The sequence below is a fragment of the Cytobacillus oceanisediminis genome, from assembly GCF_004366035.1.
Taxonomy (GTDB): Bacteria; Bacillota; Bacilli; order Bacillales; family Cytobacillaceae; genus Cytobacillus; species Cytobacillus oceanisediminis_C.
In genome coordinates, this window is the sequence record NZ_SOEE01000010.1 from 57,672 (window position 1) to 115,342 (window position 57,671).

The window sequence follows — 57,671 nt, forward strand, 5'->3', positions numbered from 1 at the left end:
TATCCGACTGGGAAGGAGACTGGCAGTCTGTATACCCATATCTTCAAGATGGTACGCTTGACGAAGTATTTACTTATAAAGCAGAACAAGAGGGGAAGATGACAGCTAAAGAATATAAGGAATATTATAATGAAGGATACCAAACAAATGTTGGACGAATTCAGATACAGGGCAACAAGGTAACGTTTTTCAAAAATGGAGAAGAATATTCTGGGGAGTATATCTACGATGGGTATGAAATTTTAACTTATGATGCGGGAAATAGAGGGGTTAGATATGTATTTAAACTAGAAGCAGAAGCTGAAGGTCTTCCACAATATATTCAGTTTAGTGATCATAGTATCTATCCGACAGAGGCTGCTCACTATCATCTGTATTGGGGTGACGACCGAGAAAAATTGTTGGATGAAGTAACCCATTGGCCTACTTACTATCCATCAGATATGGATGGCCATGACATTGCCCATGAAATGATGGAGCATTAAACTAAAAGTTGTAGGGGAGTATAACTTCAGACTCCAGGGGTGCTAATGGTAAAAGGCTGCTAATAAGGCAGCTTTTTCCTTTTTAACACCAGGGGAGGGTTTATGGAAGGAGGATTTATCATACAATTCAATGTTAGGAGTAATTAGAGGTTGAACTATAGTAGAGCATATCTGAACGATACGAAAAAATGGTTCAACAAAAAAATAACCATTAGTTGATGAGGGGTTAAAACCAAGTATTGATAAGTAATCTTAATAGTCTTGATAGCAGGCAATGGCCAATAAGCTTTGCTTTTTCTTATTCGATAAAAGGGCAGGTTTGTTTAATAAGAATATATTCTGTTATGTCACATTAAATAAATATCTTGTAACCAGTTGTAACTCCATCGAAAAAAAAACAGCCTATACTTTTACAAGTATAGGCCAGGCGATTTAATCAGTTATTAACAATGAATAAAGATTGAGATCTATAAAGCGTCCTTTTGATCTTTCCACTTTTCTCATTTTTCCTTTAAAAAGGAAATTTAATTTCCGCAGGACTTTAATTGAGTTCAAATTTTCAGGCTCAACTTTTGCTTCTATTCTATTAAGTTTTAAATCCTTAAAAGCATACCTTATCAAACAAGTAACAGCTTCAGGAGCATATCCTTTGCCCCAATAATCTTTATTAATTTCGTATCCAATTTCAGTTTTTGCATTTTCATAATCTATAATGTTAAAACCGCAAGAACCAATAATTTTATTTGATTCTAATTCAATTATTGAGTAGCGAATTGCAGTGTTTTCCTGTGACAGCTTATCAAATAGTAAAATGATTTCTTTTGCTTGTTTTTTATCAGTGAACCTGTCAATATTCATAAATCTGGTTACTTCTGGATTTGACCAAATTTGAAACAAGCTATCTGAATCTGAAACCTGCATTTTTCTTAAAATTAATCTTTTTGTGCTAAGATCTCTAATCAATATTTTTACCTCCATTATTGTTTTTATCTGGGGTTAAGATATTGATATCTGCGCATAGTTCAGTCCTTTCATATATAGATAATAATATTATACTAGCTTTCTGGTATATTTTGAATATTTATTAGACACTGTGGTACAGTTCGAGAATAGGCGTAAAATGGTGTTTTTTTATGCCGAGGATAAGCGGGCTGTTCGGAACCTATAAGTAGTTCACCACTATTAGTCCAGGCTGTCGTTGCTGCAGCTTTTCTTATTGTGTTAACGAGGCAGATTAGTTAAACAGTCTTGATTATTACCTATTGAGTACTCATTTTCAAATTGGTCTGGACCTCTGAAAAAATAAAATGTGTGACAGTACGGGCATACGGACTTACATTTTCAATAAACTCTTCTGCCTTTCTAAAAGTGTCGAATTGTATTTTAAGCATATAACAGGCATTCCCTGCAATCCGATAACAGAATTCTACATTTGATAACCCCTCAATATATTTTTTAAAAGAGCTATAGTCCCCATTTTTAACAGTTGCTTCAATGATGCATTGGATTGGAAGCCCTAATTTCTCATAATCTACTTCCAATGTGTATTTTTTAATTATTCCAAATGATTCCATTCTCCTGACACGATCTGTAACAGATGGAGAAGATAAATTGATTCTTCTTCCAAGCGCACTCATTGATAATCGGCTATCTTCGCTTAATACATCTATTATTTTCTTATCAATATCATCCATTTTCATATTAAATCTATTTTCCCTCATTTTCGTTAAATTTTAAAAGAAATATTGAATACTGCACTTCAAATTTAATGTGAAGAAACGAAATAATTCGATATGATAAATAATACAAGGAGGCATAAATTATGGCAAGAATTAAGGAATCACATTACGGAGCAACCCCGTTTCAAAGACTTTTGGGATATAACAAGGAAATAATGATTATGTGGAGCCGGCTGGGAAGTGAGCTGGAGAAAGACGGGAAGCTTACTGCTCAATTAAAAGAACAAGTGAGAAGAACTCTTGCGCAAAGTAATGGTTGTGCTTATTGCAAAGCTAAAGGAAAACCAGAACCTCATTTGTTCGATGAAAAGATTTCAATTGCAGTAGGATTTACGGAGGTATTTATTAAGCAAAAAGGGGATGTCTCAGATGCAACTTTTAATGTGTTAAAAGAGTACATGTCTGATGATGAAATTAGCGAACTTTGTGCGTTTATCACTTTTACAACTGCATCACAATTTTTTGGTGCCATTATGAAATTAGAAGCAGCAGGCACCTGATCTATAACTCATATTAAAGAAGATATTAAAGTCCCAAACTGGAAACCGTTATGTGTAACATATCGATAAAATGATTAATATTTGTTGAACAAAAAAGGGTTAAGAATGGAGGTAACTGCAGTACCTCCTTTTCTAATTCCAAAATTGTTTTATGAAGGGCTGTACTAAAACTCAAGGGTGCCTATGTTCAAGATCAGCTGCTAACCAGGCGGCTTTTTTTCAAGGGTGAAAGAAGCTAAATTCCCGCATGATTTCAGAAATGCTATAGGGTCGTGGTTGTTGATATACCGCTCATACCATTAATATGTTCAAAGAAATGAGGAAACCGTTGCGTTTTTTACATCTCAGGCCTTAGCTTAAAATATATCCCAGGTCCATTAAGAGAAAATTCATTTGCATTGTAAGATAGAAATATAAAGAAGGAAGTAGTCGAAATGGACATAAATGAAAAGCTTAATTTTAGATTATTTTCATAATTGCGAGGAGCGTGAATAAGGAAAACCAATGACCTTTTTGGCGACCGCTTTTGAATTTTCTGCTTTTAGGCAGTTTTTAAAACTAATGGGTTTCATTTCTTAAATGAGAAGGGAGAATGTCTTTTGAGCTTAAGATATGAGAAACATAGGATATCAGAAATAGCTGATAAACCTTTTTTGACTAAAAAATGGGGCTATATTGCAGCTCTTGCTCTGTTGCCGTATGCGTTTTTAAAATCGCTTTGGGCATCGGGATTAACGGCAGGACTTACAACAAAACAAGCTATACAAGATGTGGCAGGGTTTGGTGATACATTAAAGGAAGGCCCTGCTTTTCTTTATACGTTGTATACCAACGGAATAGACTTCACAGCGATCTTGGCGATACTGGCATCTTTATTTGCTTTAGCTCTCGTGACTTCCTGGGGAGAGAAACTTCCAAAATGGCTATTAATTATATCAGGATGGTCAGTTGGGATAGTGACAGTTCTAATTAGTTTTATGACAGCTCTTCAATTTTTTGGAGTTTTTCCAAAAGGATACTCCGAGGGGTTAGCCATTTGGGTGTATGTGGTAACGTACGGAGGATTATTCTTATGGGGAATAACTATATTTATAGCGACTCTGTCGTTTCAGCATCGGATTAAAAGCAAACAATCTTCCAAATAAGCAATAATCTACTTCGAGGGATCAGCCTTTAACAAGGAAATGTATTGGCAATTGTAGAATATTTATATGTAGTCCATAGTATCGTTTCTTCAATCTATGTGCTATATGTTAGGAGTGACTACGATTGTGTTTTGAAAATGAGAATATATACCCTAATTGTTCAGTTATTACCAGAAAAATAGAAGTTGGTGGACTCACGAAATCGGAGCTTATCCAGAAATTGCAGCAATGCTCTATCTTGATGAATGCGTATGGAGAAAAACTATTAGCAGATGATAAATTTACTACCTCTGATACGAAGTACACTCTTCAGACCGTAGAACTAACGGTAGGCGATCTTGGCTTCCCTGATGGTGCTACTACGGCTCAAATCTTTAAAAAAGCGAGCGAAATAGGTTTGGAATTGTGTCCGCTTGAACTGGGGCCTTATTTAAGACTGGAATATCTGGATCAGCCTGAGGATTATTCCGGAAATCCTTTACAGCGGAATCAAGCTCCATCTGGCTCCATCACAATAGCCTCGGAGATACTATGTGAAGACGATGATTTTCCAAAAGGTTTTTATCTTAGACGAATTAATGGCGTGTTGTGGCTGCGGGGATACATTGCAGATTATCTGCACGTTTGGAATCCTAATGATCATTTTATCTTTTGTCAAACTGATATCTAAGAGGGATCTTTTTTGGATTAACGGGCAGTATACCTTGGTGCTTTTGTTCAAGATCAGCTGATATTCAGGCAGCTTTTACTTGGATTATTCAATAAGAATGCCGCCTTTTCCTTATTCAACGGGTGCTAATGATTAAAAAAGGGGATCGCTGCAGCGATCCCTATTCTTATATTAAGGAAATAAAGCGATTCTTCTTAATTAAAGATAGACTCCAATTTGGAATAAGAAATAGAAATGAAGTAAGAATCCTTTAGTACTTTGCTCAGATCCTTTTTACAAAAATGATGTACTTTCTTTAGGAAAACTTGTTTTTTTTCAAGATTTGCAGGGCTAGCGGGACTGATCTCTTTTCTAGGAAGTTCTTATTGCAGTTCAGGCGCTTTTCGATGGTTAGTTCCTTCTTGATAAGCATAGGCTAGTTTAATCAATGTGGGCTCGTCGAATTCTTTTCCTAGCAGCTCGAGCCCGACTGGAAGGCCGTTGTCACTGAAGCCGGCAGGAACCGAGATTGCAGGGAATCCTGAATAAGGACTTAAGCGATTAGCGTTCCCAGCACCTTGACTTTTGCCCACCTGTGCGGGTAAAGCACTCGAAGTTGGATAGAGTAGTGCATCAAGGTCATGTTCATTAAACGTTACCATTAAGCTTTCCCTTGCCATTTTAGGACGATTGGTAATAATGTCTTGGTATTCCTCATCATTTTCTAATGATTCTCTTTCATTACGTGATTTTAATCCACTTTCCAAACTTGGATGGAATTTCCCGCTTTCAATAATATCTGATAACGTTCTTACAGGTGCATCCGGCCCAAGGCTAGCCAAATAATCATTTAATTGAAATTTAAATTCGTATCCGCTTAAGCTTGGATAAGAAAGAATTGGACTTAGATTGGGAACGGTTACTTCGAACACTTCTGCTCCAAGCGCTTCCATGTCCGCAATCACTCGATCCATCACTTTATTGACACTAGGATCATTCCCAAACAGGTCGCGAATGACGCCTATCCGAGATTTCTTTAATCCGTTTTTCTTAAGATAATGAGTATAGGTTTTTGGGACTGCTCCGATACTGGCTTCAGTAACTGGATCTGCCGGGTCATAGCCAGCTATTGCATCGAGCACGATAGCCACATCTTCAACCGTACGACCCATCGGTCCGCCGACATCCTGTGATAGTGCAAGTGGAATGATTCCATCACGGCTGGCAAGTCCCATAGTAGGGCGAAGTCCAACCAGGTTATTAAAGGACGAAGGTATTCGGATGGACCCACCAGTGTCTGTCCCTAATCCGACGGCGGCAAAGTTGGAAGCAACCGCTGCTGCCGTACCACCGCTTGAACCACCTGGGTATCTTGTTAAATCATATGGATTATAGGTTTGTCCACCAAGGGAACTAATTGTTTGGAATCCGAAAGCAAATTCATGCAGGTTCGCTTTCCCTATGATGATAGCACCTTGATCTCTTAATCTTTTTGTTTGATAGGCATCCTTTAGAGGGATGGAACCTTCAAGTGACAGGGATCCTGCAGTAGTTTGCATATCGTATGTATCATAGTTGTCTTTTAATATAACCGGAATTCCATGCAGGGGACCGCGAACTTTTCCCGCTTCGCGCTCTTTATCTAGTTGTTCCGCTTCTACTAATACATTTTCGTCAACCGTAATGATGGAGTTAATGCTGTCATCGTACTCCTCAATTCGATTAAGGTAAAATTGAACCAATTCCTCAGAGGTTAACCGCCCCCCCTGCATCGCATGCTGCAATTCAAGTATCGTCGCTTCCTCAATCTCAACAGATAAAACTCTTTCAGCGGCGGGGCTCGCTAAATTAGAAACAGCCCCTGCTGGAACTGCGTACAGCCCCAAAGCCATTACTAGAGCAGTGAAGAAAACTATAAATTTGTTATACCATTTTTCCATTTAGAACCCCTTTCGTTTTTCGGAATAATTAGAATATACCAATCTATTTTTATACTGTATATAAGAGGAAGGTCATGAAAGAAAAGGTTATATAGGAAGTATTAACCAATTATAAGGATTCATTTTATTCCACTTGAACAGGCAGTAAAAAGTACGGTGCCTGTAACCGCCTTTAGTTTAGGTCCTTAATGATACAAGTTGAAATAATAGGTAGAATGAGGGGATTCATCATTAAATTGACAAAATATTCACAGCTAGCGGATTGGATTCAACAAAACGGTGATCAAGCAGAGCACGAGTGTGGAAGCCTTTTTTGAATTTACCTGGAGCAGAGGATATCTTCCCTTTTCGCTGAAATCCTTATTTAGCAAAAGGTTAGTTATAGAAGGTATTAATAAAGATTGAGCGAAATATATAAAAAAAATTGCTGATTAGGGAGGAGTAAAATGAAAACATGTTTGGAGGCAGTGGCTAAAAATCTATATGCTTTTTTAGTATGGGATGAATCTTGGAACTCTTATAATGACTGCTATTTGTTGCTCGAGAACAATAATGTTATTCTTATTGATTCAGGAAAGAAAGAACATTCACACTTGCTGTTTTCCGCACTAAAAAAGAAAGGAATTTCCAAAAACGATATAACTCATTTTATTGCCACACATGGTCACAAAGACCATATTGGATCAGTTCAATTTTTTGGTAATATTGAAGGCTATATACATAATCAGGATTTAGAGTTGATTCCAGGAAATGTTAGAAACAAATTAAATATGAAACTTCCAGATAACGGTCCAACTGTAAGTAATTTAGAATGTGTTCTCCTTGGACACCATACTAAAGGTTCTGTTTTACTATATCAGCGTGTTAGCAAAGTATTATTTTGCGGAGATCATATCTGTTTTTTTGGAGAACAATTGAGCGGTAATGTTGTCGATACAGGTGTTGGGGAGAGGGAGAAATATAAACAGTTTGTTTCTGAATGGTCTCAAAACGAGGAAATGAGAGAACAGCACAATTTTAGTTTATTTATCGAAGGGTTAAAAAAAATTTCCAAATATGATGTTGAGTATTTATGTACGGGGCACGGAGTAGTTTTAAAAGGTAAAGTAAATGAATTTATTTCTGATTTGCTTGAGTTTGAATAGCCTTTTCTTATATAAGAAAACGGGTCAGGTTTATGGTATGGAGAAACTTTTTCCTTTTGAATTCGTATGTAAAGTTAATTATTCGCAGGATATTCTAATTATAATAAGGGAGCTTCAAAATGCCAGTCATTTTAATCAGTATATTTTCAGCTATAATTATTTTTATTACTGTTTTTTCCTTGATTAAAGTCATAAGTATCGCTTATAAAAGAGAAGAAATTTCAGTTCTTAAATATAGAGTTTTAGCAGCATCTTTTATAGTAATAGGAATATTAATTGCTTTAGTTTTGCCCTTTGGCTATCAAAGAATATTCGATATAATCCTTTAATCTGCTATATAGGTAATGATTGAATTTAATTTGTAAATAAATGTAATTATTTTCTGATCAAGATCAGCTGCTAAATTAGTAGCTTTTCTTAAACTAAAAGGTAGGGTTACTTGAAGAAGATTGAGGTGGCTTATAATGAAAACTTGCACAGTTGAGGATTTACCGAATAATAAAATAATAGAATTTTTTAAGTTGCATTGGGGAAGCCCTGAAATGGTTACTTCCAGTGGAATTTATGATTGTAGTTCATTAGATGGCATTACGGTTGTAAGTGAAGAGGAGATAATTATTGGCTTAATTACTTACATAATTAAAGATAAGGAATGCGAAGTTATATCATTAGATAGTATGGAAGAAGGTAAGGGGATAGGTACTTTGTTAGTTCAAGAAGTAGAAAATCTTGCTATTAAGAAAAATTGTAAAATCCTTAAGCTTATAACAACAAACGATAATTTATTAGCTTTAAAATTTTATCAGAAACGAGGATTTATCCTGTCCAAAATTATTAATAATGCGGTTGAGAAAGCGAGAAAGTTAAAACCCGAGATACCCTTAATTGGGAATGATGGTATTCCAATCAGAGATGAAATTGAACTGGTAAAGGTATTGAACTAATGGGTTATATTCAAAATCAGCTGTAAATCAGGAAGCTTTTTTCTTTTTAACTAAAGGGGGAGGTTTGTTGTACAAAGAAATGGACAAAAATCGATTCAATTGAAACCTTATTTTTACTATTGTTTATCAAACGTTCCAATCCATCCTCTATATTTGGAAGAGAAGCAGGCAAATAGGGTTTCGCCGATAATGTTCAGTTCTATATTACCAACATTTCCTAGGTGGATTAATATTCGTTCTGTTAATACATTTTCAGCAACAGCATATGGCCGGAGGGGGAGAATTAAGACCCATACCGACCAATGCTCTCGCCATTAAACTAATCAAACGTACATACTTTGCTTATCATAAGTTGTTAGCAACGCAGATAAATATGCTGAGCAGAAATTTGCATTGTATACATAACACCCGTTATGGGATTTGTCACCGGAATCTATTAGAAGTTCAATTACCTTTGGCCAATTAGAGTAGCTGTCCACCTGATGCCTCGAGACGAGTTGCATTTACCCAGCCCATCTCATCCGTGCACAAGGACGCAACAACCCCTCCGATATCGTCTGCTTCACCGACCCTCCCTAATGCTGTATTTGTGGCCACAAATTCATTCATTTGAGAATCGTCCCTTACTTTACCACCTCCGAAATCAGTGGCGATAGCTCCTGGGGCGACTACATTGACACGAATACCTCTTGATCCCCATTCTTTGGCCATGTATTTTGTCAAGATTTCAATCGCACCTTTCATTGCAGAATAGGCTCCGAAGCCCTCAATTACAAATCGAGTCAAACCAGTTGAAATATTAATGATCCTTCCATTGTCAGCAATTCTTGAAATCAGCTTTTGAGTTAGGAAAAAAACACCTTTGAACTGTACGTTCATTAATCTGTCGAATTGCTCCTCAGTAGTTTCGTCTATTGAAGCGTGTATTCCGAATCCAGCATTATTGACCAAAATGTCGAAATGTTCCCGATTCCAGTTTTCTTTAAGTATGTCTGACAGTCGAGAGGAAAAATCTTCAAACGAAGATATAACACCTGTATCCAGCTGCAACGCCACTGCTTTTTGGCCGTTATCTATAATTTCATTAACGACCGCTTCCGCTTCTTCCTTCCGGCTATGGTACGTAACGATAACATCAATTCCTTTTCTGGACAACGCGATGGCAGAATTTCGTCCTAATCCGCGGCTTCCTCCTGTTATAAGTGCAATTTTTTGAGTTGAATCCATGATTTTTGTCCTCCTTTTTTATTTAAGAACAACCACTTGCAATTTTTATTTGTGGTCAATAATGAGCATATACCCTCGTGTTAACTCAAGGTCAAGGGGAAAGAAAAAAATACTGATTGTATTCAAAATTTTTTCTCCTCTGTTTATAAAAATCAACTACTTGATAAGTCTTAATTAGTGGACCATAATGAGGATGAAATCTCGAGTTAACTCCAGATCGAGAGGAAAGGTGAGAAGAAGAATGAAATATTCCATTAATGAGGTCTCGAAGAAATTTGGCCTGTCCATACACACTTTGCGTTACTATGATAAAGAGGGGCTAATGCCTTTCCTTGAGAGGGATAGAACTGGCAACCGTGTTTTCAGTGAAACGGATCTCAACTGGATTTCCATGATCTGCTGTCTGAAAAATACTGGAATGCCCATCAAAGAAATCAAACAGTACGCCGATTGGTGCACACAGGGGATGCAAACGATTAACGAAAGGAAAGTGATGCTCACCAATCACCGCAAGAAAGTCTTAATGCAACTTGAAGATTTGAAAAAAGACCTTAATCTTATTGATTCAAAGATAGAGGTCTATGATAACCCAGAGCTGGCACAAAAGATGTACGGTGGTCTTGAAAAGCAATAGGGAAAAGCAACTGGTTAATTGGCGATTCTTATAGAACCTCTTTTTAATGTTTTCAGACCTAACATTATTCCTTATTAAAAAACAAAATTATTGGGTTGACGAAAAAATTTTTTAAATGTATCATTCAATTAATCAATTGATTATTAAATCCTTATTAATTATCATAAAAAAGGAGGTTAATTCTATGGGAGCAATAGCACTGACAAAAGAGTCATTTCAAAACCACGTTCAATCTGGCCTAACATTGGTTGATTTCTGGGCTCCTTGGTGCGCGCCTTGTAAAGTTCAACTTCCAATCGTAGAAGAGTTAAGCGATGAAATGAAAGGACAAGCGACAATTGCCAAAGTCAATGTGGATGATGAACCTGAATTAGCTTCACAATTTGGAATCAGTAGTATCCCTGCATTGATTCTTTTTAAAGATGGCAAGGTGGCAGACACAATGAGGGGTTTAAACCAAAAGCATGAATTAAAAGATAAAATCTTAGAATTAAATAGTAATTAAAGAGAAAATCGGCAAATACCCCTAATGGTAATTGCCGATTTTTTCGGTAAACTAAATAAGTTAAGTTGAGAAACATATTATTATAGAAATGAGAGACCATTGATAGTAAAAGGCGAAAGGCCTGACGGACATTTAACGTTTGAAGATACTGGTTTCAGCTAATGTAGACATGTGTGAGATTATAATAAAAAGGGGGATATTATGATTCCAGGTTCTTGGAGAGCATTAATATGGATTGGATTATCAGAATTATGTGCATTAAGCTTATGGTTTAGTGCATCTGTTATTGCGCCAGAACTAATTAATATTTGGAACCTTAGTTCAAACTCGGAGGGTTGGCTGTCTGCTTCTGTTCCAATTGGTTTTGTCATTGGATCTTTATTTATTTCATATTTTGGGATTGCAGATCGTTATAATTCTCGGAAGGTTTTTGCAGCTTCAGCGTTTCTAGGAGCAATTTTGAATAGCTTGCTTATACTAGCCGATCAAGCCTTTTTAGGTATCCTGCTTAGGATTTTTACGGGAATAACTCTCGCAGGGGTGTACCCAATCGCTGTAAAAATTTTATCACAATGGTTTCCGATAAAACGAGGGCTGGCTATCGGAATCTTAATCGCCGCATTAACCATAGGGTCATCTTTACCCCACTTTTTAGTGATGTTTTTTTCTGAGTTTAATTGGAAGATAGTGATTATTTTTAGTTCATTTCTAGCTTTAATAGCAGCAATGATTGTCCAATGGCTCTTAGAAGATGCCCCAGAAACATCGAAAAACTTGACGCCTTTTTCTTTTAAATTAATTAAAAAAGTAATTACGAATAAACCAGTAATGCTTGCTAACTTCGGCTATTTTGGCCATATGTGGGAATTGTATGCAATGTGGACTTGGCTTCCTGCTTTTTTGACCGCTAGCTTTACAAGTTATTCATCAGAAATTCCCATTAAGTTCATTGCATTTTCTTCGTTTATTTCAATAGGAATTGCAGGGGCAATTGGTTGTGTAGTAGGCGGGATAATCTCGGATAAAATCGGAAGATCTAATCTTACCATTATCTCTATGTTTATAAGCGCTATATGTTCCGTTTTTATTGGGTTTACATTTGGTCAATCTATTTGGTTAACTTTAATACTTTCTATAATTTGGGGGATGTCTGTCATATCAGATTCTGCCCAATTTTCTGCAGCAGTTTCAGAAGTTGCGGAAATTGAATATGTCGGGACAGCTCTTACTTTTCAAATGTGCATTGGGTTTCTGATAACCATATTTTCTATAAACTTAATCCCTATTATTCAGAGCTTTGTTGGTTGGGGATGGGTCTTTTCCTTATTAGCGATTGGACCTATTTTAGGTATAGTGTCTATGGTCAAATATAAGAATTTCGAATTAGATAAGGCATAAATTATAAAAAACAGGGTTGCTTCAGCAATCCTGTTTTTTTTGGTGCGAAGTTGAGGCTTCAAAAGAAATCAAATTTATTACTTGACGTAAATCATTATCAGATTTAAAATACAACTATTCAATTGATTGATTGAACATTTTAATTAAATCTACTATTGGTAGGCGGTTGTTATTAGTAGAGATGAAATTAAAAAGGACTAATAGTGGTTGATGTAACCACTGAACCAAATTATAAGACATGGAGATGAATATAATGAGATTTGAAAACAAAACTGTAATCGTAACTGGTGGAGGTACTGGAATTGGAAAAGCCACTGCCAAAAGATTCTTTGAAGAAGGAGCAAATGTAATTATTAATGGACGCAGAGAAAATGTGTTAAAGGAAACAGCTTTAGAAATTGACCCAACAGGCAAAAAAGTGTTATATGTAGCTGGTGACATCAGCAAAAAGGAAACGTCGGAGAATTTGGTTAACAAAGCAGTAGAAATGTTTGATGGTGTAGATGTATTAGTTAATAATACAGGGAAATTTAATCCAACACCGTTCCTTGACCATACAGAGAATGATCTACAATCCTATTTAGATACTATCGTTAAAGGAACATTCTATCCTTCACAAGCCGTTATCCCTGAAATGAAAAAACGCGGAGGAGGAGCAATCGTAAATACTGGTTCCATGTGGGCAATTCAAGCAGTGGAAGCAACGCCTTCATCTGCATACTCTGCAGCAATGGCCGGCAGACATGCATTAACAAGAAATTTAGCCGTAGAATTCGCTGGGGATAACATACGAGTAAATGCAGTAGCACCTGCGGTTGTTGAAACACCAATTTATAATACTTTTATGACAGAAGAACAAGTAGCAGAAGTATTGCCAACCTTTAATGCGTTTCACCCACTAGGACGCAACGGTACTCCAGATGATGTAGCAAATGCAGTGTTATTCCTAGCGGATGCTTCATCATCATGGATTACAGGCATTATCATGCCGCTTGATGGTGGGGTCACAGCTCGGTTAAGATAAAAATTAAAAAAGGAGCAATCATAAAAAATGGTTGTTCCTTTTTCTATAATCGAAGATAGTGAGATAGATTAATAGCATCTTTTCTATTAAGGGAAAGTTGGATGGATGAATACTTAATTGAAGGGAAGGGTTTTTTTTGAAAATCAGTCACCATAGTTCAAAACTACAGAGAATCATGGATGTCGGTAAAGAAACTTGTTCAAGAACGAGGATATAATTAGGTTAGTTTTGCAGATATAGCCTAAGCTGCAGGAATTCGTATGAAACCTAAAAAGGTTGCTTGTGCTAAGTCCTGCTTGGTGGAAAAATAGAATGAAAATTGAAGGAACTATACATTGTAAACGGTGATATGTTAATTTCCAGCTAACCAGAAAAAAACCTCTGTAATCTTCTTCACTTGAGCATATGAAATCATAACTTGTTATTCTCACTTCAACTATAGTATTATCAACAATGTAATCAATTGAATAATAAAGGATGATTAGTATGGAAGAGCTCTTTTCATCTGCAAAAAATTATACAGATGAACTATATAAACAATTATCAAGAGTCGGAAAAAGTTTATCCAGCGATAAGCGCCTTGAGATATTAAATTTATTAAGCCAGGGTCCAAAAACAGTAGAAAAGATAGCGAAGGATTCAGGTATGAGTGTTGCAAATGTTTCTCGTCATCTTCAAATTTTGAATGACTCAAGATTAGTTAAATTTACTAAAAAGGGAACGTATGCTTTTTATACATTAGCTGATCCATCTGTTGCAGACTTTTTGTTTGCCCTTTGGAAAATTGGCGAGACTCAACTTTCAGAAATCAATCGGATTAAAGATGATTTTTTAGGTGGCCTAGGAGACTTCTATACACTAACGATGGATGAAGTATACGAGAAGATGAGCAACGGGAATATTACGCTTATAGACTTGCGTCCAAAAGATGAATATGAAGCTGCACATATAGAAGGAGCGGTCTCTATTCCTATGGAAGACTTGGATTCATATCTTCAAGAATTACCGAGAGAGAAAGAAGTTATAGCCTATTGCAGAGGTAAATTCTGTGCTTTTTCAGCTATAGCTGCTCAAAAATTGAAGGATCAAGGGTTTACTGCCTACCGTATGGCGGAAAGTATTCTTGAATGGCAGAAGTATCTGGATCAAAAAAATTAATATATCTATCATGACTATAGAATATGAACGTTTATATGCTTTCTTTTTGATTGTTTTTACAAAGAACAATGTGAATTGAAAGTATTCCTTGGCTAATGCCATACACTATTAAATCTACAGGGTTGTTTTTATAGCAATAAAAATGTTCTTTAATAATGTCAGTAAGAATGGAATAAGAGAGTAAATAATGTTTTTATTTTTGTACTTATTGGGAAAGACAAATTTTATAACACATTCTTTCATCGGTGTGATTTTCATAATTTATGCTTCCTTTCTTACTGACATACATTTTTCACTAATGCATTCTTGAAGATTATATGAAAACCTTTTAAACCATTGATACTCTCATATTTTTCCGAATATTTTGATAAATAGAGAGGGAAAAATAATGAATAATGATAGTCTATATAAAAAATCTAATATAAATCGTTTAGGAGAATTTAGCAAATTGTCTCCTGATGTATTTAATGCATTTGCGGCTTTTGACAAGAAGGCATTGGAAGCTGGTAAATTAAGCTCCAAAATAAAAAAGTTGCAATAGCTGCAGCCCTTACAACAGGGTGTCCTTATTGTATAGAACTCCATGTTAAGCAATGAGACCTGGAGAACTTAGTGTTAAGGAAAAAGAGCTGATCGCAATTGCCGTAGCCCATACAACAGGGTGTCCATATTGCATCGACATTCACACTAAAGGAGCAAAAAAAGCCAAAGCGACAAAGGAAGAAGTAGCTGAATCTATTTGGTTGCTACAGCATTAAAATCAGGAACTGCCCTTGCATATGGAGTAAATGGATTAATTGCATTTGTTGAGTCCATTTAACTTTTTATCCTTCTCTAACCAAATTTAAAAAATGCTATATATTCAGGAGTGTTAAAGCGGTTAAAGATAAGAGAGCTTATCAGCTGCAAGCACACCAATAATTGGTTTCAAAAGGTAGAAGGCCAGTATAACTTTACAGATTTTTTCTTTCTGCCGGATGTGGGGGTTTGTGAATTTTATTATCTAAAAAACAAATTCCCTCCATGCATCCTTTAACAAGCAAAAACGTAGATGAGAGAACTGCAAATGTAATATAGCCATTCCATCCCTTATGATATTTGACTAAATTTGTATTCTTTTCAAGCCAATTCTCAAATAGCGTCATGGGTCCGCTAAAAAGGATAACACTTAAGATTGTTTTTATTGGCTTCATTTTATAGGTAAATTGATTATACATAACACATGATAAAGGAAACAGTATGTATAAAAACACAATGTTTGAATCAAAAAATTTAGGTAGATAGCGATGTGGATATTCCAAATATTTTGTTTTTATTACTGGTCCATCAAATACAGTAGAGACTAAAGTTTTAATAAAGTAAATTAGAAACCAGTCCTTTAAATCTCCTTTTTTTCGCGTTAAAAAAAATATGCTTCCGCCAATTCCAAACATGGTCAATAAATTCAATATTGTTCTGTCCTTCATAAATACACCTCCTAAAAATAATTTATCCATTGCAAAATGTATTATTAGCTGAAAAACAAATTATTAGTTTCACCAACAAGAAACTGGTTATTTTATACTAACGCTCATTTATCAAGGTTAATTAATGTAAATTATCTATTTTCGCCCGCGGAATAAACAACTGGGCTTTATGAAAATTTATTGACTCAGATGAGTATCGCGTGTAATTACAGAATTAAATTTGTCTGCCACCTGGGATAAAGAAGAGAAATAGGGGGATTCTGGTTCAAACATACTTAATCCTACTGATGATGAGAAAGAGACTTTCCTCTTGACTAAAGAAGTCACACCTCATATAATTCAATTATTCAATTTATGAATTGAATAATGTCTTTTTGAAAATGTTTTACACAAAAATCTGCAGTAATTTCTAACCAGCCAATACTGTTCTAATAATTGGAGGTATTCATGAAGATTGATGTTTGTTCGAAAAAAATAGATATCACATTTTGTTACATGGGGAAAGTTTACTTTGATGAGGCAAATACTAAAAAGAAAAGCTCTTTCTCACGCATATGTAGAAAGCCCGCACACACGATGGGAAGGAGGAATAAATTTTGAGCAATCCTATAGTTATAGTGGGAGCTGGTTTAAGCGGCCTTCGTGCAGCGTCTCTGCTTTCTGAACTGGGCATAAAATGCAGGGTTCTGGAGGCTAGAGATAGGGTTGGAGGAAGGGTGTTGAGTACTCCACATCCAAACAGATCTGACGCGGGTAAGTTTGACCTCGGGCCGACATGGTTCTGGCCACAGCATGAGAAGACTATGGCTAATTTAGTCAAGGAACTGAATTTAGAAACCTTTGACCAGTACACTAAAGGAGCAATGCTTTCAGAGCGATACCATAACGCATTACCTGAGCGTTATGTACTGCCAGAAAATTCTCTTGAAAGATCGGTGCGATTTACAGGAGGAGTTCAATCCCTTATTGAAGCTATTGAAAATACAATTCCGCCTGGCATAGTTGAGTTAGAAACGAGAGTAACAGCAATTCGACTAGATAAAACCGGTGCAATCACACTTGACGTTGAGCATGCAAATGGAAGTAAAGAAGAAGTCTATGCCAGTGCTGTTATCTTAGCATTGCCGCCTCGAATTGTGGCGAGTCATATTGAATTCTCTCCTTCACTCCCTAAAAACCTTATGACTGATCTTGTAAATAAACCTACCTGGATGGCAGGGCAGGCGAAGGCAGTTGCAATTTATGATCATCCTTTTTGGAGGGAATCAGGGCTCTCTGGCTTCGCAGCGAGCTGGGTTGGACCTCTGCAAGAAATCCATGACGCTTCTCCTAATACAGGCTCTGGTGCCTTATTTGGTTTCTTCGGGATGCCAGCAAAAATGCGAAGAGAACTCGGGGAGGATGAAATATTAAAATTGGTCATTGACCAATTGGTTCGGCTATTTGGACCTGACGCCAATAAAGTGAGTTCTATACTTTACAAAGATTGGTCCGGAGATTTCGAAACGGCTGTTGAGGAAGACAGCAATCCCCTTAGGGACTTTCCTGTATATGGTAAACCGCCGCAAGGAGGAGTATGGGAAAATAAAATCATTTTCGCTGGTACAGAGACTAATTCACAATATGGAGGACATCTTGAAGGTGCACTTCAGTCAGCTGAACAGGCAGTATTTGAAATCACTAATCTAAAAAACAAAACCTTATTAAGATAACTTAATACAATTAAACAATTTATTATGATATTTTTTTCTCTTATCCTCAAAAATTCCATTCACAGCAGCAGGAGGCCGTATGTGATGAAAATGATGAAAGCTATTTCATCTCTGATAAATGGCCTTGGTTCAGACAGTGAGCTTATAATCGCAGCTGGCTCTGGTGAGCAGCTGGAATTGTCAGCAATGGACTTTTTAAAAGGATCAAATACGGTTAGAGGTTCATTTACTGTCCAAGCAAAGGATATCCAAGAAGCCGTTAAATTCAGTGTTTCCACTGATGTACGCCCAATGATTGAAACTTTACCATTAGAACGTGCTAGTGAAGCATACGATAAAATGATGGCTGCTTCGACTGGATTTCGTGCTGTACTAAAAATCTCTGAGTAATTTTTATCAGTGGTTTTACCTTTCACAATGTCATAAAATAACAGTTAATAGGGATATAAAAGTTAAATCGACATTTAAATCTCGGGAATAACCTTATTGAGGAGGAAGAATGGTGGAGGAAAGAATTGAAAAAGCAATTCAAGATATTTACCCTGATGACTTTGCCTGGTGTTATGGATGTGGAAGATTGAATAAGGATGGTCATCATCTTCGAACGGGCTGGCAAGGGGACAAGACCGTTACAATTTTTAAACCCGATTCAAAGTACATGGGTATCCCAGGCTTTCTTTATGGTGGACTTATGGCATCATTAATAGATTGTCATGGATCCGGCTCAGCTGCACTTGCTTTACATTATAAAAACGGAAACGAAATCGGTGATGGGACCGAACCGCCTCGATTTGTTACGGCTTCTCTTAATGTGGAATTCCTAAAACCTACTCCACAAGACGTTCCGCTAAAAGCTATTGGAACTGTAGAGGAAATTCATCCAAAAAGATGGAAAGTCCATACAGAAGTATATGCCGATGATAAATTATGTGCTCGTGGAGAAGTAACTCTTGTCGTAATGCCAAGTACTTTTATAAATAAATAGATTGATAAAAATGTTTTATCAGGAAAAGTTAATTTTTATATTAATAAATTATTTCTATATCACTCAAATCCTATAACTTTTTTTCCACCCAAACATTTTCAATAGTGTTCATAGATTACAATTAACACTTTCATAAAAAATGCCCAACTCCTTGGTATATACGGGATTGGGCATTTTAAAATTTACTTCATATTTAATGTTAAGAAGGATTAACGCTTATTTGCTTGGTTCGACTAAAAAATTTCAATTAATAAATGTTTTAAGATTGCAGCATTGGTTTAATATGGCTTTCAGTACTTTCAAGATAAAATATTAGAGAAAAAGTAAAATAGTAATTTAAGCTACTTCAATAAGATTTGATTAATTACCTTCAATATTCGTGCTTTTCTGATTCAAAAATACGCGTTCTCTTTATTGTTTTAGGTACTGATGGGAGATAATGCATTATAAACGCATGGCAAATTTCAACCTTGCGTTTTTTTTATGGACAATTTTCTTCCTAATAGTTGTTAAAATGAATCTTTGTTCAATACCTCAGTATTTACTTCCTAATTTATTGGAGATTCGCAAGCCGTACTCGATTACTTTTTCGATTAAGCCGTTTTGTCTTTCTTCTGTGATATTGAAATTAACATATCCGATGCTTATGGCTCCAAGGAGTTCATTTGCATGATCGAAAATAGGTGCAGCGACAGAAGAGGTTCCAGGCGTTTGTTCACCATGACTCTCCCCATAACCCTGCCTTCTAACTTTGCTTAATAGTTTTATAAACGAATCTCTTTCCTCGGAGGGGACTAATGAATTAATACCTTTGACAGTCTCGGAGTTTGGCATATTAGCTAACAGCACTTTGTTGGCTGCCCCAATATTCAACGGAATTCGAATCCCGAGCTGATCATTGATGCGAATAGGATTGTTGAGACAATCAATTCTTTCAACTACTAGTGATTCTAATCCAATTGGCTTGCTGAAATACACACTTTCCTCCACCTCATGCATTAATTTTTCCATCTCTGGGCGAATCAGTCCAACAAAATCAAAGGTGTCATACATTTTAAGTCCATATTCCAACCAGGTGTTACCCATAGAATATAATTTCAAATCTGGGTCCTGCTGAATAAGCCCGTGCTGCTTCATGGATTGAAGGAGGCGATGAAGTGTACTGACAGGCAAGTCGCATTCCTTTGATAGATCTGTAATGGAAATCCACATTCTTGTATCATTTTTAGACAAAACCTTGATTACCTGCATGGCACGATCGATTGTCTGCATCTTTTATCCTTCCATTCCTTTTAATTTACATTATTGTATTGAAATAAATTATTCAGTAAATTCAAAATATATTGACATGAAGAATCTATCACTATAATATCATATTATAAGTTTTCCTGTCAGAGGAAACTAATTCCAATATGCGGAAAAAGGAGGTTGAGCCAATTAGTGACTTCAATGTACAAAAAGCTAAACACTGTCATTTTAAAGCATCCAAAAGAAGCATTTATCAGTCAGGAGCATTTAAGGAGTGAGTGGAAAAAGTTTAACTATATCAACGAGCCGGATTATATGAAAGCCCAGCAGGAATACGAACAGTTTCTAGCCATTATTAAGAAGCATGTCACCCATATTAAATTTCTGCCTGTTTCAGAAAAGGTGGGGCTTGATTCGCTTTATGCTCATGATCCCGTTAAATTTACGAAAAAAGGCGCAATAATTTTAAAATCAGGGAAAACATTACGCCAGCCTGAAGCAGAAATTTATAAAGAATTTTTACAAGAAAAAAATATCCCGATTCTGGGAGAGTTATCTAATGATGCTGTGGCTGACGGGGGAGATCTTGTTTGGTTAGATGACCGCACATTATTAATTGGACGCGGTTATCGAACAAACGATGAGGCGATTCGCCAAATTAAAGAAATGACAAAAGATATAGTTGATGAATGTATAGTTGTCCAACTCCCTCATGATCAAGGGGAAGAGGAGTGTCTTCACCTTATGTCTTTTATAAGCATCGTAGATGAAAACCTTGCAGTAGTGTATTCACGGCTTATGCCGGTATTTCTAAGACAGATGCTTCTGCAACGCGGCTTCCAGCTGGTTGAAGTACCGGATGATGAATACCAGAGACTCGGCTGTAATGTGCTCGCTGTTGCACCGCGCATTTGTGTCATTGTTTCCGGAAATCCTCAAACCAAACAGGGACTGTTGGATGCAGGGGCGACTGTCTATGAATATGAAGGTAATGAAATTTCATATTTAGGCACTGGAGGACCAACATGCCTCACATGCCCTGTGGAACGTGTTTAACCAAAGTCTACTAATCTGAAAAATGATGGAGGAATCATACATGTTAAGAGAATCAACAACAAAATCAACACAAGCTGCCAAAATATTTCATAACACAATTGTAAAAAAACCCGGCTCAACTTTTATCAATGGATTAACAACATCTGACCTTGGAACACCTATTTTAGAAAAAGCATTAGAGCAGCATGATGCCTATATTGAAGCACTTAGAATGTGCGGTACAGAGGTAACAGTTCTTCCAAGCAATGATCAATATCCGGATTCTACGTTTGTAGAAGATACAGCTGTTTTAACACCAGAGTTCGCAGTCATTTCCAACCCTGGTGCGGAAAAAAGAAATGGAGAGATTCACGAAATAGAGCCGGCAGTCAAATCCTTCTTTGATAAAATTTATTATATTAAAGCGCCTGGCACACTTGACGGCGGCGATATTTTACAAATCGAAGATCACTTTTACATCGGAATCTCTACACGGACGAACCAGGAAGGCGCCGAGCAGCTTAAACAAATTTTGGAATCCGAAAACTATAAGGCAACCATCATTCCGTTACAAAAGTTCTTCCACTTGAAAACTGGAATAGCTTATATAGGCAATCAAACGATTGTTGTTGCTGGAGAATTTATCAACCACTCACATTTCAGTTCCTATCAACAAATTGTGGTGCCGCCGGAAGAGGAATATGCCGCAAACTGTATTCGCGTCAATGACTATATCATCATCCCTTCCGGCTACCCGCAAACAAAGCAAAAAATTAATGAAGCTGGATTCCAAACGATTGAACTTGATACATCTGAATTCCGTAAACTTGATGGCGGTTTAAGCTGTTTGTCACTGCGTTTTTAAAAATTTGTTAAAAAAGGTTCGTTTTAATTCGCATAGAAGGAGCGTTAAGTTATGACACAGCTAAGGTGGGGAACCCCAGACGCATTGCGTAGGTTATTGTGTGAAGTAGTAAGCTGGAAAAGTATGACACTTACGGAGGGAGAGCGTAAATTTTCTTTTAAAGTGACAGCGAAGCTCAAGGAGTTAACCTATTTTCGAGAAAATCCTGATTACTTGAGGCTCCATGATACCGATTTCGGCCGGTGCTTTGTAACCGCTTTATATAAGCACCCTGATGCCACAGAAACGATTGTGTTAATCAGCCATTTTGATACAGTAAATACAGAAGAATATGGTGATCTTCAGGAGTATGCCCATCTCCCGGAGGAATTGACGAAATTGCTTCATTCCAGAGCAGATGAGCTGCCAGAAGAAGCCAGGCAGGATCTTCTCTCGGGAGAGTTCTTATTTGGCAGGGGTACGATGGATATGAAAATGGGCCTTGTCATGCATATGGGATTAATAGAAAAAGCAACTGTTGAACATTGGCCAATTAATCTTATCCTGCTGACGGTTCCAGATGAAGAAGTGAACTCATCCGGAATGCGGGCAGCTGTTCAGAAACTTATAGAATTGAAGGAAAAACATCAGCTCACCTATAAGCTTTTCCTGAACGGAGAACCGGTATTTACACAAGAGCCGGGTGACAGAAACTATTATGTATATTCAGGCTCTATTGGTAAAATCATGCCTGCCGCACTTTTTTATGGAAAAGAAACGCATGTGGGGGAACCGCTTAGCGGTATAACAGCACCTTATATTGCCTCGTTTTTAACACAAAGAATGGAGTGGAGTATGGCGCTGCAGGAAACAGATAAGGGAGAGGAAACTCCGCTGCCGGTGACACTGCAGCAAAAGGATCTTCGTCTGGAGTATTCAGCTCAAACACCGTATCGTTCATCGGCTTTGTACAATGTATTCTTAATGAAACGGAATGCAGAGGAAATCATGAATATATTCGAAAAGGTAGCGCAAAGTGCAGCTCACGCCTGCAACAAAGCCTATAAAGAAATTTGTAAGGAACGGAATGTATCTCCCGTAGGTGAGGTCCGTGTGCTGCGCTATGAAGAACTTGAAAAGCATGCTATTCGAAAATTTGGTGCAGATTTTGTTGCGGATATCAAAGACTTGGTACAGAAAAAAGCGGAATGGGATGACCGGGAGAAATCTATCCGGATTGCTGATTCGTTAATTATTAATTGTCAGGAGCTGACACCGGCAATCGTTCTGCTTTATGCACCGCCTTATTATCCGGCAGTCAATTCCTCTGAGGATAAGCTGGTCGCAGAGTGCATTGAATATGTAAAACAACAAGGCTTTGAAAAGTTTGGACTGCCTGTTAACCAAGTACATTATTTTAATGGAATTAGCGATTTAAGCTATGTCAATTATCAGGATGCTGGTGACGGCTGGATCGTATTTAAAGAAAACACGCCGGTTTGGGGCAGCAGCTACAGCATTCCATTCGATGAAATGACACAGCTCCAGGCACCGGTACTAAACGTTGGCCCATTCGGAAAAGACGCTCACAAACGAACCGAACGCCTCCACATCAAAAGCGCCTTCGAAGAAGTACCCGCCCTTGTAGAAGGGATGGTCAAAATGCTGGCAAAAAAGCACCTAATGGTATCAGGCGCAACTAGGTGACAATATGATGATTTTGTCCATTCAGGTGGACAATTCGCGCAGGCTGATACCAATTTAAATAAGGGATGTGATCTAGATGGTAGAGCAAGAGGGTCAGAAGAATCAATTAAACCGGTCGATGAAGCGTCGTCATTTGTTTATGCTTTCTTTGGGTGGAGTAATAGGGACCGGATTGTTTTTAAATGCCGGCTACACGATCAATCAAGCAGGGGCAGGAGGGGCTTTAATCGGGTATTTATTCGGTGGTGTAATTCTGTATCTTGTCATGGTTTGCCTGGGTGAGCTTGCTGTGTACATGCCTGTTACGGGATCGTTCCAGACTTATGCCAGTAAATTCATTAGTCCTTCGGCTGGTTTTTCATTAGGCTGGATGTATTTCATTGGCTCAGCCACAACAGCTGGTGTAGAATTTACGGCTGCCGGAATTTTGATGAAACGCTGGTTTCCGGATATTTCAGTATGGGTATGGTGTGCAATATTCATCCTTCTTTTATTTACACTCAATGCCTTAACAACAAGGGGATTTGCTGAGGCGGAATATTGGTTTTCCGGAATTAAAGTTGTAGCTGTGATCTTCTTTATTATTATAGGCTTCAGTGCCATCTTGGGCATCATACCACTGGCGGACAGGCCGGCGCCATATATGGAACATTTAGCTCCTAAAGGCCTTTTTCCTGCTGGAATTGCCATCGTGTTTGTAACGATGATGAATGTCATCTTTTCCTATCAGGGATCAGAATTAATCGGAATTGCCGCCGGTGAAAGCGAGGAGCCTCAAAAGAATATTCCGCGTGCGATTCGAAATGTCCTATTTAGAATCATTATCTTTTATATTGCTTCTATTATTATACTATCTGCTATTTTCCCAACAAAAGAGCTCGGGATACTAGAAAGCCCGTTTGTAACCTTGATGGACTTGGCTGGAATTCCATTTGCACCTGATATCATGAATTTTGTTATTTTAACAGCTATTTTATCTGTAGGAAACTCTTGTATTTATGCATCGACCCGCTTACTTTGGGCGATGGCTCATGATGGAATGGCACCAAAAGTTTTTGGAAAACTCTCAAAACGGAAGGTTCCGTTCACTGCTCTCGTATTCACCATGATATTTTCACTTTTATCATTGCTCACAAGCGTGTTTGCAGCTGAAACCGTGTTTGTACTATTAATGTCTATTGCTGGTATTTCTGTCACTATCTCATGGATGGGAATTGCTCTCTCTCAATTCATGTTCCGACGTAAGTATATACAAGCAGGTGGAAAGGTAGAGGATCTGAAATATAAAGTCCCATTCTACCCAGTCATCCCGCTAATTTGTATCATATTCTGTGTCTCTATTCTGGTATTCCTGGCTTTTGACCCAACTCAGCTGGCAGGACTGCTTATCGGAATAGGATTCCTGCTTGTCAGTTATATTTTCTATTACTTCAAAAATAGAAAGACAGATAAAGTGAGTTCAAATAATGAGATTGGTGCATGAGAGTAATTATCCTGGCTACCATAAAAACTAAATAGGATTGCACCCATTGGGAACTTTTATTAAGTTCCCTTTTTTCATGTTTAACCCCTGCTAAATTAAAAGGTGTTTATGGTCAATTTCAGCTGCTGAATCAGGCTGTTTTATCTTATCAGTATGAGAGAGTTCTGAACCCGGGAAGCGAAAAGGACATACTCAAATACCAGGGGACTTTAACTTCCAATTGAAAATATTCTAATCCATGGTGCAAGAAGGAATTTTCCGGGAATTTACTAGAGTTAACAATTAGAAATGCCATTGATGGGTTCACCATTGAATTAATGAGAAAGCCTCATTTAGATGTTCAAACATATACTGGGGAACTGGTTACAATCTTTGAAAAATCCACTCAAAAGTAATATGTCACTTAGAAGGATCACTATGAATTATTATGAGGTACTTTGTTATAATGCAAAAAACATTCAGAGTATACGAAGGTTCACTAATATATATATAATTTAAGGAAAATAAGACAAAGATTTTTTGCTGCGAAGATTGTAGTTTTAAAATATGCATTAAGGCAATAAAAAACTTCTTTCGATAGTTTTTGAGGAGAGTCCATAAATTGTGAAGAGCAAAAGCTGTCTATCTAATAGAAGAGGAAGAGAAGGGAGTGTTTCTCCAAGGAAAAGAATATCTTCTAAATTTAAATGGTGGAAAATGCGAATGCAGCAATTTTGTCAGCGCTCATATGCCAAACACTAAGCCTGACTTAAATGCCAGACTTAATGTTTTAAAAAAATGGAACAGATTTAAATATGATGGAGCGGCTTCCTAATTATTAACTTCCTCTTTGGCTAATATTTTCATCGGTTGAACATTTTCATAGCCAAGATCCTTTGCTACTGCTTTATAGGTGACTTCACCATTCATTGTGTTCAGTCCTGCTGCAAGAGCTGGATTTTCAGTCAATGCAATCTTTACACCCTTATTGGCAATTTGCAGCGCGTATGGAACTGTTACATTTGTAAGGGCTATAGTAGAAGTTTGCGGAACAGCTCCCGGCATGTTTGCCACAGCATAATGGATAACACCGTGCTTAATATAAGTTGGGTTATCATGAGTAGTGACTCTGTCAGCTGTCTCAATAATACCTCCCTGGTCAACTGCGACATCAACAACTACAGATCCTGCTTCCATCGATTTTATCATTTCTTCCGTCACTAGTCTCGGTGCCTTTGAGCCTGGGATGAGCACAGCTCCGATCACTAAATCGGAATCTGCAACCGCCTTGGCAATGTTAAAAGGATTAGACATAAGTGTTTGGATTTGGTTGCCGAAAATATCATCGATTTGGCGCAATCGCTCTGGGCTTAAATCAATGATTGTTACATCAGCGCCCAGACCCATTGCAATTTTCGCTGCATTTGTTCCTGCAACTCCACCGCCAATGACGGTAACCTTTCCTCTCTTAACGCCTGGTACACCTGCAAGAAGAATTCCTTTCCCGCCTTTTGTTTTCTCCAGAAGCTGTGCACCAATTTGGGCGGACATTCTTCCAGCTACTTCACTCATTGGAGTAAGCAGCGGCAGCGTATTTCCAGCTTGAACTGTTTCATATGCAATAGCTGTTACTTCATTTTCCACCAGTGCTCTTGTCAGTTCAGGTTCTGCTGCTAAATGCAGGTAAGTAAATAAAATAAGGCCTTTTCGGAAATACATGTATTCACATGAAATGGGCTCCTTGACCTTCATAATCATATCTGCATTTGCCCAAACATTCTCTGCGGCAGATTCAATAGTGGCTCCAACCTCTTCATAGGACTCGTCCCTAAATCCACTCCCAAGTCCCGCTCCAGTCTCGATAACTACCAAATGACCAGCATTAATAAGGCTCATAGCACCGGCTGGGGTTAGAGCTACCCGATTCTCATTATTTTTAATTTCCCTCGGTACTCCAATAATCATTTATAAAACCTCCATTAATCATTATTATTAAAGATTACTAGCTTTAGCTCAGTCATTTCCTGGATGGCATATTTAATCCCTTCACGTCCTATGCCGCTTTCTTTTACACCGCCATACGGCATGTGGTCAACACGGAAGGTGGGTATATCATTAATAAGGACCCCGCCAACATGCATTCTCTTTGATGCCTGTAATGCAGTGTGAATATTATCTGTATAAATGCCAGCCTGCAGCCCATAACGGGAATCATTAACAAAATCAATCGCTTCCTCAATAGAGTTGACTTTGTTTATTAAAACAATTGGAGCGAAAACCTCCTGACATGACACCTTAGATGCTGGATCCACTCCTAATAAAACAGTAGGAAGGAGGATATTGCCTTCACTGGCTCCTCCTGCAGCAACGATTGCTCCATTTTGTTTTGCCTCTGAAATCCATTCAAGAGTTCGTTCCACTTCCTTAGGATTAATTAAAGCAGAAACATCTGTGTCAGGATTTAAAGGATCGCCAGCTTTCAGTTGTTGTGTTGCTTTAACAAATTTTTCAACGAAGTTGGTGTAGCTATCCTTATGGACATAAATTCTCTGAAGGGAAATGCAAACCTGCCCCTGATAACTAAAGGCACCTTCAACACAGCGCTTAATGATTTTGTCGATATCAACATTGTTATCAACAATGAGTGCAGCGTTAGATCCCAGCTCAAGGGTGACATGTTTTAATCCAGCTTTATTCCGGATGCCAATTCCAACCTCTGGGCTGCCGGTAAATGTAATTTTCTTCACTCGCTCATCTGATATCAGCTTTTCACCAATGACCGCACCACTTCCCGTTACCACGTTAAAAGCACCTGGCGGCAGCCCGGCTTTTTGCATAAGCTCAGCAAGAAAATAGGCCGAAATGGGCGTCTGCCCTGCTGGCTTTAATACAACTGTATTTCCAGCAGCAATGGCAGGTCCAACCTTATGGGCAACTAGATTCATCGGAAAGTTAAAAGGGGTAATGGCTCCGATAACCCCAAGTGGTTCTTTCACAGTGTATGCTAATCTTCCTTCACCGCCTGGAGCTGCATCCAGCGGGATTGTTTCTCCGCTAATTCTTTTCGCTTCCTCAGCAGCAAATTTGTAAGTTTGAATAGTTCTTGCCACTTCTCCTTTAGCGGTATTTAGCGGCTTCGCCGCCTCTAAAGAAAGAATTTCAGCAGCTTGATCAAAGTTCGCTTCGAATAGGCCAGCGAGGTTTTCAAGGATTGCTGAACGTTGATGGCTTGGCATTTCAGACATAATCGTTCTCGCCTTGTATGCAGATTCTATAGCTGAATTGACTTCTTCCACTGTTGCACTTGGGATTTCTGCGATCTTTTCTCTGCTATAAGGAGAGAATAGGGGAATATACTGTTTTGCTTCTGTCCACTCTCCATTGATAAACAAGTGATATTTTTTCATTAGCATATAACCTCCAAATTGAACCAGTTTAAATTCTTTTTAAAAAAAGTCTTGTTTGAAATAAAAGTCTACAATTTTTGCTCTATTTTATAGGTGGCATCATGGATAATTTCTATTAAACAATCAATCTCCTGCTTATTAATTGAAAGGGGAGGGGCAAATACAAGTATATCCATCCCATCGAATACAACCGATCGGCAAATGAGTCCCTGTTCGGCTGCCTCATTTACAATCAGAGGGGCGAGAGGTCCTGCTGCTGGTTGTTGGCTATTTATTTCAATAGCTCCCATAAGACCTAAGGCCCTAACATTTGTAACAATCTCTCTCTCTCCCTGGATCCATCTAAAGCCCTTGAGCATTTCTGCACCCATATGTTTGGCGTTCTCAACTAAGTTTTCATTTTCAATGATTTCAATATTCTTCAGGGCTACAGCACATGCCATTGGATGACCGCTATAAGTATAGCCATGCAGGAGTGTGCCAGTTGATAATCGTTTAAAATCTTCATATATCTTTTCCGAGAGGACAACACCGCCAAGCTGTGCATATCCACTAGTTACTCCTTTGGCAAAACACATTAGATCGGGGGCAACACCGTAATGCTCAATTCCAAAGTATTTTCCTGTCCGGCCAAATCCGGTAATGACTTCATCAGTGATAAATAGAATATTGTATTTATCACAAATATCTCTCACATTTATAAAATACTCCCTAGGAGCAATATGAACTCCTCCAGCTCCTTGTACAGGCTCTGCAATAAAGGCAGCAATTGTATCAGGTCCTTCAGATATAATTGCATCTTCAAACGCTTTTGCCGAAAAATTATCCGTATGATAAAAATCCGGTGCTAAGGAATTTGTGAAATCCCTGAAAGGCTTTAGTCCTGTTGCGCTAGTTGCTCCCATTGCAACTCCATGGTAGGACTTTATTCGTGAGATTATTTTCTTTTTCTGAGGCTGCCCTTTTAAAATCCAATAATGCCTTGCTAACTTATAAGCCGTATCATTGGCCTCTGATCCCCCGGAAGTAAAAAAGGTCGTATTTAAATCCCCAGGAGTAATTTCCGCTATTTTAGCAGCTAATCGAATAGCTGGTTCATTGCTAAATGTGGCGAAGGAGGAGCTAAAAGCCAGCTTATTCATTTGTTCCATTGCAGCAAGACCCGGCTCTTTTCGCCCATGGCCAATATTTACATTCCAAAGAGAGGACATTCCGTCAATAACCTTTTTCCCATGAACATCTTCGAGATATACACCGTCTCCTTTTGCAAAAATATAGGCAGGACCATGTTCCTGCTGTTGTTGAATAGGGGATGTCGGATGCATGAAATGCTTTTTGTCCAATTCCGCCAATTCTTGATAAGTAAGTTCTTTTGCGTTCATTATTATTCTCACCTCATACTTTAAATTTAAGTTTCAGAAACCTATTTTTTAAAAATACTTTCCATTAATTACAATGCAAGGATTGTGCCAAATATTATATGTAAGCCATTTTTTCGGGGGAACACACAAAAAAAGAGCTGAATTAATAATCAGCTCGAGTTTTTTATAATTAAGAGTATAAGTTTTCATGAGTTTTAAAAAATGAGTAGCTCTGGGACGGTTTCGCATTTCTTATGGCCACGGCTGCTGCTGAGTGATACAATGGATATTTCCTCCGCCAACCGACACCTCGCGAGTGTTAACCGTAACAATTTGGCGGTCTGGGAACATTCTTTGAAAAGCGGCAACAGCATGCTCATCCTGGGGATCATTGAACGTTGGCAAGATAACTCCTCCGTTACATAAATAACAATTAATATAAGTAGAAATAAAGGTCACGTGTGTTGATCGTTCGTAACTATGTCTGGAGTAATCAATTTCAAAACTTTCAGCTTCGCTTAATGTTATTTGTTTCGGCATTTGTATTTTGTGTATTTTTAGTTTTCTGCCTTTTGCATCTGTTGCATCCTTTAGCCGTTCGTATGCATTCTGAAGCACTTTAAACTGCGGATGAATGGGGTCATCTGTCCAGCTCATGGCAATTTCACCAGGCTTTACAAAAAATAATACCTCGTCAACATGCCCATCTGTTTCATCTCCGACCAGACCATCCTTTAACCAGATGATCTTTTCTACATTCAGGAATTCAGAAAGTCTTTCTTCTACCTCTTCTTTTGTTAAATTTTTATTTCGGTTTTTATTTAAAACACATTGTTCGGTAGTAATAAGGGTGCCTTCACCATCCACGGTTATGGCACCGCCTTCTAAAACAAATTCTGTTGCATCGTACCGGCTTATATGCTCGATTTCTAATACTTTTCTTTTTACCTGAAGATCTAAATCCCAAGGGAAATATAAACCCTCTTCAATTCCTCCCCAGGCATTAAACCCCCAGTCAATCCCGCGCACCTCACCTTGATCATTTTTCACAAAGGTTGGACCAATATCTCTCATCCAGGCATCATTAGAGGAAATTTCAATTACGCGGATATGTTCAGGTAAAAGGGCACGGGCATTTTCGAATTGTTCCGGTCTTACACACATGGTAACAGGTTCAAATTGTGCAATCGCTTTTGCAACCTCAACATATACTCTTTGAGCCGGCTTGGCACCAGCTCTCCAGGTATCCGTTCTAACTGGCCAAAGCATCCAGGTCCCCTTATGTTTTTCAAATTCGCCCGGCATTCTAAAACCGTCTTTTTTTGGTGTGCCATTCATTGTTAATACCATGTTTTATCCCCCTAAACTCAGTAATTCAATGTAATTATTGACAGAGCTTTTAAATGAAGAAAGCAGCGGTGCTTTAAAAAACTCCCTCCTTAAACTGTATTTACTAAGTTTCTGTTGCAAGTTCCATGCCAAGAATAAGAAGAGATTAGTAAATACATATATACAATTTTTTGCGTTTTCTAATCCTTTAGTAAAGCTGCCTTTCAAATAAATGAACCGATATCGAATCAATTCATGTTTCAGCTTCATTAAAACTTATAAATTGTATTTTTGCAGTCTTCTTATCAAGGAGGATTGTGTTATTCCAAGTGCTTTGGCCGCTTTCCTTGTAGAGTTATGTTCTTTTTGGGCATCAATAATTAGCTTCTTTTCAATTTCCTCTATATAACCAGGAAGACTTTGGCCATTTAGTTTGGGAGGAAACTCACTTTCGTTCTTCTGCACCTCTCTTAACACCTTTTCCGATAAGTCACTTTTATCAATTATGTCTGACTTTGCAGTGACAACTAAACGTTCAATCATGTTCTCTAATTCACGAATATTTCCCGGCCAGCTATAATGTTGCAGATAATCAACCAGCTCTTTTCCTAAGACAGTGGACTTTCGATATTTTGTTTTGAATAGTTCAAGGTAATGAAAAACAAGGGGAATAATATCATCCTTTCTTTCTCTTAGCGCCGGGATTTGAATTGAAACAACGTTCAATCTATAATATAAATCCTCCCTAAACCGCTTTTCCTGGACCATTTCCAGAAGGCTTTGATGGGTAGCAGTAATAATCCGTACATCTACCTGTTTTAATTCGGTGGAACCAATAGGAAAAAATGACTTTTCCTGAACTAATTGAAGAAGCTTGGGCTGCAGCGTTAAAGGCAGTTCTCCGATTTCGTCAAGAAAAAGGGTACCTCCATTTGCCTTCTCAACTAATCCAATTTTCCCGCTGCTGTTTGCTCCAGTGAATGCTCCTTTTTTGTATCCAAATAATTCTGATTCCAGCAGAGTTTCAGGAATTGCTCCACAATTTATTTGGATAAATGGTTTATCAGTTCGATTGCTCCTTCGATGAATCATTGATGCAATCATGCTTTTCCCGACCCCAGTCTCTCCTGTTAAGAGGATGGTTACATCTAATGATGCAATTCTCCCGATTAAATCCAAAATTTCCTCATGTTTTTTGCTATTGCCAATAATGATTTGATTGTTTTTCTTTTCTGATTCCTTGACCTTCATTTCCTGGAGCTCATCCCAATATTTTTGGAGTAATATTTCAGCTTTTTCTAATTGAAGGGAAGACCTGACAGTATCGGTTATATCCTTTACATTAACCAGTACATACTGGGTCTTATCTTCTTTAATTTCAACAAAATAACCAGTTGCTAAGTATTGTCGCCCTTTAGAGGTTTGAACCTTTGTCACAGTCTCTCTTTTTTCTAACACAATATTTGTAATGGATGGGGTGAATAAGCCATCTTTTTCAAGATCAGATACACTTCTTCCGATAACTTTAGAGCGCGGTGCTCCCATTTGCTTTGAACTTGTGTCATTAATCCATAGGGCAATGCCATTATGGTCGGCAATAAATATCCCATCTTTTAAATAATTGAACATATGATGAAAATGTTTATCTTCAAAAAACTTTTTGCTCATATTATGCCCCCAAAGTATTATCGATTCAGTTTGATTCATTTTCGATTCAAAACGAACCGGAATTGGTTCGAAATAATAACTATATTATAAATTTTCAGATTAATAGTCAAATATATATTGATATTTAGGATCATTTTCAAGTTGGCATAAAAATTGCATTGAATATAGTTGAGGAGGTAAGTAAATGGAAACTACGAAACTCATGGTTAATAGAAAACGCCTGCTTGATACGATTAATGTAAGTTCTTCCATTGGATCCTTAGAGAATGGAGGGTTAAATCGACTAGCTTTAACAGAAGACGATAAAAAGATGAGAAATATATTTGTTAAATGGCTGCGAGAAGAGAAGCTAGAGGTGCGAGTTGACGATCTAGGAAATATTTACGGAAGGAGAAAAGGAACGTTTAATGATAGTCCAGCTGTTGCAATCGGATCTCATTTAGATACACAGCCCTGCGGCGGACGGTTTGACGGAATCCTGGGTGTTTTAACGGCCTTGGAGGTCGTCCGTACATTAAATGAAAATAATATTGAAACTGATTATCCAATTGAAATTGTTAACTTTACTAATGAAGAAGGTGCCCGTTTTGAGCCTCCGATGCTTGGATCAGGCGGTGTTGCAGGTGAATTTACAAAAGATTTTATCTATAACACAAAGGATAATGAGAACATTTCATTCCAGGAGGCATTAATAAATATTCAATACATGGGGGACGAAAAGCACAGATTAAGAGATATAAAATACTTTATCGAGCTCCATGTGGAACAAGGTCCCATTCTTGAAAATAATAACAAGTTAATTGGAATTGTCGAAGGAATTCAAGGAATAAGCTGGCTGAATGTAAAGGTAGTAGGAGAGACCAATCACGCCGGGCCTACTCCAATGGAAAACCGAAAAGATGCCTTAGCACCTACCGCCAAAATGGTTACCAAAGTATATGAAATAACAAATGAAATTGAAGGTTTGAAAACGACAGTAGGCAAACTTAATGTCAAACCGAATATTACGAACGTTATACCTGGTGAAGTAGAGTTTATGATTGACGTTCGGCACAAGGATGATGAGATTAGAGCTGTTACAATTGATAGACTAAGAGAGCAGTTAGGTACAATTGCGGTAATGAATAATGTTGAAGTTACGATTTCAACAGATTGGAATTCGGATGCTGTGCTATTTTCCTCCAAAGTTATGGATGCAATTAGTGAAGCTGCAGGCGTATTGGGATATTCAACCTTAAGATTATTTAGCGGTCCAGGACATGATGCTAAATATATTAGTAAAATGGCCGACACCGGGATGATTTTTTTACCCAGTATTAACGGGATAAGCCATAATGAAAAAGAATTGACTTTAGAGGACGACATTGAGAAGGGCGCAAATGTCCTTCTGAACACTATTCTAAAACTTGCAAGGGCTCAATAACTTCTATTTATTTAATTGGCTTTTCAAAATTATTTTAACTGGAGGCATGTTTGAAAATGAACCAAAATCAAACAATTATGAATGAAAAAAACGAATCGTTGGCAATTGAACTTTCCTCGTTAGATCGCAGGCATCTCCTTCACCCATCCACGAATCCAAAATTACAGGCGGAAACAGGCCCAAAGCTTATTTTTACAGGTGCAGAGGGAATATATCTCCATGACATGAGCGGCCAGAAATATATTGATGGAGTTTCCATGCTTTGGAATGTAAATTTAGGGCATGGAAATAAGGAATTGGCTAAAGCTGCCTATGATCAGATGGTAAATGTTGCGTATGCTTCGTCATTTTATGGCTATGCAAATGAGCCAACTGTTCGCCTGGCCGAAAAAATTGCTTCATTAACACCGGGAGATTTAAATACAGTTTTCTTCACTTCCGGAGGATCGGAGTCAAATGATACTGCATTTAAATTATCCAGGTTTTATTGGCAATTGCAGGGATACACCGAAAAAAGGACGATTATTTCATTAAAGAGAGGGTATCACGGTGTAACAGTTTCTGCACAAAGGGCAACTGGCATAGAGGTTTACCGTGAATTCTCGGGATCTACTGACCCGGATATCGTGAATGCGAAAGCTCATTTAACAGAGTGTGAACTTGGTGACAGAAGCCATCCAGAATATGAGGGATGTATTAGAAGCATCATTGAAAAACTTGGAAAGGATAAGATTGCAGCTGTTATTGTAGAGCCAATCCAAGGAGCTGGCGGTGTTCATATTCCTCCTGAAGGCTATCTTCAGGCTGTTAGAAAATTATGTGATGAGTTTAATATCCACCTTATAGCAGACGAGGTTATCTGTGGTTTTGGACGGACAGGAAAAATGTTCGGGGTAGATCATTGGGATGTTGTTCCGGACTTTATGTCTATCGCAAAGGGGATAACCAGCGGGTATATTCAACTTGGCGGTGTGGTAATGAGAGAAAAAATCAGAGATGCTTTTACATCATATGATGGCATGCTTGCGCATGGATTCACTTATAGCGGGCATCCAGCAGCGTGTGCAGTAGGATTAAAAAATATTGAAATTTTAGAACGGGATGGTCTTATTGAGAAAGCCAGGAAATTGGGAGAACAATTAGAAAAGGGGCTTCTTTATTTAGAAGACAAATATGAATTTGTATCAGGGTCAAGAGTGAAGGGTTTATTGGCTGGTTTTGATTTAATGAAGGATTCGGATAAAAATATTCCTTTTGAAGAATCTGTAAAGGCATCAGTTAGTGTTGTAGATGAAGCTTATCAAAGGGGCTTATTGATTAGGCCATTTGATTTTGAACCAGGCATGAACATTGTTGCAATTGCTCCTCCTTTTATCACTGCTGATAATGAGTTGGAACGAATTATTAATATTGTAGATGATTCTTTAGCTGCCTTTTCAAGAAAGTTTATGAAATAAATGTTCGTAAGAAAGGAGGAAGATCTAGATGGTTGGCAATACGGTGGAATTGCACCCGAAAGTGATAGAATTTTTAAAAGAACCAAAAAAATTATTTATAAATGGAGAATGGGTAGAACCCATTGAAGGAGACACAATTCACACGATAAATCCTGCTACAGGAGAAGAGTTAGCTATTGTATATGCTGCATCAGAAAAGGATGTTCATTTAGCTGCCGAAGCTGCTTCAAGAGCATTTGAAGAGGGACCCTGGCCGAATATTTCCTCTGCAGAAAGATCTAAACTCATGCATAAACTGGCTGATTTAATGGAGCGGGACATGCAGGTGCTGGCCGAGCTTGATACATTAGACAATGGTAAGCCTATGAAAGAAATGTTAACTGGCGATCTCCCTAATGCAATCGAACAGCTTAGATATTTTGCAGGCTGGACGACCAAGATGACTGGACAGACCATTCCTATTTCAACAACTCATTTAAACTATACCCACCATGAGCCAGTCGGTGTGGTTGGACAGATTATTCCGTGGAATTTTCCAATTATGATGGCCTTATGGAAAATAGCTCCGGCTCTTGCAACAGGCTGTACGATTATATTAAAGCCTGCAGAACAAACACCTTTATCAGCTTTATATTTAGCTAAGCTAATAGAGGAAGCAGGATTCCCCAAAGGGGTTGTCAACATTCTTAATGGCTATGGAAAAATAGCCGGAAATGCGCTTGTTAAACATCCAAAAGTAAATAAAATTGCTTTCACTGGTTCAACACCTGTTGGCCGAGCCATTATGAAAGAAGCTGCAAACACAATGAAACGAGTAACGTTGGAGCTTGGAGGCAAATCACCAAATATTATTTTGCCTGATGCGGATCTGGATAAAGCGATACCAGGTGTATTTTCCGGGATTATGGCAAATCAAGGCCAAGTATGCTGCGCGGGCTCAAGGGTGTTTATACCAGATCATCTTTATAACCAGGTAATTGATAGACTGGTAGATTATGCAGGAAAGGTAAAACTAGGGAATGGTTTGGATGAATCAACAGAAATGGGTCCACTCGTCTCTAAAAGACAGCAGGAAATTGTAGCAGCCTATATAGAAAAGGGGATAAAAGAAGGAGCAAATCTATTAATAGGCGGAAAAAGCTCAGACAAAGGTTATTTTGTTAAACCAGCCGTATTTGCTGATGTAGAAGATGAAATGTCTATAGCCAGAGAAGAGATTTTCGGTCCAGTTGCAGCTGCGATGCCTTATAAGAGTATTGATGAAGTTGTAAAACGTGCCAACTGCAGCCCATACGGATTGGCAGCAGGTTTGTGGACAGAAAATTTAAAAAATGCCCATACTATTTCAAGAAAATTAAAGGCAGGGACTGTGTGGGTTAATTGCTATAATATCACCAACGCAGCTGCTCCTTTTGGAGGATATAAAGAATCCGGATTTGGCCGCGAGATGGGGTCTTATGCATTAAATAGTTACACGGAAGTGAAAAGTGTATGGGTTAACTTAGAGTAATTAGCCTTACTTAATAGCCTTCAATAAATAGAATGGGAAACGAAGGCTGTTAGGTAAAATTCATTTCGAAATGAAAGCGGATTCAATAAGAGAATAATCATTCTCTATATTAATGACTAGAGGAAAAGGGTGTTTATATGGATGATACGAATCAACTTCAGCGAAGGTTGAAATTAAAGCATGTTGTCGCAATTGGAATTGCTTATATGTCTCCTTTTGCTGTATTTGATACTTTTGGAATTGCTTCGGATGTATCCTCAGGGCATGTGCCGGCAGCATATATTATCGTTTTTACAGCAATCCTTTTTACTGCTTTGAGTTATGGAAAGTTAGTTAAGAAGTATCCCGCGGCAGGTTCAGTTTATACTTATACAAAAAATATTTTGAATCCATATTTGGGAATAATCGCTGGCTGGATCACTTTTCTTGCTTATTTAGCTTTGCCAATGATCAATGCCTTATTGGCCAAAATCTATTTATCTGCAGCCTTACCAGAGGTTCCTGATTGGATTTGGATTGTAGGGTTAATTCTTGTCATTAGTATTTTAAATATTTTTGGGGTCAAACTAGCAGCTTCATTAAACATGTTGCTGGTTGCTTTCCAATTTATTGTCGGGGTTATCTTTATTTACCTTAATGTACGTTCAATTATAAAAGGCCCTGAATCTTTTATTTCTCTTAGCGAATTATTTCCGTCTGGTATGGGATTTTCCGGTCTTTTTGCGGGTGCTGCACTTTTAGCTTTATCCTTCATCGGATTTGATGCCATTACTACACTTTCGGAGGAGACAATTGAACCGAAAAAGACAATCCCTAGGGCAATCATTTTAGTAGCTTCAATAGGGGGAATCTTTTTCTTTATGGTCACTTTCTTCATGCAGTCCCTTTTTCCTGATGTATCTGTGTTTAATGATATCGAAGGAGCTTCTCCAGAGATCGCCTATACGATTGGAGGAAACCTTTTCTTATCTATTTTCACAGCTGGGGCTCTATTTTCAGTATTTGCTTCCGGCTTAGCAGCTCAAGTAAGTGCATCAAGGCTGTTATATGCTATGGGCAGAGATAACGTATTGCCTAAAGGGTTCTTTGGATATCTTCATCCTAGATTAAATACACCAGTTCCAAATATTCTATTTATTGGGCTTCTGGCGCTTTCCTCCCTTTTTCTGGATTTAACAATGGCAACATCACTTATAAATGTAGGTGCATTTACTGCATTTAGTTTTGTTAATATTTGTGTAATCGCAAATTACCTTAAAACCAAAACAAAACGTACTATTGGATTCACCTTTGGAAATTTGATCTTTCCGCTGGTTGGACTTGGTTTCATTATATACCTATGGAGCAGCCTTGATTTTATGTCCATTATTGCTGGATTAATATGGGCTTTACTAGGTGTCGTTTATTTACTTATATCAACCGGATTCTTTAGTAAAGAGCCCCCAAAGATCGACTTTGAGGAGTTAGAGATGTAGTACGAAAGTTTCTATTTTTAAATATTAGCGTGTCTGGAGCATCCCTAAACAATAAGGAGTGAAATGTCGATGAATAATATATTGCGTAACAAGTTGAGTTTTTTGATTTTCATCCTTATTCCATTCGTACTCATACTAAGTGCCTGTACAGAAAAATCAGATGTAACCGCTAAAAAGGATACAAATTCTACTGATAAAAAGGACGTGGAGGTATCCCATGATCAAGCCACACTTGTACTTAAAAATGGAAAGGTTTACACCATGGAGGAAGATCAGCCGCTTGCTGAAGCAGTTGCTATAAAAGATGGAGAAATCCAGTTTGTAGGAAGCAGTTCTGACGTGGAAAACTATGTGGGGGAGGATACCGAGGTAATTGATCTGGAAGGAAAAATGGTATCTCCTGGTTTTATGGATGGTCATACTCACCCGCCAGGTTTATGGACCTCCAAACTTTTTGAAGTATATCTAGCAGAGCTTGAGAGCCATGAAGAATATGTACAGGCGGTCGCTAATTTTAGGGAGAAAAACCCCAATGCTAAAGTCATTACTGGGGATGGATGGGTGAACGGTCCGTATGAACAGGCGGATGGTACGAACCCAGGCCCTAAGAAAGAGGATTTGGATGCCGTCGTTTCAGATATACCTGTTATGCTTTACTCTATCGATGGACACTCGGTTTGGGTCAATTCAAAAGCGCTGGAGATTGCCGGAATTACCAAGGATACAGCGGTTCCTAAAGGTGGTATGATCGAGCGTAATCCTGACGGTTCTCCCAGGGGTGTATTGCGAGAAGGAGCAATGGATCTGCTCGCAGATGTCCAAGCGCTGTCTAACTTAACGGATGAACAATATAAAGAGGCAATTCTGGAATTTCAAAAAGAAATGCATAGCTTTGGTATGACGGGTGTCATGAATATGTCAGGCGGTGATAGAAGTTTAAAAGTACTGAATGAATTAGAAAAAGAGGGTAAGTTGACAATGCGGGTTGCCAATGCAATTGTATTTGGACCAGAAACTCAACCGGAAGAAGCGGTTGCGAAAATAGAAGAGGCTGGTAATAAGTATAATTCAGATTGGCTTTCAGTGAACACCGTAAAATTATTTGCTGATGGTGTAACTGAAGGGAAAACAGCCCTCTTTGTTGAACCATATACCAAGAATGCCGGAATGGGATCCCACCACCACGGTGATGCGAATTGGAAAGAGGATACTTTCAATAGGATGGTCTCAACACTAGATAAGGAAGATATACAAGTACACATTCACGCAATCGGCGATGGAGCAGTTAAAATGGGCCTTGATGCCCTGGAATTGGCAAAGAAAGAAAATGAAGAGCACAATTCCCGCCACACTATTACTCATATCAGTGCTATTCAGGATAGTGACATCTCCCGTATGGCGAATTTAGGTGTTATTGCGAGCCTGCAGCCCTTTTGGTTTTACAAAGATCAGTATTATGACTTAGAGATGGCAATGATAGGAGAGGAACGTGCATTAGCCATGTATCCAGCAAGAGAAATGTGGGAAGCTGGAGTAACGATTGCCAGCAGCAGCGATTATCCGCCTACACCGGATTATCGCCCATTGAACGCGGTAGAAACTGGAGTTACAAGAAACAGTCCTTATCCAGAAGAGCAGGATTCTGATTTGGTTCGAAATATTGATCAAGCACTTACTTTAAAGGAAATGCTGCAGTCATACACAAAGAATGTTGCTTATCAAATATATCGTGAAAATGACTTAGGTTCACTTAAAGCCGGGAAGAAAGCGGATATGGTTGTTCTTGGAGAGGATCTTACCAATATTGAACCAAAAAATATATCTGAAACCTCTATTGTTTACACGATTGTTGATGGGAAGATAGTTTTTAAAGGAGAATAAAATCGAGGTTCAAATTTTAATATAGCTGCCAAACCAGGTGGCTTTTTTCTTTTTACTCTTATAACTTATTGAGGTGGTTTGTTGTTATTGTTTTTACAAACCAAAGAAGAGTTGGCATCACGGATCTAATCATTATAAATTTATTTTAACTTTATGAAAGACTAATGCACATTTTGTTATATCGCAGCGAAATTAACTCCTGAACAGCAGAAGTAAGGACTTTTTACTAAATCCTATATCAAAAGAGCAAAGGCATTATCATAGCATTAGAAAAATTATGAAAAAAATAATATGTCAAATTTGGTCATTATATGTTATATTAGTAAAAAATTAATATATCAATTTGAATAAGTGCTCACTTTTGGTGAGGTAAAAGGGAATCCAGTGAAAATCTGGTACAGCCCCCGCTACTGTAATAGCTGATGAAATTACAATGCCACTGAGAAATCGGGAAGGTGTAAGAGTAAAAAGAAGCTTAAGTCAGGAAACCTGCTTATTTAAACGACACTTGCTTTTCGGAGGGAGAAGTATAGGCGGGACAATTATGATCAATTGTTTTTGAGTTTCAGTATGCTTATTCTTATACTGTCATTTCATATGCCTGTATTCCTTTGAAAAGGAGTGCAGGCATTTTTTATTTGGCAAGAAGCATTGTACTTTGAGAATGGTCTGGCGCAGGGGCCTGCTCGAGCAGCATGGCAGCAGGCAAGGCGCATGTGCTTTTCTTAATTGGAGGTTAGTCTATGAAGAAGGGAAAAATCTTTGTTGTCGGCTTTGGTCCGGGTGATCGTGAGCATATAACCAAACGGGCTGTGGATGCGCTGCAGCAGAGTGATTGCATTATTGGCTACAAAACATACGTAGAGCTGATCATGCCATTCGTAACAGCAAGTTCCATTGTCAGCACAGGGATGACTGAGGAGGTATCCCGTGCGCAGGATGCAGTGAAAAGAGCGGAAGCTGGTCATATTGTTTCCGTAATATCGAGCGGTGACTCGGGCGTATACGGCATGGCTGGCTTAGTGTATGAAGTGCTGATTGAAATGGGATGGACGGAAGAAGAAGGAATCGAAGTGGAAATTGTTCCTGGCATCTCGGCAATAAATTCATGTGCGAGTTTACTGGGTGCACCTGTCATGCATGACTCCTGCACCATCAGTCTGAGTGATCATTTAACACCCTGGACTGTGATCGAGAAGCGCATTGAAGCAGCCGGAATGGCGGATTTTGTCATTGCGTTATATAACCCGAAAAGCGGCAGGAGGACACTGCAGATTGTCGAGGCACAAAGGATTCTATTAAAATATCGTTCTCCTGATACACCAGTGGGGCTTGTGAAAAGTGCTTACCGCGAAAATCAAAATGTCATTCTGACTACACTGGCGGAAATGCTTGAACACGATATAGGCATGCTGACAACAGTTGTGATCGGGAATTCCTCCACTTTCTTTTATGACAACAAGATCATTACGCCTCGCGGATATCAGAGAAAGTATACGCTTGGAGAAGAGAAGCAAAGCTTAAAGCCGCATCAGCGTTTAAAAAAGGAAGCGGAGCCATGGGCATTAAATCAGGAAACCGGGGAAGCGCAAGCCGGCTACGAGCAGATTGAAAGCAAAAAACAAGAAGCCAGCTCACTGGATATGGCTTTTAAGGCTTTATTGATGGTGACGAAATCGGAGGTTGACCAAACACATTTGGTGCAGCAGCCAATCGAGGATATTTTTGAATTTGCGGTTTCGCCTGGTGTTGCCAATAAATTTATTACGCCGGACCAAATGCGCGTATTGGCAGAAGCTGTTGGCGAGAAGGGCACCATGGAATATACACCGGATCACCGATTTTTAATCAAGATTCCAACCGGACGGCCTCAGTCAATTGTGGAAAAACTCGAACAAAACCATCTGACAGTCATGCCAGCAGGCGATGTTCTAAATCTAAAAGCCTGCGATTTTTGCTACGGGGAGAAAGCAGAATCCATTCCATATGCAGAGGAAATTGCAGATGAACTGGGGGGCTTAAAGCTTCCAAAGGAATTGCATATTGGCTTTAATGGCTGCGGCATGGCCTGTTATCGGGCCGTATTTGATGATATCGGCATTGTTTACCGCAAGAAGAAGTTTGATTTATTTATCGGGGCAAAGCCGGTTGGCCGTACAGCCCATGCTGCCCAGCCGGTGGCAGAGGGGATTGAGCCCGATCAGCTGGTGCCGTTATTAAAGGAGATTATAGAAGAATACAAAGAAAATGCGCATCCAAATGAACGGCTTTTTAAATATTTTAAGCGCGTGAAAAAAATTCAGTATTTTACCTATCAGGATATGAGCTCTAAGATCGAAGTCGAGCCGGCACCATGCGGGGATTAGGAGGATTTCATGATTTTATTTTTAGCAGGCACAAGTGATGCGAGAGCATTAGCCATTCAATTGAAAAATCAAGGTTATCCCTTATTGGCAACCGTTGTCACAGAATCGGCAGCTGATAGTTTGAAAGCTGAAGGCATTTCTTATAAAGTGGGGCGTCTGTCAGAAAATGACATGATTGAACTAATTCAGATGCAAGAGATGACCACTGTGATTGATGCCAGTCATCCCTATGCGGAAGAAGCTTCAAAAACGGCAATGGCAGCAGCCAAAGCATGCAGCATTCCTTACATACGTTACGAAAGGCCAAATGAACAGTTTACCTCACCACTCATAACAGAAACTGAAAGTTATGAGGAAGCTGCAAAATTGGCTCAATCGCATAAAGGAACGATCATGCTGACAACCGGCAGCAAAACGCTGGAAATCTTCACAAAATATTTAATGCGAGATGATATCCGGCTTGTATGCAGGATGCTTCCCAACATGGGAAACATGGAAAAATGCCATAAGCTCGGTGTTAAACAAAAGGACATTATTGCGATCCAGGGACCATTTTCTGAATCATTAAATAAAGCTCTTTGTGAGCAATATGAAGTGACTCTGATGATTACTAAAGAAAGCGGCAAAGTGGGATCGGTGGATGAAAAAATGACCGCTGCTCTGGATTTGGGGATTCCTGTTATTTTAATCAAGCGGCCGCCGCTCGTATATGAAAACTTCTGCACTTCTTTCGAAGAAGTGACTCAAAGATTGGGAGGTCTTTACACATGGCAAACATGAACTTTAACACCACATTTGTACCGGTAACGGTAGATCCGGATAAAATTTATGATCACAGCTTCGCGATTATTAAAGAGGAGATGGGTGAACATCCATTTACAGATGAGCAGTGGCTGGTGGTTCGGCGTGTCATCCATGCCTCGGCAGATTTCGAGCTGGGCAGAAGCATGATTTTTACACCTGATGCCATTGAAGCAGGGGTTCAATCCATTCTAGCGGGCCGTCATGTCGTGGCAGATGTACAGATGATTGAAAGCGGGTCAGGACGCAGGCGATTCCAAAAGCATGGCGGGGACCTGCATTGTTATATTGCGGATGAAGATGTTGCAAAGGAAGCGAAGGCCCAGGGAACGACACGTGCCATTATTTCCATGCAAAAAGCTACGAGTCTGCATGAAGGAGGAATCTACGCCATCGGCAATGCGCCAACCGCGCTGCTGGAATTGATTCGTTTAGTGAAAGATGGGCTCGCAAAACCCGATTTGATTATTGGCATGCCAGTCGGCTTTGTATCAGCGGCAGAGTCTAAAGCCGAGCTGGCCGTGCTTGAAGGAATCCCATTTATTACGAATGCAGGGAGAAAGGGTGGCAGTACAGTGACGGTCGCTGCGCTGAATGCCATTTCCATTATGGCGGATGAACGGGCAAAAGCAGCGAAATAAAAAAGATCCATCCCAAATGCGGCACGGCTATACGACAGGTGCCTGTGCCGCAGCCATGACAAAGGCAGCACTGCAGGCACTTGTGACCGGAGAGGTGCCAAATGAAGTTACGATTTATCTGCCGGTTGGCCAATATGCCACTTTTAAAGTGACAGCTTTTGATATGTCAGATGGCCGGGTCATGTGCGAAACGATCAAAGATGCAGGGGACGACCCGGATGCCACACATCAGGCACGAATTCAAAGTACGGTTACATATGCCAAAAAAGAAGGCATCCATTTAGATGGCGGGATCGGTGTAGGACGAGTCACGAAAGCAGGGCTTCCAGTATCCGTAGGGCAAGCAGCGATCAACCCTGTGCCGCGTAAAATGATCCATGGTGTCGTCCAGGAAGCAATGGACAAATATAAAGTAAATCGCGGCATTGAAGTGGTCATTTCGGTTCCGGACGGTGTAGAAATAGCTGAAAAAACATTGAATGGCCGATTAGGCATTATCGGAGGAATCTCGATTTTAGGTACACGGGGAACGGTGGTGCCATTTTCCAGTTCCGCCTATATGGCGAGTATCGCTCAGGCAATCAATGTCGCAAAAGAAGCAGGATGTGAGCATTTAGTCATTACAACAGGCGGACGAAGTGAAAAATTTGCCATGAAGCAGTATCCACATTTGCCGGAAGAAGCCTTCATCGAAATGGGCGACTTTGTCGGTTTTACTTTAAAGAATATAGCAAGGAAGAAGATTCCCAAAGTTTCTCTTGTTGGGATGATGGGGAAATTCTCAAAGGTTGCACAGGGCGTTATGATGGTGCACTCGAAAAGTGCACCAGTCAGTTTCGAGTTTTTAGCAGGCATGGCCAACAAAGTGGGAGTCAGTGAGGAAATCCAGCAGGACATTTTACAGGCAAATACTGCTTCACAGGTTGGTGAAATCCTTCATGGAAACCAGGAATTCTTTGAAGCCCTTTGCCGAAATTGCTGCTATTATGCACTGAATCATATGAACGCAAACGTCAAAGTATCGACGACTCTGTACGCCATGAAGGGAAGCTGTCTAGGAAAGGCTGAGAATATTGACAAATTGGATGAAGATGATTGGTATCGGGGATAATGGCGCAGATGGATTGCTCTCCCCCTACATAGACTGGATTCATGAATGTGATGTCCTGGTCGGCGGGGAGCGTCATTTGCAATTTTTCCCGGAATTTACTGGAGAGAAAAAAGTAATCAAAGGCGGCTTGTCGGCCTTAACGGCTGACCTGCAGCAGGAAACACGAAATACAGTTATTTTGGTATCAGGTGATCCGCTGTTTTACGGGCTTGGCAGTGTATTGGCGAAAAAACTTCCATTGGAGATTTATCCTTATACAAGCTCTGTTCAGCTCGCTTTTTCGAAAATGCAGGATAGCTGGCAGGATGCGTATATTGTCAGCCTGCACGGCCGTTCTATTAAAGGCTTTGCCCAAAGAATCGACGGGCGGAAAAAGATTGCTATTTTAACAGACCAAATAAATTCTCCGCAGGCCATTGCGACGTATTTAAAGAAGTTTGGCATGACGGAGTATGATGCCTTTGTTGCTGAAAATCTGCAGGGGGAAGATGAGCGATGCCGCTTCTTCAACTTGGACGAAATGGAGCAATCGTCTTTTTTTCCATTGAATGTGGTGATTTTAAGGCAGCGTGTGGCAGTGGAGCGTGCCTCACTGGGAATTCCGGATGACAGGTTCATTCAGAGAAAGCCGGATAAAGGCTTGATAACGAAAAAGGAGATCAGAACTCTTTGTATCCAGGAGCTGGAGCTAAAGGAAAACAGCATTGTCTGGGATATTGGAACCTGCACAGGCTCAGTGGCGATTGAAGCAGCGAAAATAGCCCGGGAAGGTGCGGTGTATGCGATTGAAAAGAATGAGGGCGATCTGGAAAACTGCCTGGAAAATCAATTAAAACATCGGACAGATTTCACGGCAGTCCTTGGAAAGGCGCCTGAAGGGCTGGATGAATTTCCTGATCCGCATGCGATTTTTATTGGCGGCAATGGCGGCAATATGGAGCTTTTATTGCAGTCATGCCTTTCACGGCTGCAGCCAAATGGCCGGCTCGTGATGAATATTGCCACGATCGAAAATCTCGCAGAAGCGATGCAGCATTTGAAAAATTTGGGCTGCGAAGTGTCCGTATTGCAGGCACAAATTTCAAAAAGCAAGCCAATCCTGCACTTAACGCGCTTTGAACCGCTAAATCCCATTTTTATTGTGACTGCAAAGAAAGGAAAGAACTAAATGAGAATCGGTACTTTATATGGATTAGGAGTCGGGCCGGGAGATCCGGAATTAATCACGGTAAAAGCATTCCGCAAATTGCAGGAAAGCCCGGTCATTGCTTATCCTAAAAAATTAAGAGGCAGTAAATCCTACGCCCATCGCATTGTAGACATGTATATAAATCCCGAAGAAAAAGAGATGCTTGGTTTGGTTTTTCCTATGACAAAAGATGAAGATACACTAAGGGCTGAGTGGACAAAATCCGCAAAAGCTATTTATGGCTTTCTGTCTCAGGGAAAAGATGTGGCATTCGTGACGGAAGGGGATCCGATGCTGTTCAGCACATTTATCCATTTAATGAAGCTGATGCAGACGATGCATCCTGATGTTCCGATTGAAACGGTAGCTGGCATCTCGTCCTTTAATGGATCTGTTAATCGCTTAGGGATTGCCCTGGCTGATGGCGATGACCATGTCGCGATGATTCCGGCAACCGAGGATATGGAGGAAATGCGGCGGGTGATTGAAACTCATGATGCAATTGTCTTCATTAAAGTAGCGAAAGTGTTGGACGATATGCTGAATCTATTGGAGGAAATGGATTTATTGGACAAAACACATGTTGTAACAAAGGTTACATCTGACGAAGAGGTCATATGGAATGTCCATGAGCTCCGGGGAGCTGAATTAAATTACTTGTCATGTATGGTGGTGCGCAAATGAAAAAAATTTGGATTATCGGAGCAGGACCTGGAGATCCCGATTTAATTACGGTAAAAGGCTTAAAGCTATTAAATAAGGCTGATGTTGTCATGTATACCGACTCCCTTGTCAGCGAGACATTAGTGGCGGAAGCAAAAGAGTCGGCAGAGATTATCCGCACAGCAGGGATGCATCTCGAAGAAATGGTGGATTGCATTGCTGATCGAGTCCATGCTGGCAAAACGGTTGTACGTTTACATACAGGCGACCCGGCCATGTACGGGGCAACGATGGAGCAAGTGGCACTATTAAAACAGCACGATATCAGCTGTGAAGTTGTACCAGGCGTCAGTTCTGTTTTTGCTTCCGCAGCCGCAGTAGGGGCAGAGCTGACGATTCCGGATTTAACGCAAACGCTTATATTAACAAGGGCTGAGGGGCGGACACCAGTGCCGGAGCGTGAAAAATTACAGGCATTGGCGAGCCATCACTGTACCATTGCGATGTTTCTAAGTGCGACGTTAACAAAGAAAATCACAAAAGAACTGCAGGCAGCCGGATGGGCAGACAATACACCGGTTGCGGTTGTGCAGCGTGCTTCATGGCCGGACCAGAAAATTGTCCGCACAAAACTGTCTGAGCTGGACGAGGCAATGCGTGTTAACGGCATCCGCAAGCATGCGATGATTCTGGCAGGCTGGGCATTGGACCCGCATATCCATGAAAAAGAATACCGCTCGAAGCTATATGACAAAACGTTCACACATGGCTTCCGCAAAGGCGTGACGGCAAATGATTAGCTTACGCGAAGGTGAAATGCCATTCATTAAAAAGCGCAAACCCTATGCCCTTGTGGCCATTACAAAGCATGGGGTGGCCCATGCAAGAAGCTATGCGGAAAAATTCCCATATGCAGACCTGTATTATATGAAAAAATTCGAGCAGGGCGATGAAGAAGCGCGCCAGATCCAATTATTTGATGGCACGGTCCGCCTATTATTGCCTGCATTGTTCCAGCAGTATAAAGGAATTATCTGCATTATTTCTCTCGGTGCTGTCGTTCGCATGATTGCCCCGCTTTTAATCGATAAAAAGAAAGACCCTGCAGTGTTAGTGGTTGATGACAAAGGCCAGTATGTGATCAGTGTATTATCCGGTCATATTGGCGGTGCTAACGCCTTAACCCATGAATTTGCCCATGCGATTGGGGCGGTGCCCATTGTGACCACCGCATCAGATGTTCAAAAAACAATTCCCGTCGATTTATTTGGAGCCCAATTTGGCTGGATGTGGGATAGCGAAGAAAAATTAACACCTGTCAGTGCATCGGTTGTCAATGAAGAGCTTGTGGCGATCGTGCAGGAAACCGGGGAAAAGAACTGGTGGACGTACGATCGGGAATTGCCGGAAAATCTAAAGATTTATCCATCAATAGAGGAAGCCATCAAGGCAAAGCCGCAAGCTGCACTGCTTATTACAGATCGCCTTATGGAACCGCATGAAGAGGCGCTGCTTGAAAACGGGGTCCTGTACCGTCCAAAATCAATTGTACTAGGGATTGGCTGTAATCGCGGAACCTCAATGGCAGAGATTGAGCAGGTCATCGATGAAACATTAGAGGAGCTGCAATTGAGCAAAAAAAGTGTCAAGGGTGTAGCATCTATTAATTTGAAGAAAGACGAGGCAGGCCTGCTGGAGTTAACGTCTAAGTATAACTGGCCGTTTGTTACATACACACCTGAAGAGCTGAATGAGATTCCGATGCAGAATCCGTCGGACACCGTCTTTAAATATACAGGGGCGTATGGGGTCAGTGAGCCGGCGGCCATGAGGTATGCAAATGCAAAAGAATTGCTGCTGGAGAAAAAGAAAAGCGGGAATGTGACTATCAGCATTGCACGAGTCCACTTTGAGGAGGGAAGAGGATGAATCGATTTGTTCTGGCCGGAACAGGAAGCGGTGTCGGAAAAACAACCTTCACAATCGGCATTATGCGTGCGCTGATGAAGCGCGGGTTAACCGTACAGGGCTTTAAATGCGGCCCTGATTACATTGACCCAGCGTATCATACAGCTGTCACCACACGCGCTTCCCGAAATATTGATAGCTTCATGATGTCCCATGAAACCGTGAAGGCAATTGTCGCAAGGGCGAGCCGCGATACAGACGTATCAGTAATTGAGGGAGTGATGGGCTTTTATGACGGCAAATCACCACTATCCAATGAAGGATCTGCTGCTCATATTAGCGGGATTACAAAAAGTCCTGTCATTTTAATTGTCAATGCGGCAAGTATGGCAAGAAGTGCAGCTGCGATTGTTAAAGGTTTTCAAATGCTTGATGACAGCTCCCATATCGTTGGTGTCCTTGCTAATCAATTAGGAAGCAAAAGCCACTTTGACATTGTCAAATCAGCGATTGAACAAGAATGCGGAATTCCTGTCATTGGATATCTCCCAAAAGGAGCTGTAGCCAGCATGCCAAGCCGTCATTTGGGGCTGGTGCCGGCCATAGAACGCGGTGATTTAGATTCCTATTTTGAAAGTTTGGCAGAAGCGATTGAAAAAACAGTAGATATTGATCAGCTTCTGGAACTAACGAAAGCCCAAGTCCTGGAGGTCACCTCTTCGATTTTTGATGAACAGCCAGAAAGACAGGAAGTACATATTGCGGTTGCCAGAGATGCGGCCTTTAATTTTTACTATGAAGAAAACTTGGAATTGCTGCGTGCCCATGGAGCCATATTGCATTTCTTCTCTCCATTGCAAAATGAAGAGGTTCCCGAAAAAGCGCAAGGGCTCTATATAGGCGGCGGTTTTCCTGAAGAGTTTGCTGAAGCTTTGGCAAAAAATGAAGCAGCGAAGCTTTCCATCACGGCCGCGCTGGAGCGGGGTCTGCCGACATTGGCAGAATGCGGCGGATTTATGTATTTAACAGAAGAAATCGTGGATCGAAAGGGACAGGCTTTCCCGATGATCGGTGTGATTCCGGGCCGGGTGAGGATGCAGGATAAATTGGCTGCGCTCGGGTATCGGGAAATTACAGGTGTTCCGGGCAACTTTCTAATGAATGAAGGAGAGCTGGCAAAAGGGCATGAATTCCATTACTCGGCATATGAAGGGGGTCATCCTTCACCCGCCTATTTCAGCAAGGGCCGTTTCCGCTCTCAGAAGGAAGGCTATTTAACTGATAATCTTGTAGCCGGCTATACACACTTTCATTTTGCATCGAATCCACAGCTCGTGAAAAATTGGCTGGCAGCTTGTTTGGAGGCAGAACATGAATTATTTCCCGTTATTAATGAATCTTGACTATAAAAAGGTGGTCATTGTTGGCGGTGGCCATGTGGCACGCCAGAAGGCAGAAGCACTCCTGCCAACGAAAGCGCAAGTTACTGTGATCAGCCCGGAGGTTACTGGAAAATTACAGCAGTATATCCATGGAGGACTTGTGACTTGGAAAGAAAAATCCTTTGAACCAGCTGATTTAGATGACGCGGCCCTGATTTTTGCCGTAACAAATGACGAAGAAGTAAACAATGCAGTGGAAGAAGCCGCACAGCATTGGCAATTGCTCAGCCGTGCAGATGCAAAGGGCCGTGTTGATTTCATTAATCCCGCAGTTGTCCGCCGCGGGGAATTCGTCTTGACCGTATCTACATCTGGCGCCAGCCCGGGCCTGACACGCAGCGTAAAGTCAGAATTAGCAGAGCAATATGGAGAGCATTACGCGCAGTATGTATCTTTTTTAAAGGAAGCCCGTCAGCGAATCTTAGTGAAGTTCACGGGGAATGAGAAAAAGCAGCTATTGGCAGACCTTTTGGATCCTCAAGTTTTGGAGTGGATGCAGCAAGGCGATAAGCAAAAATGTGAAGCCTGGCTGCTTAAGCGTTTAGGAGAAAAGCAATGAGCGGATTTGTCTATATTGTTGGAGCTGGACCAGGTGACCCTAAACTGCTGACGATTCGCGGATTGGAGTGCATTCAGCAGGCTGATGTGATTTTATATGACCGTCTTGTGAATGCGGAAATTTTAACACATGCAAAAGCAGATGCAGAGCTTATTTATTGCGGAAAAGAGCCGGGCAGACATGGACTGATTCAGGATGAAATTCATCGGGTGCTGGTGGAACAGGCAAAGCTTGGCTGGAAGGTACTTCGTTTAAAGGGAGGCGATCCTTTTGTCTTTGGACGGGGCGCAGAAGAAGCGGCAATTTTGCGGGAAGCGGGTATCCCCTTTGAAATCGTACCTGGTATAACCGCCGGGATAGCTGCGCCTGCATATGCAGGGATTCCTGTGACACACCGTGATCATGCGGCAAGCTTTGCCATTGTGACAGGCCATGGCCGCGCTGAAAAGGAGCAGGACTTTTTAAAGTGGTCTGCGCTTGCTCAAATTGACACGGTCGCCTTTTATATGAGCATTGGCAATATTGCTCACATTACGAAAAGCTTAATAGCCAATGGCAAAAGCGGAAAAACCCCTGCCGCTGTAATTGAATGGGGCACAACTGCCAATCAGCGGACGATTACAGGGACACTTGAAACGATTGCAGAGGATATCCAGAACCATGGCATCTCAAATCCATCGATGATCTTGGTTGGAGATGTGGTAGGAGTGCGGGATCAAATTGCCTGGTTTATAGAAAAGGAGCATGAATTATGTTAGAAGCCTTGAAAAAACGCCGTGCGATTCGAAACTTTGAATCCCGCGAAGTAGAACGAGACAAAATCGAGACATTATTAGCAGCAGCCACATATGCACCAAATGACCGCATGCGTGAGCCATGGCATTTCTATGTATTGCAGGAAGAAAGCTTAAAACGCTACGAACAGGTGGCACTTGATTACTTGCAAAAACGTTTTCCCACAAAGCCGAATTTAGTGGAGAGTTCCATGAAAGCTATTACGAACACACCCCTGATCATAGTCGTAACATCTGCCATTGTGGAAGGAGATGAAGGGGCGACAAAAGATAATGTCTTTGCCGTAAGCAGTGCCATCATGTCGATGTGGCTGATGGCGGAACAGCTGGGGTTAGGCATGGTATGGCGTACAAGAGGCGTTGGCCTGGTGCATGATACCGCACTGCATGATTTTATCGGTGCATCTGAGCAGGAGCAATTAGTGGGAACACTATGCATCGGCTACCCGGCAGAAGAAATTGCTTCCGAGAAAAAGCGTACACACTTTGCTGAAAAGACAACCTGGCTTTAAGGAGGAATGTTCTATGGCACAAGAAGGGATGCTGTTAGTTTATACAGGCGATGGCAAAGGAAAAACAACCGCTTCGCTTGGTGTCGCATTAAGAGCAATTGGCCGCGGCATGAAGGTGAAATACTTTCAGTTTATTAAATCACCGGAACGTACATATGGTGAACAGCTGGCACTAAGGAAACTTGGTGTTGAAACTGTTCAACTAGGAATCGGGTTTACATGGACAAAAACACCGGAGGAGCATCGCGAAGCACTTGCAATCGCCTGGCAGACGGTAAAAGAAGAATTAAAAGATGAAACAACAGATGTATTAGTGCTGGACGAACTGAATAATGCCCTGGCCATTACACGGTTTCCAATTGACGATGTGCTGCCGTTATCTGAGGTGTTAGAAGCCATTGAAAACCGTCCAAAAAGAATGCATCTGGTTATAACAGGGCGTTCTGCACATCCTGCCATTCTCGATTTAGCCGATTTAGTGTCAACCATCGATGCTACCAAGCATTATTATGCCGAGCAGGATGTTAAAGCCATGAAGGGGCTGGAGTTTTAAGCAGCCGGACAGTATATTTAGGACCTTGTCCAGTTAGGTTTTGGAAATTGAGGAGAAATTCAATGATAAAAGAATCCCCTATGCAATACGACTTTGAGAAGCTCTGGAAGGAGGGCATGCTGGATTGGCATGGCAGGATGCCGGAGCGAATGGTTGATGATGAGCTCGAAGAAGCTTTTTGGATGCAGTCCATGAAGAAAAAAAAATACAAGCAAACAGATGAGTATGCCAAAGCCATCTACGAAAAAATGAAGCCTCATATCCCGGAAGACTCAAGCTGTATTGAATTCGGTCCGGGATGGGGCAACTATACCTTTCCGCTCAGCCAGGATGTCAGAAGTTTAACGCTGGTTGATGGTTCAAAGAGTGTGCTCGCTTATTTAAAGCAGTACTTTGAAGAGGGTGCCCCTGTCCAGTTTGTCCACAGCAAATGGGAAGAAGCACACTTGGAGCCGCATGATGTCGTGGTGGGGGTGAACTGCTTTTATCGAATGTATGAAATGAATGAAGCGCTGAAGAAAATGAACAGGCTGGCAGCAAAGCGTGCCATAATCGGCTTAACGACTGGCCCTATTCAGCCGCATTACGTTCTATTGGATGAGCAGTTTGGCTATGACATTAAATACCCGCGCAGGGATTATATCATGATCGTCAATATGCTGTACCAGTTAGGCATTTATGCAGATTGTGAAATGATTAAGCTTGAGCGTGAGCATCGTTTTGATTCATGGCAGCAGTTAGTTGAAGCCCAAAGCAAGAAAATTTTATCTCCCCAATTTGATCAAGCACATGTGGAAGCCGCACTTGAACAATATATTTCCAAAGAGAATGGCCAATATGTATACCGGTATCCTTTCCATGCGGCAATCATCAGCTGGGAGCCTGTGAAGCTTATATGACCAGGCCGCGGTTTGCATTGCTGATGGCTGTTCTGGCCGCGGGGCTGCTTGCATCCATGACTTTTGCGGTGATGGTAGGATCTGTGGACATTACCCCGCGCCTTATTTGGGAAGTGATCTTCTCCAAGCTGGGGATATTCATAGCAACAGATGCTTCTAAGGCACAGACGGTTATTATTTGGGATATACGATTCCCACGTATTCTGCTTGCGGCCATAGCAGGTGCTGCACTGGCCATATGCGGGGCGGCCATTCAAGCATTAGTGAAAAACTCGATAGCAGATCCTTACATTCTCGGAGTATCTTCCGGAGCATCCGTTGGAGCTGCATCTGTCATTTTACTCGGTGCATTCAGCGTTTTAGGGGTCTATGCCATTTCCCTTGCCGCATTCTTAGGGGCCATCTTTGCGGTGATGATCGTGTTTATTTTAGCACGTGTCAATGGCCGCTTATCGGTCATCCGTCTGCTTTTGGCAGGGATTGCAGTTTCGATGGTGTTATCCGCCATTACCAATTTTATGCTGATGATGTCCAAGCAGCAGGGCGGCATTCAAGCGGTCATGCATTGGATGCTCGGCAGTCTCGCAGGCGCGAAATGGTCCAATCTTGGCATCCCATTTTTTTCGCTTCTGCTGGTTTTTATTTTGCTGATCATGAATTATCGGCAGCTTAATGCTTTATTGATTGGAGAGGAAACGGCCGCGACACTTGGCGTTAATCTGGACCTGTTTCGCATTTTTATCATTCTCTTTGTATCCCTTCTGACCGGTGTGGTCGTCGCCGTCAGCGGAAGCATTGGCTTTGTGGGACTGATTATTCCTCACATCGTGCGAATGATGGTGGGGTCTAATTACAAAGTGGTTCTCCCGATAAGCGCCCTGATGGGTGCCATTTTCTTAGTTTGGGCTGATATGGCTGCACGTATAGTAATGGCGCCTGAAGAAATGCCAATCGGGATCATTACCGCTATTTGCGGAAGCCCATTCTTTATCTGGATGCTTAGGCGAAAGCGATATTCTTTTGGGGACGGTGAATAAGGATGATCCAGGTCAAAAATATGTCCTTTTCAGTGCCGGACAAGCAAATCTTAAATAATATCACTTTTTCGGTGGAACAGGGGAAATTCGTTGGCATCATTGGACCGAATGGCAGCGGAAAATCTACGATGCTAAAAATCATTTATCGTCATTTAAAACAAACGAGCGGTTTAGTGACGTTATATGAAAAAGATATTCTCGATATTTCTCAGAAAAAGCTTGCTCAGGAGTTAGCTGTTGTAAGTCAGGAAACACCGGTGCTCTTTGATTTTACGGTAAAAGATTTAGTCATGATGGGGCGAACGCCATACAAAAAATGGCTTGCCGCAGATAACCAGGAGGACTTTGCCATTGTGGAAGAAAGCATGATGCTCGCAAATGTGCTCCACTTGGAAAACCGCACGTTTAGCCAATTATCCGGAGGCGAGAAAAAGAGGGTGATGCTCGCACGCGCCCTTGCACAGCAGGCAAACATATTAATTCTGGATGAACCAACCAATCACCTGGATATTGAACATCAATATCAGTTAATGGATTTAGTGAAGGAGCTGCCGATCACGATTGTGGCAGCCCTCCATGATTTAAACCTGGCAGCCGGGTATTGCGATGAACTCCTTGTCATGAACCATGGAGCTCTATATACGGCGGGGACACCGGAGCAAGTCCTGACAGAAGAGACATTAAGAGAAGTATTCCGTATGCTGGCAGGTGTTTCGAAAAACCCATTTACAAAAAAGCTTCATTTGTTTTTTTACACAAACGATTAAAATCGAATCGAGGGACCAATGGAACATGAAAAATAGCAGAATTTGGGCATTTCTGGTCTTAGCGGCCGCATTAATATTGACCGCATGCTCAGCAGAAGAGGTAAACACAGCAAAGGTGAAAAGTGAACAAGCGGAGCAAATGGAGAAAGTGGTTATTGAAAATGAAGGGTTTGTGAATGAATACGAAGAAGCGCCAAAGCGTGCTATATCATTAAATCAGCATGTGACTGAAATCATGCTGGCACTTGGTTTAGAAGATTCAATGGCCGGTACTGCATTTCTGGATAACGAGATTTATGAGCCATTACAGGAGGCATACGACAAAGTGCCAGTATTAGCTGAGCAGTACCCTTCAAAAGAGCAAGTCATATCAGAAGAAGCAGACTTTCTATATGGGGGATGGGAAAGTGCCTTCAATGAGAAAAACATTGGAACACGTGAAGAACTGAAAGAATTAGGCATTAACAGCTACTTACAATCATCATCTGTGAAAGCAGCTCCAACCATAGAAGATATTTATTCAGACATTCGTAATATCGCAAAAATTTTCAGGGTAGAAGAACGCGGTGAAGAACTAATTGGTCAAATGAATCAAGAGATTGAAGCCATTACATCCGAATTACCTGAAGTAAAAGAGCAGCTGGATGTCCTGGTTTACGACAGCGGTGAAACAGATGTATTCACAGCGACACAAAACTTCATGAATACACTTGTAACTATGGCAGGCGGACACAACGTCTTCGGGGATGTAAAAGGAAATTGGGCCACCGTCTCAAAAGAAGATGCAGTAGAACGCCAGCCTGATGTCATTGTAGTGATTGATTATGGTTCAACAACTGCAGAACAAAAAATAGATTTCCTTAAAAAGGATCCGGCTTTAAGCCAGACACCTGCTGTACAAAACGAACGCTTTGTCATCCTGCCTTTATCAGCAGCATCTGAAGGAGTTCGTGTTGGGGAAGCCCTTGAGGTTTTGGCAAAAGGTTTTTATCCGGAGGCTTTTAAAAACTAGGTTGATTTTTTACATTTTGTTGGAGTAGAACCTAAGTTTAACCGCTGAGTTGATTGGAGCGGAGGGCACTTGACTCCTGTGGGAGCAGCGGGACAGGTGAGAGACCCCGCAGGGGAAGCCGAGGAGGCTCACCGCACGCCCCACGGAAAGCAAGTGCCCCGTGCTGAAATCGGGCATCATTTTTAAGCAAAAAATTATTGAAGGAGGGCACCTAATGACAACCTGGAACCTAACCCAAATGCAGCGTCACTTGCTTATCTGCAACGGCGCAACCTGTATGGGTGCAGGCGCAGAAAAAGTCACACAGCAAATTCGGGATGAAATCCGGAAAAACCGTTTAGACGAGCATATTCATACATCCCGTACACGCTGCAACGGCCGCTGCAAAGATAAATGCGTCGTCATTGATTACCCGAAAGGAACCTGGTATTCGGTCCAGCAGGAAGAAACAGCCCGGGACATTGTTCATGAAGCAGTGAAAGATGATTCAATCATTTACTCCATGGAACACGGCGAACGCAAACGCAATGAAAACCGCATTAAAGGAATCGATAAATACAAGAAAGGAAAAGGAACAATGAAAAAAGCTGTCTTATTTGTCGGACATGGCAGCAGGATGGAAGCTGGGAATGAAGAAGTCCGTCAATTCGTCGATCAAATGAGAGACTCCATAGACCCAGCCCTGTTGGTTGAGACCTGTTTCCTGGAATTTGCATCTCCAAATATTGAAGATGGAATTCAGCTTTGTGTTGAAAAAGGTGCAGATGAAATCCATGTCATTCCCATCATCCTATTGCATGCCGGCCACTCCAAACTCCACATTCCAGCAGAAATTGAACATGCCAAAGAGCATTTCCCGGATATTCAGTTTACATACGGCCAGACAATAGGGGTCCATGAGGAGGTCCTTGAAATATTAAAAACAAGACTAGCTGAAACCGGCTTAGATGTGAA

At 40.3% G+C, this 57,671-nt stretch carries 55 protein-coding genes and 1 riboswitch (2 of these 56 cut by a window edge); of the genes, 44 read left to right on the plus strand and 11 right to left on the minus strand.

What is annotated here, in order from left to right; translation table 11 throughout:
• Positions 1 to 485 carry the 3' end of a zinc ABC transporter substrate-binding protein AdcA gene (locus DFO72_RS22640; RefSeq protein ID WP_113885215.1) on the plus strand. Its footprint begins 1,147 nt before the window's first position, so only the last 485 of its 1,632 coding nucleotides appear in the window; its start codon lies beyond the left edge, outside the window; its stop codon occupies positions 483 to 485.
• 432 nt (positions 486 to 917) lie between these two features.
• On the opposite strand, the gene DFO72_RS22645 is transcribed toward DFO72_RS22640, so the two are convergent.
• Together DFO72_RS22645 and DFO72_RS22650 are read right to left on the minus strand one after the other, a co-directional pair.
• Complete coding sequence (locus tag DFO72_RS22645; RefSeq protein WP_113885216.1) at positions 918 to 1,448, minus strand: GNAT family N-acetyltransferase; 531 nt, start codon at positions 1,446 to 1,448, stop codon at positions 918 to 920.
• Positions 1,449 to 1,744: 296 nt separating this feature from the next.
• Positions 1,745 to 2,185: an Lrp/AsnC family transcriptional regulator gene (locus DFO72_RS22650; protein WP_113885217.1), complete on the minus strand. Its 441-nt coding sequence runs from the start codon at positions 2,183 to 2,185 to the stop codon at positions 1,745 to 1,747.
• A gap of 122 nt (positions 2,186 to 2,307) precedes the next feature.
• Between DFO72_RS22650 and DFO72_RS22655 the strand changes: the two genes are divergently transcribed.
• From DFO72_RS22655 to DFO72_RS22665, 3 genes are all read left to right on the plus strand, one after another.
• Complete coding sequence (locus tag DFO72_RS22655) at positions 2,308 to 2,724, plus strand: carboxymuconolactone decarboxylase family protein (protein WP_113885218.1); 417 nt, start codon at positions 2,308 to 2,310, stop codon at positions 2,722 to 2,724.
• A gap of 599 nt (positions 2,725 to 3,323) precedes the next feature.
• Positions 3,324 to 3,869, plus strand: coding sequence for a hypothetical protein (locus DFO72_RS22660; RefSeq protein WP_113885219.1), 546 nt, complete (start codon positions 3,324 to 3,326; stop codon positions 3,867 to 3,869).
• Positions 3,870 to 3,993: 124 nt separating this feature from the next.
• Positions 3,994 to 4,539 carry a helicase gene (locus DFO72_RS22665; RefSeq protein WP_113885220.1) on the plus strand — a complete coding sequence of 182 codons (546 nt, stop codon included), beginning with the start codon at positions 3,994 to 3,996 and terminating at the stop codon, positions 4,537 to 4,539.
• A gap of 362 nt (positions 4,540 to 4,901) precedes the next feature.
• Here the strand turns inward: DFO72_RS22665 and DFO72_RS22670 are convergent, their stop codons facing one another.
• Complete coding sequence (locus DFO72_RS22670; protein WP_113885221.1) at positions 4,902 to 6,458, minus strand: amidase family protein; 1,557 nt, start codon at positions 6,456 to 6,458, stop codon at positions 4,902 to 4,904.
• Positions 6,459 to 6,904: 446 nt separating this feature from the next.
• Between DFO72_RS22670 and DFO72_RS22675 the strand changes: the two genes are divergently transcribed.
• From DFO72_RS22675 to DFO72_RS22685, 3 genes are all read left to right on the plus strand, one after another.
• Entirely contained in the window at positions 6,905 to 7,603 is a 699-nt protein-coding gene (locus DFO72_RS22675; protein WP_113885222.1) for an MBL fold metallo-hydrolase, read from the plus strand.
• Between the two features lie 119 nt (positions 7,604 to 7,722).
• Complete coding sequence (locus DFO72_RS22680) at positions 7,723 to 7,932, plus strand: hypothetical protein (RefSeq protein WP_134177282.1); 210 nt, start codon at positions 7,723 to 7,725, stop codon at positions 7,930 to 7,932.
• A 135-nt stretch (positions 7,933 to 8,067) separates the two neighbouring features.
• On the plus strand, positions 8,068 to 8,547 hold the full coding sequence (locus DFO72_RS22685; RefSeq protein WP_113884716.1) for a GNAT family N-acetyltransferase: 480 nt from the start codon (positions 8,068 to 8,070) through the stop codon (positions 8,545 to 8,547).
• A 462-nt stretch (positions 8,548 to 9,009) separates the two neighbouring features.
• On the opposite strand, the gene DFO72_RS22690 is transcribed toward DFO72_RS22685, so the two are convergent.
• Entirely contained in the window at positions 9,010 to 9,774 is a 765-nt protein-coding gene (locus tag DFO72_RS22690) for an SDR family oxidoreductase (protein ID WP_113884717.1), read from the minus strand.
• Positions 9,775 to 10,015: 241 nt separating this feature from the next.
• Between DFO72_RS22690 and DFO72_RS22695 the strand changes: the two genes are divergently transcribed.
• From DFO72_RS22695 to DFO72_RS30595, 7 genes are all read left to right on the plus strand, one after another.
• Entirely contained in the window at positions 10,016 to 10,408 is a 393-nt protein-coding gene (locus DFO72_RS22695) for a MerR family transcriptional regulator (protein WP_166672542.1), read from the plus strand.
• A 184-nt stretch (positions 10,409 to 10,592) separates the two neighbouring features.
• Positions 10,593 to 10,913 (plus strand): thioredoxin, encoded by a 321-nt coding sequence (gene trxA, locus DFO72_RS22700; protein WP_113884719.1) that lies wholly within the window; start codon positions 10,593 to 10,595, stop codon positions 10,911 to 10,913.
• 201 nt (positions 10,914 to 11,114) lie between these two features.
• Positions 11,115 to 12,311: an MFS transporter gene (locus tag DFO72_RS22705; protein WP_113884720.1), complete on the plus strand. Its 1,197-nt coding sequence runs from the start codon at positions 11,115 to 11,117 to the stop codon at positions 12,309 to 12,311.
• A gap of 253 nt (positions 12,312 to 12,564) precedes the next feature.
• Entirely contained in the window at positions 12,565 to 13,335 is a 771-nt protein-coding gene (locus tag DFO72_RS22710) for an SDR family NAD(P)-dependent oxidoreductase (RefSeq protein ID WP_113884721.1), read from the plus strand.
• A gap of 486 nt (positions 13,336 to 13,821) precedes the next feature.
• Positions 13,822 to 14,493, plus strand: a complete 672-nt coding sequence (locus tag DFO72_RS22715; RefSeq protein WP_113884722.1) for an ArsR/SmtB family transcription factor — start codon at positions 13,822 to 13,824, stop codon at positions 14,491 to 14,493.
• A gap of 388 nt (positions 14,494 to 14,881) precedes the next feature.
• On the plus strand, positions 14,882 to 15,034 hold the full coding sequence (locus DFO72_RS30590; RefSeq protein ID WP_309472974.1) for a hypothetical protein: 153 nt from the start codon (positions 14,882 to 14,884) through the stop codon (positions 15,032 to 15,034).
• 52 nt (positions 15,035 to 15,086) lie between these two features.
• Positions 15,087 to 15,251: a carboxymuconolactone decarboxylase family protein gene (locus tag DFO72_RS30595; protein WP_309472975.1), complete on the plus strand. Its 165-nt coding sequence runs from the start codon at positions 15,087 to 15,089 to the stop codon at positions 15,249 to 15,251.
• 195 nt (positions 15,252 to 15,446) lie between these two features.
• On the opposite strand, the gene DFO72_RS22725 is transcribed toward DFO72_RS30595, so the two are convergent.
• A complete protein-coding gene (locus tag DFO72_RS22725) occupies positions 15,447 to 15,959 on the minus strand; it encodes a CBO0543 family protein (protein ID WP_113884723.1) in 513 nt (170 codons plus the stop codon).
• 596 nt (positions 15,960 to 16,555) lie between these two features.
• Here DFO72_RS22725 and DFO72_RS22730 point away from each other — a divergent pair.
• The 3 genes from DFO72_RS22730 to DFO72_RS22740 all read left to right on the plus strand — a co-directional run bounded on the left by DFO72_RS22730 (position 16,556) and on the right by DFO72_RS22740 (position 18,656).
• Positions 16,556 to 17,671 carry a flavin monoamine oxidase family protein gene (locus tag DFO72_RS22730; RefSeq protein WP_113884724.1) on the plus strand — a complete coding sequence of 372 codons (1,116 nt, stop codon included), beginning with the start codon at positions 16,556 to 16,558 and terminating at the stop codon, positions 17,669 to 17,671.
• 84 nt (positions 17,672 to 17,755) lie between these two features.
• Positions 17,756 to 18,061: a hypothetical protein gene (locus DFO72_RS22735; RefSeq protein ID WP_243856248.1), complete on the plus strand. Its 306-nt coding sequence runs from the start codon at positions 17,756 to 17,758 to the stop codon at positions 18,059 to 18,061.
• A gap of 109 nt (positions 18,062 to 18,170) precedes the next feature.
• Positions 18,171 to 18,656 (plus strand): PaaI family thioesterase, encoded by a 486-nt coding sequence (locus DFO72_RS22740; protein ID WP_113884725.1) that lies wholly within the window; start codon positions 18,171 to 18,173, stop codon positions 18,654 to 18,656.
• A gap of 534 nt (positions 18,657 to 19,190) precedes the next feature.
• On the opposite strand, the gene DFO72_RS22745 is transcribed toward DFO72_RS22740, so the two are convergent.
• Entirely contained in the window at positions 19,191 to 19,928 is a 738-nt protein-coding gene (locus DFO72_RS22745) for an IclR family transcriptional regulator (protein WP_113884726.1), read from the minus strand.
• Between the two features lie 177 nt (positions 19,929 to 20,105).
• On the opposite strand from DFO72_RS22745, the gene DFO72_RS22750 reads away from it, so the two are divergent.
• The 4 genes from DFO72_RS22750 (at position 20,106) to DFO72_RS22765 (ending at position 24,973) form a co-directional block, all read left to right on the plus strand.
• A complete protein-coding gene (locus DFO72_RS22750) occupies positions 20,106 to 20,960 on the plus strand; it encodes a dimethylarginine dimethylaminohydrolase family protein (protein ID WP_113884727.1) in 855 nt (284 codons plus the stop codon).
• 40 nt (positions 20,961 to 21,000) lie between these two features.
• The gene (locus tag DFO72_RS22755) at positions 21,001 to 21,804 is read left to right on the plus strand and encodes a dimethylarginine dimethylaminohydrolase family protein (protein ID WP_113884728.1); all 804 of its coding nucleotides are present in this window, start codon (positions 21,001 to 21,003) and stop codon (positions 21,802 to 21,804) included.
• 51 nt (positions 21,805 to 21,855) lie between these two features.
• Positions 21,856 to 23,490 carry a M20 family metallopeptidase gene (locus DFO72_RS22760; RefSeq protein ID WP_113884729.1) on the plus strand — a complete coding sequence of 545 codons (1,635 nt, stop codon included), beginning with the start codon at positions 21,856 to 21,858 and terminating at the stop codon, positions 23,488 to 23,490.
• A 76-nt stretch (positions 23,491 to 23,566) separates the two neighbouring features.
• Positions 23,567 to 24,973, plus strand: coding sequence for an amino acid permease (locus tag DFO72_RS22765; RefSeq protein WP_113884730.1), 1,407 nt, complete (start codon positions 23,567 to 23,569; stop codon positions 24,971 to 24,973).
• An 810-nt stretch (positions 24,974 to 25,783) separates the two neighbouring features.
• Here the strand turns inward: DFO72_RS22765 and ald are convergent.
• The 5 genes from ald to DFO72_RS22800 all read right to left on the minus strand — a co-directional run bounded on the left by ald (position 25,784) and on the right by DFO72_RS22800 (position 32,717).
• Positions 25,784 to 26,917: an alanine dehydrogenase gene (ald, locus tag DFO72_RS22780; RefSeq protein WP_113884731.1), complete on the minus strand. Its 1,134-nt coding sequence runs from the start codon at positions 26,915 to 26,917 to the stop codon at positions 25,784 to 25,786.
• A 14-nt stretch (positions 26,918 to 26,931) separates the two neighbouring features.
• Positions 26,932 to 28,365 carry an aldehyde dehydrogenase family protein gene (locus tag DFO72_RS22785; RefSeq protein WP_113884732.1) on the minus strand — a complete coding sequence of 478 codons (1,434 nt, stop codon included), beginning with the start codon at positions 28,363 to 28,365 and terminating at the stop codon, positions 26,932 to 26,934.
• 62 nt (positions 28,366 to 28,427) lie between these two features.
• On the minus strand, positions 28,428 to 29,741 hold the full coding sequence (locus tag DFO72_RS22790; RefSeq protein ID WP_113884733.1) for an aspartate aminotransferase family protein: 1,314 nt from the start codon (positions 29,739 to 29,741) through the stop codon (positions 28,428 to 28,430).
• A gap of 231 nt (positions 29,742 to 29,972) precedes the next feature.
• Positions 29,973 to 31,070: an agmatine deiminase gene (gene aguA / locus DFO72_RS22795; protein ID WP_113884734.1), complete on the minus strand. Its 1,098-nt coding sequence runs from the start codon at positions 31,068 to 31,070 to the stop codon at positions 29,973 to 29,975.
• A gap of 255 nt (positions 31,071 to 31,325) precedes the next feature.
• A complete protein-coding gene (locus DFO72_RS22800; protein ID WP_113884735.1) occupies positions 31,326 to 32,717 on the minus strand; it encodes a sigma-54 interaction domain-containing protein in 1,392 nt (463 codons plus the stop codon).
• A gap of 184 nt (positions 32,718 to 32,901) precedes the next feature.
• Between DFO72_RS22800 and DFO72_RS22805 the strand changes: the two genes are divergently transcribed.
• The 23 genes from DFO72_RS22805 to DFO72_RS22915 all read left to right on the plus strand — a co-directional run.
• Positions 32,902 to 34,140, plus strand: a complete 1,239-nt coding sequence (locus DFO72_RS22805) for a M20 family metallo-hydrolase (protein ID WP_113884736.1) — start codon at positions 32,902 to 32,904, stop codon at positions 34,138 to 34,140.
• Positions 34,141 to 34,196: 56 nt separating this feature from the next.
• Positions 34,197 to 35,597 (plus strand): aspartate aminotransferase family protein, encoded by a 1,401-nt coding sequence (locus DFO72_RS22810; RefSeq protein WP_113884737.1) that lies wholly within the window; start codon positions 34,197 to 34,199, stop codon positions 35,595 to 35,597.
• 28 nt (positions 35,598 to 35,625) lie between these two features.
• A complete protein-coding gene (locus tag DFO72_RS22815; protein ID WP_113884738.1) occupies positions 35,626 to 37,107 on the plus strand; it encodes an aldehyde dehydrogenase family protein in 1,482 nt (493 codons plus the stop codon).
• A gap of 137 nt (positions 37,108 to 37,244) precedes the next feature.
• Positions 37,245 to 38,582, plus strand: a complete 1,338-nt coding sequence (locus DFO72_RS22820) for an APC family permease (protein ID WP_113884739.1) — start codon at positions 37,245 to 37,247, stop codon at positions 38,580 to 38,582.
• A 69-nt stretch (positions 38,583 to 38,651) separates the two neighbouring features.
• Positions 38,652 to 40,463: an amidohydrolase gene (locus DFO72_RS22825; RefSeq protein ID WP_113884740.1), complete on the plus strand. Its 1,812-nt coding sequence runs from the start codon at positions 38,652 to 38,654 to the stop codon at positions 40,461 to 40,463.
• Between the two features lie 332 nt (positions 40,464 to 40,795).
• Positions 40,796 to 40,974: riboswitch (cobalamin riboswitch) on the plus strand.
• Positions 40,975 to 41,206: 232 nt separating this feature from the next.
• On the plus strand, positions 41,207 to 42,829 hold the full coding sequence (gene cobJ / locus DFO72_RS22830) for a precorrin-3B C(17)-methyltransferase (protein WP_113884741.1): 1,623 nt from the start codon (positions 41,207 to 41,209) through the stop codon (positions 42,827 to 42,829).
• Between the two features lie 9 nt (positions 42,830 to 42,838).
• On the plus strand, positions 42,839 to 43,609 hold the full coding sequence (gene cobK, locus DFO72_RS22835) for a precorrin-6A reductase (protein ID WP_113884742.1): 771 nt from the start codon (positions 42,839 to 42,841) through the stop codon (positions 43,607 to 43,609).
• On the plus strand, positions 43,597 to 44,271 hold the full coding sequence (locus DFO72_RS22840) for a precorrin-8X methylmutase (protein ID WP_113884743.1): 675 nt from the start codon (positions 43,597 to 43,599) through the stop codon (positions 44,269 to 44,271). Before cobK ends, DFO72_RS22840 begins: the two co-directional genes overlap by 13 nt.
• Positions 44,246 to 45,382 carry a cobalt-precorrin-5B (C(1))-methyltransferase gene (locus tag DFO72_RS22845; protein WP_113884843.1) on the plus strand — a complete coding sequence of 379 codons (1,137 nt, stop codon included), beginning with the start codon at positions 44,246 to 44,248 and terminating at the stop codon, positions 45,380 to 45,382. The genes DFO72_RS22840 and DFO72_RS22845 overlap by 26 nt, the downstream gene beginning before the upstream one ends.
• A complete protein-coding gene (cbiE, locus tag DFO72_RS22850; RefSeq protein WP_113884744.1) occupies positions 45,357 to 46,550 on the plus strand; it encodes a precorrin-6y C5,15-methyltransferase (decarboxylating) subunit CbiE in 1,194 nt (397 codons plus the stop codon). Before DFO72_RS22845 ends, cbiE begins: the two co-directional genes overlap by 26 nt.
• On the plus strand, positions 46,551 to 47,255 hold the full coding sequence (gene cobI, locus DFO72_RS22855; RefSeq protein WP_113884745.1) for a precorrin-2 C(20)-methyltransferase: 705 nt from the start codon (positions 46,551 to 46,553) through the stop codon (positions 47,253 to 47,255).
• Positions 47,252 to 48,034, plus strand: a complete 783-nt coding sequence (gene cobM / locus DFO72_RS22860) for a precorrin-4 C(11)-methyltransferase (RefSeq protein WP_113884746.1) — start codon at positions 47,252 to 47,254, stop codon at positions 48,032 to 48,034. The genes cobI and cobM overlap by 4 nt, the downstream gene beginning before the upstream one ends.
• Positions 48,027 to 49,163, plus strand: a complete 1,137-nt coding sequence (locus DFO72_RS22865) for a cobalt-precorrin 5A hydrolase (RefSeq protein ID WP_113884747.1) — start codon at positions 48,027 to 48,029, stop codon at positions 49,161 to 49,163. Before cobM ends, DFO72_RS22865 begins: the two co-directional genes overlap by 8 nt.
• Positions 49,160 to 50,545 carry a cobyrinate a,c-diamide synthase gene (locus tag DFO72_RS22870; protein ID WP_113884748.1) on the plus strand — a complete coding sequence of 462 codons (1,386 nt, stop codon included), beginning with the start codon at positions 49,160 to 49,162 and terminating at the stop codon, positions 50,543 to 50,545. The genes DFO72_RS22865 and DFO72_RS22870 overlap by 4 nt, the downstream gene beginning before the upstream one ends.
• Positions 50,514 to 51,143, plus strand: coding sequence for a precorrin-2 dehydrogenase/sirohydrochlorin ferrochelatase family protein (locus tag DFO72_RS22875; protein ID WP_113884749.1), 630 nt, complete (start codon positions 50,514 to 50,516; stop codon positions 51,141 to 51,143). The genes DFO72_RS22870 and DFO72_RS22875 overlap by 32 nt, the downstream gene beginning before the upstream one ends.
• The gene (gene cobA / locus DFO72_RS22880; RefSeq protein ID WP_113884750.1) at positions 51,140 to 51,901 is read left to right on the plus strand and encodes a uroporphyrinogen-III C-methyltransferase; all 762 of its coding nucleotides are present in this window, start codon (positions 51,140 to 51,142) and stop codon (positions 51,899 to 51,901) included. Before DFO72_RS22875 ends, cobA begins: the two co-directional genes overlap by 4 nt.
• Positions 51,895 to 52,449, plus strand: a complete 555-nt coding sequence (locus tag DFO72_RS22885; protein ID WP_113884751.1) for a nitroreductase family protein — start codon at positions 51,895 to 51,897, stop codon at positions 52,447 to 52,449. Before cobA ends, DFO72_RS22885 begins: the two co-directional genes overlap by 7 nt.
• Positions 52,450 to 52,462: 13 nt before the next feature.
• Positions 52,463 to 53,002: a cob(I)yrinic acid a,c-diamide adenosyltransferase gene (locus DFO72_RS22890; protein ID WP_113884752.1), complete on the plus strand. Its 540-nt coding sequence runs from the start codon at positions 52,463 to 52,465 to the stop codon at positions 53,000 to 53,002.
• A gap of 62 nt (positions 53,003 to 53,064) precedes the next feature.
• Positions 53,065 to 53,901, plus strand: a complete 837-nt coding sequence (locus tag DFO72_RS22895) for a class I SAM-dependent methyltransferase (protein WP_113884753.1) — start codon at positions 53,065 to 53,067, stop codon at positions 53,899 to 53,901.
• Positions 53,898 to 54,938, plus strand: a complete 1,041-nt coding sequence (locus DFO72_RS22900; protein ID WP_113884754.1) for a FecCD family ABC transporter permease — start codon at positions 53,898 to 53,900, stop codon at positions 54,936 to 54,938. The genes DFO72_RS22895 and DFO72_RS22900 overlap by 4 nt, the downstream gene beginning before the upstream one ends.
• A gap of 2 nt (positions 54,939 to 54,940) precedes the next feature.
• The gene (locus tag DFO72_RS22905) at positions 54,941 to 55,705 is read left to right on the plus strand and encodes an ABC transporter ATP-binding protein (RefSeq protein WP_113884755.1); all 765 of its coding nucleotides are present in this window, start codon (positions 54,941 to 54,943) and stop codon (positions 55,703 to 55,705) included.
• 25 nt (positions 55,706 to 55,730) lie between these two features.
• Positions 55,731 to 56,717 carry an ABC transporter substrate-binding protein gene (locus tag DFO72_RS22910; RefSeq protein WP_113884756.1) on the plus strand — a complete coding sequence of 329 codons (987 nt, stop codon included), beginning with the start codon at positions 55,731 to 55,733 and terminating at the stop codon, positions 56,715 to 56,717.
• A gap of 214 nt (positions 56,718 to 56,931) precedes the next feature.
• Positions 56,932 to 57,671: the 5' portion of a CbiX/SirB N-terminal domain-containing protein gene (locus DFO72_RS22915; protein ID WP_113884844.1), read on the plus strand. It continues 466 nt past the right edge of the window; only the first 740 of its 1,206 coding nucleotides appear in the window; its start codon is at positions 56,932 to 56,934; its stop codon lies off the right edge, out of view.

Excerpts from the sequence above, each read along its gene's own strand:
- DFO72_RS22650 (WP_113885217.1), bottom strand. The coding sequence starts at position 2,185 with ATGAAAATGGATGATATTGATAAGAAAATAATAGATGTATTAAGCGAA.
- DFO72_RS22655 (WP_113885218.1), top strand. The coding sequence starts at position 2,308 with ATGGCAAGAATTAAGGAATCACATTACGGAGCAACCCCGTTTCAAAGA.
- DFO72_RS22670 (WP_113885221.1), bottom strand. The coding sequence starts at position 6,458 with ATGGAAAAATGGTATAACAAATTTATAGTTTTCTTCACTGCTCTAGTA.
- DFO72_RS22675 (WP_113885222.1), top strand. The coding sequence starts at position 6,905 with ATGAAAACATGTTTGGAGGCAGTGGCTAAAAATCTATATGCTTTTTTA.
- DFO72_RS22680 (WP_134177282.1), top strand. The coding sequence starts at position 7,723 with ATGCCAGTCATTTTAATCAGTATATTTTCAGCTATAATTATTTTTATT.
- DFO72_RS22685 (WP_113884716.1), top strand. The coding sequence starts at position 8,068 with ATGAAAACTTGCACAGTTGAGGATTTACCGAATAATAAAATAATAGAA.
- DFO72_RS22690 (WP_113884717.1), bottom strand. The coding sequence starts at position 9,774 with ATGGATTCAACTCAAAAAATTGCACTTATAACAGGAGGAAGCCGCGGA.
- DFO72_RS22695 (WP_166672542.1), top strand. The coding sequence starts at position 10,016 with ATGAAATATTCCATTAATGAGGTCTCGAAGAAATTTGGCCTGTCCATA.
- trxA (WP_113884719.1), top strand. The coding sequence starts at position 10,593 with ATGGGAGCAATAGCACTGACAAAAGAGTCATTTCAAAACCACGTTCAA.
- DFO72_RS22705 (WP_113884720.1), top strand. The coding sequence starts at position 11,115 with ATGATTCCAGGTTCTTGGAGAGCATTAATATGGATTGGATTATCAGAA.
- DFO72_RS22710 (WP_113884721.1), top strand. The coding sequence starts at position 12,565 with ATGAGATTTGAAAACAAAACTGTAATCGTAACTGGTGGAGGTACTGGA.
- DFO72_RS22715 (WP_113884722.1), top strand. The coding sequence starts at position 13,822 with ATGGAAGAGCTCTTTTCATCTGCAAAAAATTATACAGATGAACTATAT.
- DFO72_RS30590 (WP_309472974.1), top strand. The coding sequence starts at position 14,882 with ATGAATAATGATAGTCTATATAAAAAATCTAATATAAATCGTTTAGGA.
- DFO72_RS30595 (WP_309472975.1), top strand. The coding sequence starts at position 15,087 with ATGAGACCTGGAGAACTTAGTGTTAAGGAAAAAGAGCTGATCGCAATT.
- DFO72_RS22725 (WP_113884723.1), bottom strand. The coding sequence starts at position 15,959 with ATGAAGGACAGAACAATATTGAATTTATTGACCATGTTTGGAATTGGC.
- DFO72_RS22735 (WP_243856248.1), top strand. The coding sequence starts at position 17,756 with ATGAAAATGATGAAAGCTATTTCATCTCTGATAAATGGCCTTGGTTCA.
- DFO72_RS22740 (WP_113884725.1), top strand. The coding sequence starts at position 18,171 with ATGGTGGAGGAAAGAATTGAAAAAGCAATTCAAGATATTTACCCTGAT.
- DFO72_RS22745 (WP_113884726.1), bottom strand. The coding sequence starts at position 19,928 with ATGCAGACAATCGATCGTGCCATGCAGGTAATCAAGGTTTTGTCTAAA.
- DFO72_RS22750 (WP_113884727.1), top strand. The coding sequence starts at position 20,106 with ATGTACAAAAAGCTAAACACTGTCATTTTAAAGCATCCAAAAGAAGCA.
- DFO72_RS22755 (WP_113884728.1), top strand. The coding sequence starts at position 21,001 with ATGTTAAGAGAATCAACAACAAAATCAACACAAGCTGCCAAAATATTT.
- DFO72_RS22760 (WP_113884729.1), top strand. The coding sequence starts at position 21,856 with ATGACACAGCTAAGGTGGGGAACCCCAGACGCATTGCGTAGGTTATTG.
- DFO72_RS22765 (WP_113884730.1), top strand. The coding sequence starts at position 23,567 with ATGGTAGAGCAAGAGGGTCAGAAGAATCAATTAAACCGGTCGATGAAG.
- ald (WP_113884731.1), bottom strand. The coding sequence starts at position 26,917 with ATGATTATTGGAGTACCGAGGGAAATTAAAAATAATGAGAATCGGGTA.
- DFO72_RS22785 (WP_113884732.1), bottom strand. The coding sequence starts at position 28,365 with ATGCTAATGAAAAAATATCACTTGTTTATCAATGGAGAGTGGACAGAA.
- DFO72_RS22790 (WP_113884733.1), bottom strand. The coding sequence starts at position 29,741 with ATGAACGCAAAAGAACTTACTTATCAAGAATTGGCGGAATTGGACAAA.
- aguA (WP_113884734.1), bottom strand. The coding sequence starts at position 31,070 with ATGGTATTAACAATGAATGGCACACCAAAAAAAGACGGTTTTAGAATG.
- DFO72_RS22800 (WP_113884735.1), bottom strand. The coding sequence starts at position 32,717 with ATGAGCAAAAAGTTTTTTGAAGATAAACATTTTCATCATATGTTCAAT.
- DFO72_RS22805 (WP_113884736.1), top strand. The coding sequence starts at position 32,902 with ATGGAAACTACGAAACTCATGGTTAATAGAAAACGCCTGCTTGATACG.
- DFO72_RS22810 (WP_113884737.1), top strand. The coding sequence starts at position 34,197 with ATGAACCAAAATCAAACAATTATGAATGAAAAAAACGAATCGTTGGCA.
- DFO72_RS22815 (WP_113884738.1), top strand. The coding sequence starts at position 35,626 with ATGGTTGGCAATACGGTGGAATTGCACCCGAAAGTGATAGAATTTTTA.
- DFO72_RS22820 (WP_113884739.1), top strand. The coding sequence starts at position 37,245 with ATGGATGATACGAATCAACTTCAGCGAAGGTTGAAATTAAAGCATGTT.
- DFO72_RS22825 (WP_113884740.1), top strand. The coding sequence starts at position 38,652 with ATGAATAATATATTGCGTAACAAGTTGAGTTTTTTGATTTTCATCCTT.
- cobJ (WP_113884741.1), top strand. The coding sequence starts at position 41,207 with ATGAAGAAGGGAAAAATCTTTGTTGTCGGCTTTGGTCCGGGTGATCGT.
- cobK (WP_113884742.1), top strand. The coding sequence starts at position 42,839 with ATGATTTTATTTTTAGCAGGCACAAGTGATGCGAGAGCATTAGCCATT.
- DFO72_RS22840 (WP_113884743.1), top strand. The coding sequence starts at position 43,597 with ATGGCAAACATGAACTTTAACACCACATTTGTACCGGTAACGGTAGAT.
- DFO72_RS22845 (WP_113884843.1), top strand. The coding sequence starts at position 44,246 with ATGAACGGGCAAAAGCAGCGAAATAAAAAAGATCCATCCCAAATGCGG.
- cbiE (WP_113884744.1), top strand. The coding sequence starts at position 45,357 with ATGAAGATGATTGGTATCGGGGATAATGGCGCAGATGGATTGCTCTCC.
- cobI (WP_113884745.1), top strand. The coding sequence starts at position 46,551 with ATGAGAATCGGTACTTTATATGGATTAGGAGTCGGGCCGGGAGATCCG.
- cobM (WP_113884746.1), top strand. The coding sequence starts at position 47,252 with ATGAAAAAAATTTGGATTATCGGAGCAGGACCTGGAGATCCCGATTTA.
- DFO72_RS22865 (WP_113884747.1), top strand. The coding sequence starts at position 48,027 with ATGATTAGCTTACGCGAAGGTGAAATGCCATTCATTAAAAAGCGCAAA.
- DFO72_RS22870 (WP_113884748.1), top strand. The coding sequence starts at position 49,160 with ATGAATCGATTTGTTCTGGCCGGAACAGGAAGCGGTGTCGGAAAAACA.
- DFO72_RS22875 (WP_113884749.1), top strand. The coding sequence starts at position 50,514 with ATGAATTATTTCCCGTTATTAATGAATCTTGACTATAAAAAGGTGGTC.
- cobA (WP_113884750.1), top strand. The coding sequence starts at position 51,140 with ATGAGCGGATTTGTCTATATTGTTGGAGCTGGACCAGGTGACCCTAAA.
- DFO72_RS22885 (WP_113884751.1), top strand. The coding sequence starts at position 51,895 with ATGTTAGAAGCCTTGAAAAAACGCCGTGCGATTCGAAACTTTGAATCC.
- DFO72_RS22890 (WP_113884752.1), top strand. The coding sequence starts at position 52,463 with ATGGCACAAGAAGGGATGCTGTTAGTTTATACAGGCGATGGCAAAGGA.
- DFO72_RS22895 (WP_113884753.1), top strand. The coding sequence starts at position 53,065 with ATGATAAAAGAATCCCCTATGCAATACGACTTTGAGAAGCTCTGGAAG.
- DFO72_RS22900 (WP_113884754.1), top strand. The coding sequence starts at position 53,898 with ATGACCAGGCCGCGGTTTGCATTGCTGATGGCTGTTCTGGCCGCGGGG.
- DFO72_RS22905 (WP_113884755.1), top strand. The coding sequence starts at position 54,941 with ATGATCCAGGTCAAAAATATGTCCTTTTCAGTGCCGGACAAGCAAATC.
- DFO72_RS22910 (WP_113884756.1), top strand. The coding sequence starts at position 55,731 with ATGAAAAATAGCAGAATTTGGGCATTTCTGGTCTTAGCGGCCGCATTA.